The 57671-nt window shown below is 74.3% G+C and carries 46 protein-coding genes and 1 pseudogene (1 of these 47 running past the window's edge); 27 read left to right on the top strand and 20 right to left on the bottom strand.

The window, feature by feature from the left end:
* From AB0947_RS00235 to AB0947_RS00215, 5 genes are all read right to left on the bottom strand, one after another.
* Positions 1-44 carry the 5' portion of a hypothetical protein gene (locus tag AB0947_RS00235; RefSeq protein ID WP_366748023.1) on the bottom strand. 577 nt of this gene lie to the left of the window's left edge, so only the first 44 of its 621 coding nucleotides appear in the window; its start codon is at positions 42-44; its stop codon lies off the left edge, out of view.
* Between the two features lie 143 nt (positions 45-187).
* On the bottom strand, positions 188-790 hold the full coding sequence (locus tag AB0947_RS00230; protein ID WP_366748022.1) for a histidine phosphatase family protein: 603 nt from the start codon (positions 788-790) through the stop codon (positions 188-190).
* 81 nt (positions 791-871) lie between these two features.
* On the bottom strand, positions 872-1432 hold the full coding sequence (locus AB0947_RS00225; protein ID WP_366748021.1) for a DUF4232 domain-containing protein: 561 nt from the start codon (positions 1430-1432) through the stop codon (positions 872-874).
* Positions 1433-1463: 31 nt separating this feature from the next.
* A complete protein-coding gene (locus AB0947_RS00220; RefSeq protein WP_366748020.1) occupies positions 1464-3290 on the bottom strand; it encodes a trypsin-like serine protease in 1827 nt (608 codons plus the stop codon).
* Between the two features lie 169 nt (positions 3291-3459).
* Positions 3460-4668 (bottom strand): pyridoxal phosphate-dependent aminotransferase, encoded by a 1209-nt coding sequence (locus tag AB0947_RS00215; protein WP_366748019.1) that lies wholly within the window; start codon positions 4666-4668, stop codon positions 3460-3462.
* A gap of 81 nt (positions 4669-4749) precedes the next feature.
* Here AB0947_RS00215 and AB0947_RS00210 point away from each other — a divergent pair, with 81 nt between their 5' ends.
* Complete coding sequence (locus AB0947_RS00210; RefSeq protein ID WP_366748018.1) at positions 4750-5376, top strand: winged helix-turn-helix transcriptional regulator; 627 nt, start codon at positions 4750-4752, stop codon at positions 5374-5376.
* A 56-nt stretch (positions 5377-5432) separates the two neighbouring features.
* On the opposite strand, the gene AB0947_RS00205 is transcribed toward AB0947_RS00210, so the two are convergent.
* From AB0947_RS00205 to AB0947_RS00185, 5 genes are all read right to left on the bottom strand, one after another.
* Positions 5433-6233 carry a hypothetical protein gene (locus AB0947_RS00205; RefSeq protein WP_366748017.1) on the bottom strand — a complete coding sequence of 267 codons (801 nt, stop codon included), beginning with the start codon at positions 6231-6233 and terminating at the stop codon, positions 5433-5435.
* On the bottom strand, positions 6233-7495 hold the full coding sequence (locus AB0947_RS00200) for a VWA domain-containing protein (RefSeq protein WP_366748016.1): 1263 nt from the start codon (positions 7493-7495) through the stop codon (positions 6233-6235). Before AB0947_RS00200 ends, AB0947_RS00205 begins: the two co-directional genes overlap by 1 nt.
* 67 nt (positions 7496-7562) lie before the next feature.
* A complete protein-coding gene (locus tag AB0947_RS00195) occupies positions 7563-8306 on the bottom strand; it encodes an NUDIX hydrolase (protein ID WP_366748015.1) in 744 nt (247 codons plus the stop codon).
* Between the two features lie 49 nt (positions 8307-8355).
* On the bottom strand, positions 8356-9897 hold the full coding sequence (locus tag AB0947_RS00190; RefSeq protein WP_366748014.1) for a hypothetical protein: 1542 nt from the start codon (positions 9895-9897) through the stop codon (positions 8356-8358).
* Between the two features lie 106 nt (positions 9898-10003).
* Positions 10004-11527, bottom strand: a complete 1524-nt coding sequence (locus tag AB0947_RS00185) for an IucA/IucC family protein (protein WP_366748426.1) — start codon at positions 11525-11527, stop codon at positions 10004-10006.
* Positions 11528-11658: 131 nt separating this feature from the next.
* Between AB0947_RS00185 and AB0947_RS00180 the strand changes: the two genes are divergently transcribed.
* Together AB0947_RS00180 and AB0947_RS00175 are read left to right on the top strand one after the other, a co-directional pair.
* Complete coding sequence (locus AB0947_RS00180; RefSeq protein WP_366748013.1) at positions 11659-13158, top strand: IucA/IucC family protein; 1500 nt, start codon at positions 11659-11661, stop codon at positions 13156-13158.
* A 20-nt stretch (positions 13159-13178) separates the two neighbouring features.
* Positions 13179-14093 carry a HipA family kinase gene (locus AB0947_RS00175; RefSeq protein WP_366748012.1) on the top strand — a complete coding sequence of 305 codons (915 nt, stop codon included), beginning with the start codon at positions 13179-13181 and terminating at the stop codon, positions 14091-14093.
* 51 nt (positions 14094-14144) lie between these two features.
* Here the strand turns inward: AB0947_RS00175 and aceB are convergent, their stop codons facing one another.
* Both aceB and AB0947_RS00165 read right to left on the bottom strand, forming a co-directional pair.
* Complete coding sequence (gene aceB / locus AB0947_RS00170; protein ID WP_366748011.1) at positions 14145-15770, bottom strand: malate synthase A; 1626 nt, start codon at positions 15768-15770, stop codon at positions 14145-14147.
* Between the two features lie 184 nt (positions 15771-15954).
* Entirely contained in the window at positions 15955-16563 is a 609-nt protein-coding gene (locus tag AB0947_RS00165) for a nucleotidyltransferase family protein (protein ID WP_366748010.1), read from the bottom strand.
* Positions 16564-16707: 144 nt separating this feature from the next.
* Between AB0947_RS00165 and AB0947_RS00160 the strand changes: the two genes are divergently transcribed.
* Entirely contained in the window at positions 16708-17061 is a 354-nt protein-coding gene (locus tag AB0947_RS00160) for a DUF5955 family protein (protein ID WP_366748009.1), read from the top strand.
* Positions 17062-17068: 7 nt separating this feature from the next.
* On the opposite strand, the gene AB0947_RS00155 is transcribed toward AB0947_RS00160, so the two are convergent.
* Both AB0947_RS00155 and AB0947_RS00150 read right to left on the bottom strand, forming a co-directional pair.
* Entirely contained in the window at positions 17069-17491 is a 423-nt protein-coding gene (locus AB0947_RS00155) for a DUF6234 family protein (RefSeq protein WP_366748008.1), read from the bottom strand.
* A 103-nt stretch (positions 17492-17594) separates the two neighbouring features.
* Positions 17595-18392 (bottom strand): IclR family transcriptional regulator, encoded by a 798-nt coding sequence (locus AB0947_RS00150; protein WP_366748007.1) that lies wholly within the window; start codon positions 18390-18392, stop codon positions 17595-17597.
* 275 nt (positions 18393-18667) lie between these two features.
* Here AB0947_RS00150 and allB point away from each other — a divergent pair, with 275 nt between their 5' ends.
* From allB to AB0947_RS00125, 5 genes are all read left to right on the top strand, one after another.
* The gene (gene allB / locus AB0947_RS00145; RefSeq protein ID WP_366748006.1) at positions 18668-20008 is read left to right on the top strand and encodes an allantoinase AllB; all 1341 of its coding nucleotides are present in this window, start codon (positions 18668-18670) and stop codon (positions 20006-20008) included.
* A gap of 53 nt (positions 20009-20061) precedes the next feature.
* A complete protein-coding gene (gene alc, locus AB0947_RS00140; protein WP_366748005.1) occupies positions 20062-21177 on the top strand; it encodes an allantoicase in 1116 nt (371 codons plus the stop codon).
* A 124-nt stretch (positions 21178-21301) separates the two neighbouring features.
* Positions 21302-22108 (top strand): AIM24 family protein, encoded by an 807-nt coding sequence (locus tag AB0947_RS00135; RefSeq protein WP_366748004.1) that lies wholly within the window; start codon positions 21302-21304, stop codon positions 22106-22108.
* Between the two features lie 318 nt (positions 22109-22426).
* Positions 22427-23335 carry a DMT family transporter gene (locus AB0947_RS00130; protein WP_366748003.1) on the top strand — a complete coding sequence of 303 codons (909 nt, stop codon included), beginning with the start codon at positions 22427-22429 and terminating at the stop codon, positions 23333-23335.
* 195 nt (positions 23336-23530) lie between these two features.
* The gene (locus tag AB0947_RS00125) at positions 23531-25888 is read left to right on the top strand and encodes an MFS transporter (protein WP_366748002.1); all 2358 of its coding nucleotides are present in this window, start codon (positions 23531-23533) and stop codon (positions 25886-25888) included.
* 88 nt (positions 25889-25976) lie between these two features.
* Here the strand turns inward: AB0947_RS00125 and AB0947_RS00120 are convergent, their stop codons facing one another.
* A complete protein-coding gene (locus AB0947_RS00120; RefSeq protein WP_366748001.1) occupies positions 25977-26363 on the bottom strand; it encodes a ribonuclease domain-containing protein in 387 nt (128 codons plus the stop codon).
* A gap of 385 nt (positions 26364-26748) precedes the next feature.
* Between AB0947_RS00120 and AB0947_RS00115 the strand changes: the two genes are divergently transcribed.
* The 3 genes from AB0947_RS00115 to AB0947_RS00105 all read left to right on the top strand — a co-directional run bounded on the left by AB0947_RS00115 (position 26749) and on the right by AB0947_RS00105 (position 30100).
* Positions 26749-28020 carry a histidine kinase gene (locus AB0947_RS00115; RefSeq protein WP_366748000.1) on the top strand — a complete coding sequence of 424 codons (1272 nt, stop codon included), beginning with the start codon at positions 26749-26751 and terminating at the stop codon, positions 28018-28020.
* 100 nt (positions 28021-28120) lie between these two features.
* The gene (locus AB0947_RS00110; protein WP_366747999.1) at positions 28121-28804 is read left to right on the top strand and encodes a response regulator transcription factor; all 684 of its coding nucleotides are present in this window, start codon (positions 28121-28123) and stop codon (positions 28802-28804) included.
* Positions 28805-28915: 111 nt separating this feature from the next.
* Positions 28916-30100, top strand: a complete 1185-nt coding sequence (locus AB0947_RS00105; RefSeq protein WP_366747998.1) for a cytochrome P450 — start codon at positions 28916-28918, stop codon at positions 30098-30100.
* Between the two features lie 46 nt (positions 30101-30146).
* Here the strand turns inward: AB0947_RS00105 and AB0947_RS00100 are convergent.
* Both AB0947_RS00100 and AB0947_RS00095 read right to left on the bottom strand, forming a co-directional pair.
* Positions 30147-30257 (bottom strand): annotated as a pseudogene (locus AB0947_RS00100) (dehydrogenase); the annotation flags it as partial.
* Positions 30258-30380: 123 nt separating this feature from the next.
* Positions 30381-31397 carry a Gfo/Idh/MocA family oxidoreductase gene (locus tag AB0947_RS00095; RefSeq protein WP_366747997.1) on the bottom strand — a complete coding sequence of 339 codons (1017 nt, stop codon included), beginning with the start codon at positions 31395-31397 and terminating at the stop codon, positions 30381-30383.
* 130 nt (positions 31398-31527) lie between these two features.
* Here AB0947_RS00095 and AB0947_RS00090 point away from each other — a divergent pair, with 130 nt between their 5' ends.
* The 8 genes from AB0947_RS00090 (at position 31528) to AB0947_RS00055 (ending at position 43011) form a co-directional block, all read left to right on the top strand.
* Positions 31528-32265 (top strand): GntR family transcriptional regulator, encoded by a 738-nt coding sequence (locus AB0947_RS00090; RefSeq protein WP_366748425.1) that lies wholly within the window; start codon positions 31528-31530, stop codon positions 32263-32265.
* A 163-nt stretch (positions 32266-32428) separates the two neighbouring features.
* A complete protein-coding gene (locus AB0947_RS00085; protein ID WP_366747996.1) occupies positions 32429-33433 on the top strand; it encodes a sugar ABC transporter substrate-binding protein in 1005 nt (334 codons plus the stop codon).
* Complete coding sequence (locus AB0947_RS00080; protein WP_366747995.1) at positions 33430-34473, top strand: ABC transporter permease; 1044 nt, start codon at positions 33430-33432, stop codon at positions 34471-34473. The genes AB0947_RS00085 and AB0947_RS00080 overlap by 4 nt, the downstream gene beginning before the upstream one ends.
* Complete coding sequence (locus AB0947_RS00075) at positions 34470-35240, top strand: ATP-binding cassette domain-containing protein (protein WP_366747994.1); 771 nt, start codon at positions 34470-34472, stop codon at positions 35238-35240. Before AB0947_RS00080 ends, AB0947_RS00075 begins: the two co-directional genes overlap by 4 nt.
* A gap of 123 nt (positions 35241-35363) precedes the next feature.
* Entirely contained in the window at positions 35364-36509 is a 1146-nt protein-coding gene (locus tag AB0947_RS00070; protein ID WP_030645554.1) for an ROK family glucokinase, read from the top strand.
* The gene (locus AB0947_RS00065; protein ID WP_366747993.1) at positions 36506-37087 is read left to right on the top strand and encodes a sugar kinase; all 582 of its coding nucleotides are present in this window, start codon (positions 36506-36508) and stop codon (positions 37085-37087) included. The genes AB0947_RS00070 and AB0947_RS00065 overlap by 4 nt, the downstream gene beginning before the upstream one ends.
* Before the next feature lie 96 nt (positions 37088-37183).
* A complete protein-coding gene (locus tag AB0947_RS00060; protein WP_366747992.1) occupies positions 37184-40039 on the top strand; it encodes an SNF2-related protein in 2856 nt (951 codons plus the stop codon).
* Positions 40040-41016: 977 nt separating this feature from the next.
* On the top strand, positions 41017-43011 hold the full coding sequence (locus AB0947_RS00055) for an SWIM zinc finger family protein (protein ID WP_366748424.1): 1995 nt from the start codon (positions 41017-41019) through the stop codon (positions 43009-43011).
* A 452-nt stretch (positions 43012-43463) separates the two neighbouring features.
* Here the strand turns inward: AB0947_RS00055 and AB0947_RS00050 are convergent, their stop codons facing one another.
* Positions 43464-44699, bottom strand: coding sequence for an MFS transporter (locus tag AB0947_RS00050; RefSeq protein WP_366747991.1), 1236 nt, complete (start codon positions 44697-44699; stop codon positions 43464-43466).
* A 145-nt stretch (positions 44700-44844) separates the two neighbouring features.
* On the opposite strand from AB0947_RS00050, the gene AB0947_RS00045 reads away from it, so the two are divergent.
* Positions 44845-48204 carry a BTAD domain-containing putative transcriptional regulator gene (locus tag AB0947_RS00045; protein WP_366747990.1) on the top strand — a complete coding sequence of 1120 codons (3360 nt, stop codon included), beginning with the start codon at positions 44845-44847 and terminating at the stop codon, positions 48202-48204.
* Between the two features lie 64 nt (positions 48205-48268).
* The gene (locus tag AB0947_RS00040; protein WP_366748423.1) at positions 48269-49993 is read left to right on the top strand and encodes a RecQ family ATP-dependent DNA helicase; all 1725 of its coding nucleotides are present in this window, start codon (positions 48269-48271) and stop codon (positions 49991-49993) included.
* Between the two features lie 80 nt (positions 49994-50073).
* Here the strand turns inward: AB0947_RS00040 and AB0947_RS00035 are convergent, their stop codons facing one another.
* Both AB0947_RS00035 and AB0947_RS00030 read right to left on the bottom strand, forming a co-directional pair.
* The gene (locus tag AB0947_RS00035; RefSeq protein WP_366747989.1) at positions 50074-50562 is read right to left on the bottom strand and encodes an SPW repeat protein; all 489 of its coding nucleotides are present in this window, start codon (positions 50560-50562) and stop codon (positions 50074-50076) included.
* Positions 50563-50795: 233 nt separating this feature from the next.
* Positions 50796-52853: a SpoIIE family protein phosphatase gene (locus tag AB0947_RS00030; RefSeq protein ID WP_366747988.1), complete on the bottom strand. Its 2058-nt coding sequence runs from the start codon at positions 52851-52853 to the stop codon at positions 50796-50798.
* A gap of 256 nt (positions 52854-53109) precedes the next feature.
* Here AB0947_RS00030 and AB0947_RS00025 point away from each other — a divergent pair, with 256 nt between their 5' ends.
* The 5 genes from AB0947_RS00025 to AB0947_RS00005 form a co-directional block, all read left to right on the top strand.
* On the top strand, positions 53110-53937 hold the full coding sequence (locus AB0947_RS00025; protein ID WP_366747987.1) for an alpha/beta hydrolase: 828 nt from the start codon (positions 53110-53112) through the stop codon (positions 53935-53937).
* A 196-nt stretch (positions 53938-54133) separates the two neighbouring features.
* Entirely contained in the window at positions 54134-55063 is a 930-nt protein-coding gene (gene sigJ, locus AB0947_RS00020) for an RNA polymerase sigma factor SigJ (RefSeq protein WP_366747986.1), read from the top strand.
* Positions 55064-55146: 83 nt separating this feature from the next.
* Positions 55147-56085, top strand: coding sequence for an NADP-dependent oxidoreductase (locus AB0947_RS00015; RefSeq protein WP_366747985.1), 939 nt, complete (start codon positions 55147-55149; stop codon positions 56083-56085).
* Positions 56082-56564, top strand: a complete 483-nt coding sequence (locus tag AB0947_RS00010) for a cupin domain-containing protein (protein WP_366747984.1) — start codon at positions 56082-56084, stop codon at positions 56562-56564. Before AB0947_RS00015 ends, AB0947_RS00010 begins: the two co-directional genes overlap by 4 nt.
* Positions 56565-57276: 712 nt before the next feature.
* Positions 57277-57671, top strand: a 395-nt coding sequence (locus tag AB0947_RS00005; protein ID WP_366747983.1) for an alpha/beta hydrolase, incomplete at its 3' end; no start/stop codon positions are given.

The following is a 57671-nucleotide window of genomic DNA, read 5'->3' as shown; positions in this document are numbered from 1 at the left end:
TCCTCGATCACCCGCCGCTGCGCGGGTGTGGGCGGTCGGGTCACGGGGGGCTCCTCTCAGGGGCGTTGCCGGGGGACGGCCGGGGAACCGCCGGCGGGCCGCTCCCGAGGGACCGCCGGACGGGTGACTCCCTCGCAGGGTACGGCCCGGGTCCGACAACGCCCTCCCCCCTCGCCCCCTCGGTTCCTCACTCCCCCCGGGGCCGGATGTTCCACCCCGCGATGACCGGCCGGCCGTGCTCCGTGCCGAGCCGGCACAGTGCCCCCGTCGCGAGCTGGAAGAGGGCCCCGTGCCGCGGCGGCAGGCCCAGGCGGCGGGCGGTGAGGACGCGGAGGAAGTGGCCGTGGGCGATCAGGACGACGGCCCCCTCGGGGTCGGCGAGCGCCGCGTCGGCCTTGGCCAGCATCCGGTCGGCGCGCTCCCCGACCTGCTCCGGGGTCTCGCCCGGGTGGTCCGGCGGCCCCGGGGCGACGCCGTCCGTGAACAGGAACCAGCCGGGCCGGCTCCGCTGGATGTCCGCGGTGGTCACACCCTCGTAGCCGCCGTAGTCCCACTCGCGGAGGTCGGCGTCGACCCGTGCGTCCGGGACACCGATGAGCCGGGCGGTCTCCCGGGCGCGTTCGAGGGGGCTGACGAACGCCGCCCCGATCCGGTGCGAGCGGATCAGCGGGACCAGCAGGCGCGCCTCCTCCCGCCCGTGCTCGGTGAGGGGCACGTCGGTCCGGCCGGTGTGCCGCCCGGACCGCGACCACTCGGTCTCACCGTGCCGCACGAGAAAGAGGTCACCCATGACGGCACGGTGGCACAGGGCGCCCGCCGTCCGCAGGACGACTGCGCCAGACGGCGGGTCGGCCGGGGCGGCGGCCCCGCCTCAGGACCCGGCCGGGGTGCGGCGCGGCACCGCCATGGCGAGGGTCTCCCCGCAGGCGTCGATCGTGGCGGCCTTCCCGTGCGCGTCCGTGACGGGGACGACCGCGCCGCGGGTGTCGTGCGGTGCGCGGACCGAGGCCTCGCCCTGCCGCACGCACCAGTTGTCGTCCGCGCCCTTCGTGCCACGGCGCGTGTAGTCGAGGTCCACGGTCACGGAGGCCCCGCCGGGCAGGGTGAGCGAGGCCGGGCGGCCCCGCCCGGTGCCCTCGACGCTCTCCGCCTTGCCGTTGTGGATCTCCAGGAGCGGGTAGCCCGCGAACACGCACGGGCCGGGGCCCTTGTTGACGGCGGTGAGCCGCGCGTCGGGCCGGCCGGTTCCCTGCCGGGTGCCGTCCCCTTGGAGCAGGGACAGCGTCCACGTCAGCGAGGCGGTCCGGCAGTGCGGTGCGGCGGCTTCCGGTCCGGCCGTCGTGCCGGTGGCGGTGCCGGTGCCGCAGGCCGTCAGCGCCAGGCCGGTTGTGAGCAGGGCGAGGCCGCCGGCGAGGCGGGTGGTCACGCGCATGGTTCCCCCTTGGCGGTACGCGGTGGTGTGGTCAGGTGCCGGGGTGGACCAGCGTGTGCTCGGTGCCGACCGCCTTCGTGCCGGTGTCGGCGTACAGCGTCGTCTCCCCGTCGGACCAGCGCACGACGAGGTCGTTCCCGGTGCCGCCGTGGCGCAAGCCGCCGACCGTCAGCGCCTGCGCGTGCCGCCACAGGGCGTTCGGGCCGCGCACCCGCGTCCTGGTGCCGAGCCCCGCCGCCGAGGTGCCGGTGTACGTGTCGAGCGCGCCGTCCGCCCAGCGCACCAGCAGGTCCCCGCCGGCCGTGCCGTCGAAGTCGCCGCCGGCCAGCGCCGCGGTCTTGGTCCAGGTGCCGTTCGCCGCGACGAGCCGCGTACCGGTGCCGAGGCCACCGGCCCCGATCCCCGGGTACAGCGTGAGCGCGCCGTCGGCCCAGCGGACCAGCAGCCCCGTGCCCCCGTCCGGCCCGAACGCCCCGGAGGTGAACTGGACGGCCTTCTTCCACGCGGAGCCGGGGGGCGCCATCCGGATCTCCCGGCCCAGGCCGGCGGGGCCGGGCCCCGGGTAGAGGGTGACCTCGCCGTCGGACCAGCGCACCAGCAGGCCGGACCGGTCGCCGTCGGTGAAGGTGCCGCCGGTCAGGGCGCGGGCGTGGGTCCAGGTGGAGTTGGCCCGCAGCAGCCGCTTCTCGGCGAGGAAACCGCCCTTGCCGTCACCCGGGTGGAGGGTGATCCCGCCGTCGGACCAGACCACGAGCAGATCGCCGCGCCGGTCGCCGGTGTAGTCGCCGGACGCCATGAGCGCGGCCCCGCGCCAGCGTGCGGCGCCGCCCGGCAGCGTGCCCTTGATCCCCCGGTACGGCGGCAGGTCGGCGGGCGGGGTCCGGTCGGCGACGGCGTCGGCGAGGAGGTTGGCGGCGTCCGCGCCGAACGCGGTGGCGTAGCTGATGTAGTCGGCGTTCGCGTCGTTGCCGCCGCCGTTGTAGCCGCCGAGGTCGCCGATGACGTGCCCGGTGCGGCCGTCGTCCTCGTAGCCGGTGATCCACGGGCTGCCGGAGACGCCGCCGTAGTAGCCGCCGCAGGTCATCGACAGCTGGCGGTAGCCGCGCAGTTGTTTGGTCGGGACCGTGCACTTGACGGCGCGTCCGGCGGTGTTGTGCCGGTGCGAGGGGTAGCCGACGACGGTGACGTTCCGGTGGGTGTAGCCGGCCGGCCGGGTGAAGGTCAGGCCGCCGCCCACCGCGTCCTGGAGGGACGTGCCCCGCTGGTTGGCCGAGACCCGGGCGAACGCGGTGTCCAGGTCGGACGCGGTCTTCCTGGTGGTGGCCGAACCGCGGTCGGGCACGTACCGGGGGTCGACGAAGATCCGCTGGATGTGGAAGATGCCGTACGGCTGCCGGTCGGGGGCCGCGCCCTTGACGAACTTCGGGACGAAGACATAGTCGGCGTTCATGTTCAGCGCGCAGTGGGCCGCGGTGAGGACGATGTTCCGCGCCTTGGTGTCGATCACGCTGCCGGTGCAGTGCCAGGTGGTGCCACGCGGTCCGTCGGCGCCGAAGAACGTTCCGACCAGGCGGGTTCCCTGGAACAGGGTGCCCTGCGGCCGGGCCGCCGCCGCGGGCGCCGCGCCCGGCTCCGACGGCGGGTGCCGCGCCGCGTCCAGCGGCCGGGCGTCGGCCATGCGCTGCGCGGTCCAGAACGCCGCGGCCTGCCGTGCCTCCCGCCCCGCGGCGGGCGCGGACGGCCGCAGCTCCTCTCCGGCGCGGGCGCCGGGCGCCGTGAGGCCGAGTACCACCGCGCACAGCACGGCGACGGCCGTACGGCGCCTTCCGCGCGTACGGCGTTGTCCGTACGAGAACACCGCTGCTCCCCCTGGTCTGACATCCCCGGCCGGTCCGCCGGAACCGGACCGGGGGTGCCGCGCCGGTCAGGCGCGCGCACCGGCAGCCGGCGGGCGGTCCGCCCCCGTCGGACCCCCGGTCGTCGACGGGGGCGATCTTCGCACGAAACGCGCGGCACGGGCCAGGCGCCTACTGCCGGTACCCGCCGAGGAACCTGCCGATCCGGCCGATGGCCGCCTCCAGGTCGTCCGCGTGCGGCAGGGTCAGGATGCGGAAGTGGTCGGGGGAGGGCCAGTTGAAGCCGGTGCCCTGGACCACCTGGATCTTCTCGCGCAGCAGCAGGTCCAGGACGAACTTCTCGTCGTCGTGGATCGGGTGGACCTTGGGGTCGATGCGCGGGAACGCGTACAGCGCGCCCTTGGGCTTGACGCAGGACACGCCCGGGATCTCGTTGAGCTTCTCCCAGGCCACGTTCCGCTGCTCGTACAACCGCCCGCCGGGCGCGGTGAGTTCGCCGATGGACTGGCGTCCGCCGAGCGCGGCCTGGATGGCGTACTGGGCGGGCGCGTTGGCGCACAGCCGCATGGAGGCCAGCATGGTCAGGCCCTCCAGGTAGTCCCTGGCGTGCTGCTTCGGCCCGGTGACGACCAGCCAGCCGGAGCGGAAGCCCGCCACCCGGTAGGTCTTGGACAGGCCGCAGAAGGTGAGGACGACGAGGTCGGGGGCGAGCGCCGCGGCCGAGTGGTGGACGGCGTCGTCGTAGAGGATCTGGTCGTAGATCTCGTCGGCGAACACCATCAGGCCGTGCCGGCGGGCCAGGTCGAGGATGCCCTCGACGACCTCCTTGGGGTAGACCGCGCCGGTCGGGTTGTTCGGGTTGATGATGACCACGGCCTTGGTGCGGTCGGTGATCTTCGACGCCATGTCGGCCAGGTCAGGGTTCCAGTCGGCCTGTTCGTCGCACAGGTAGTGCACGGCCTTGCCTCCGGCCAGTGTGGTGACCGCCGTCCAGAGGGGGAAGTCCGGTGCGGGGACGAGGACTTCGTCGCCGTCCTCGATCAGCGCCTGTACGGCCATGGAGACCAGTTCCGAGACGCCGTTGCCCAGGTAGACGTCGTCCACGTCCACGTCGAGGCCCAGGGTCTGGTAGCGCTGGGCGACCGCGCGGCGGGCGGAGAGGACGCCGCGGGAGTCCGTGTAGCCGTGGGCCCGCGGCAGCATCCGGATCATGTCCTGGACGATCTCCTCCGGCGCCTCGAAGCCGAAGGCCGCGGGATTGCCGGTGTTCAGGCGCAGCACGCTGTGCCCCGCCTCCTCCAGCGCGTCGGCGTGCTCGATCACCGGGCCGCGGATCTCGTAGCACACCTCGCTGAGCTTGTTGGACTGCCGGAACTCCATGCGCCCCTCCGGAAACTCGTGGTGCTTGGTTTTACCAAGCGGGAGCTTGGAAAGTCCAACAACGCGTCTAGACTGCGCCGCATGTCTCCTCGCCGAAGCTACGACCAGTACTGCTCCGCCGCCCGCGCCCTCGACCTCGTCGGCGACCGCTGGACCCTGCTGATCGTCCGCGAGCTGCTCGCCGGCCCGCGCCGCTACACGGACCTGCACGCGGACCTGCCCGGCGTCAGCACGGACGTACTCGCCTCGCGGCTGAAGGACATGGAACGGGACGGGCTCACCACCCGACGGCGGCTGCCCCCGCCGGGCGCGGCGTACGTGTACGAACTCACCGGCCGGGGACGCCGGCTGCTGCCCGTGCTCCAGGCGCTGGGCACGTGGGGCGAGGAGGAACTGGGGGAGCGCAGGCCCACCGACGCCGTCCGCGCGCACTGGTTCGCGCTGCCGCTGCTGCGGGCGCTGGACGGCCAGGGCGTCGTGGAAGTCCGCCTGGAGGAGGGGGACTTCCACCTCCACGTCGGCGCGGATCAGGGCCCGGTGTACGGCGACGGGCCCGCCCCCGGCGAGGCGGACGCGCGGCTGGAGATGGACGCGGCGACCTGCGAGGCCATCGCCCGCGGGGAGAGCCGGCTGCCGGACGCGGTGCGCGACGGCCGGGTCACGGTGACCGGGGACGGCACGCTCGCCAAGGCGCTGCGGGAGGCGTGACCGCCCGGAGAAACGCGAAGGCCCGCCGTCCGGCGGGCCTTCGCACCATCAGCTCGTCACACGTTCGGCGGCACCCGGGACGGCCGCCCGGACCCCCGGGTCAGCACGTACCCCCCGATCCCGGCGAGCGCGGCCAGCACCGCGCCGATCCCGGTCCACACCCACCGGTCGGACCACCAGCCGGACGACCAGCCGTCGTCCGACCCGAAGCTGGACAGCACGGCACCCTTGGCACCGGCCGCGTCCTTCCGCGACGTGACGGCGATGCCGGGGACGAGCGGCTTGCCCAGCGAGCCGTCCACGGCCGCCGCGCCGCCGATGTCCTTGGAGTCGACGCGCACCTCGGCGCCCACCGGCTTGCCGAGGTCGGCGGCGGCGAGGTCCACCACCGTCAGCCGGACGTAGTACGTGCCCGGCAGCGGGTCGTTGGCCCACGGCTCCGCCCAGCCCCGCACCGTGCGCAGCACACAGGCCAGTTCGACCGAGCCGGCGCCCTGCGCGGCGGTCCGGCTCTGGGCGCCGTACTGGCAGGACTGGCGGCGCCGCAGCCCGTCGTACACGTCGAGCTGCCAGGTCTCGGAGCCGTGCGCACCGGGGAGTTTCACCGTCGCCCTGACGGTGGGGCGCTGCCCGGTGTCCGCCGGGAAGGACCAGTACAGGTAGTCGCCGGTGGAGCCGGAGGCGGTGGCCTGCTGCCCCTGGTCGATCTCGGTCGCCGTACGGAAGGAGGTGCCCGCCCGGGTGGGCGCGTCGCCGTCGGCGGAGGCGCTCGGGGAGGGCGAGGAGCCGGCGGCAGCCGGTCCGGCGGCCAGCCCCAGCGCCAGCAGGGCGGCGCCCAGCACACGTGTGATCCGCATCAGTTCGTCCTCCAGACGGCGACCCGCCAGCGCGACAGCCAGCCCCACAGCAGACCCGCGAGGAAGCCGATCAGCACCAGCGTGCCGAGCAGCCACCAGCCACGGCCGAGACCGAACGCGGCCACGTCGTGGTGACCGGACGGCCCGTCCACGACGTCGACGGTCAGCTCCAGCGGCAGACCGGGGGTCGTCTTCACGCCCGACGCGGCCGAGAAGGAGCTGGTGACCTGGAGGCACACCGTCTCCGCGGGCGCCGCGTCGTCGTCGCTGTCCGGCCGGGGGTAGCGCAGGCCGGTGGAGACGACGTCCGTGCGGCCGGTGCCGGCGGCCTCGCCGCGGACGATCTCCCGGCCGTGCACGGTCACCGCCCGCAGCAGCACACCGTAGTCCGGCTGGACGGCCCGGTCGTCCGCCACGCTCACCGAGGCGCGCAGTTCCTGGCCGGGCTCCACGTCCACCTTGTACCAGCGCTGCCGCCCGAACCCGGCGCGGTCGGTGTACAGCCCGGACTTCAGCGCCGGCGCCTGCTCGCACCGGTCCGCGCCCTCGGTGGCCACCGGTGTGACCACGGGGTCGGCCGCCCGGTCCACCAACTCGCCGACGCGGTCGCTCAGTTCCTCCTTGTGCCGCACGTCGGTGTAGGTGCCGCCGGTGGCGTCGGCGATGCAGCTGAGCTGGTCGCGGGTCTTGGCGTCCGGCACCAGGCCGAGGGTGTCGATGGTCAGCCCGATGCCCTTGGCGGCTATCTCCCGGGCCACCTCGCACGGGTCGAGCGGCTGGCAGGTGTCCTCGCCGTCGCTGATCAGGACGATACGGCGGGTGCCGTCACCGCCGTTCAGGTCGTCCGCCGCCTTCAGCAGCGCGGGCCCGATCGGCGTCCAGCCGGTCGGCGCCAGGGTGGCCACGGCCGTCTTCGCGTCGGTCCGGTTCAGCGGGCCCACCGGGTAGAGCTGCTCGGTGTCCTTGCAGCCCTCCTTGCGGTCGTTTCCGCGGTAGCTGGCGCCGAGGGTACGGATGCCGAGCCGGACCTCTTCGGGGGTCGCGTCCAGCACCTCGTTGAACGCCTGCTTCGCCGCGGCCATCCGGGTGCCGCCGTCGATGTCACGGGTGCGCATGGAACCGCTGACGTCCAGCACCAGTTCGACCTTCGGGGCGGCCTGGTCCGTCTCGTCGGCGACCGCACCGGCGGGAAAGGCGATCCCGGCCGTCAGGGCGGCGAGCAGAGCACAGACGCCCGCCGCCAGCCGTTGTCTTCTGATCATCGCCGGATCTTATTGATCGGACCGGCCGTCCTCCAAAACGGCCGCCGGCCGCCGGTCCGGAGCCGCCTCAGGTCCCGTCGCCCGGCGCCGGAGCCCCGAACAGGCCCGCCAGGCGGGCCCGGTAGAGCGCGGCGACGGTGAAGCCGTCGGTGATCCGCCCGTCGGCGACCATCTCCTCCGCCTCGGCCGGGGTCACCGTGACGGCCCGGTGGATCGCCTCCCCCCGCTCGACCGAGCCGATGCCGTCCACCCGGGCCGCGTAGAGGGAGACCTTGTGGCCGAGCAGCCCGGTGTCGGGGTGCAGTTCGCCCAGCGGGACCACCTCCGTCGGCGTGGCCGCGATCTCCTCGCGCAGTTCCCGGGTGACGTTCTCGGTGGGCGTCGCGCCCGGGTCCCCGAAGCCGCGCACCACCTCCCAGTGCCGGCTGCGGGTCGCGTGCCGGTGGTGCTCGATCAGCACGACGTCCTTCTCGGGACCGAGCAGCGGCAGGACCACCACGCCGGGAGAGGAGCCCGGGGGCGGCAGGATGCGGTCGTACAGGCCGAGGCGGCCGTCGGGGAAGCGCACCGGGTCGCGCAGGTACCACAGGTAGCGGCCGGCCGACACCACACCCGCGGGCACCGGCCGCAGCACGGCCCGCAGCCGTGCCCACAGGCTCCCGAACACGCCGCCGTCGCCGCTGCGTCCGGCGGTGGTCACCTGGCGGCGGGCCTCGCGGACCTGCGCCGGGTCCGTGAGGATCCGGACCCCTTCGGGATCGTCGCGGAACCACTCCGGGACGTCCCGGCGCAGTGCCTCGTAGCGGTTCATCGGGGCCTCGGCGGGCTGAACACAGGGGTACTCCGGCTCATCGGGTGCGTCAGTAGTCGGGCAGGTCTTCGTTGTCCTGGGTGGTCGTCGAGGCCGTGCCCGTGGGAACCGGGCCCGCCGTGTCCCGGTAGCCGGGCAGGCGCCGCACCAGGTCGTGGAACTGCGCCCATTCTCGTTCACTCGCCAGCCGTACGGAGGCGATCTCGCGGGCGAACCTCTGTTGTTGCCGCCCGGCCATGTGGTTGCGCAGTACCAGCTGCACCGAGCCGGTCAGCGAGCCGCTCACCGTGAGCGGCAGGACCGTGCCGGCCACCTCCCAGATGCCGTTGCCGCTGACGGCGGTGAACACGGCCGCGCCCACCGTGACCACGACCTCGACCACCGGGCGCCAGGTGGCCGGCCGGGCCTGCCGGCGTTCCCGCGCGAGCCGGAGGATCTCCGTGTTGAGCCGGACGTAGGAGTCGAAGACCTGCCCGACGCCGTCGTGGAAGGTCTCCGGCGCCGCGGTCAGCGCGCCGAACGCCTTGATGTAGAGGTCCCAGGCGGGGGTCTGCCGCAGCCGCCAGATGTCGTGCAGGGTCAGGTCGCTCACCGCGTGGGGCGTCAGGTGGTCCTGTACGACGGCGAAGGTCTGCCGGCGCAGGAACGTCAGCAGCCGCTCCGGGTCCTGGACCACACCCACGGTGGAGGACGTGGCCTCGCGGGCCTCCTGGAGCACCACGCGCCGCAGGCTGCCGACCGGTGTGAGGGGGTAACGCCCCAGCGCATCGGCGAGGTTGACGTTGTAGATGAGGTCCAGGAGCTGCTTGATCTCCGCCGCGAAGGGCTTGGCGCGGTCGTACCTGCCCTCCGCCACGTTCGAGCCCGGCACGGTCACGAACTCCTCGTACAGGGTGTTGCGCACGACCGGCTGCCGGCGCACGCTCAGGCCGTTGCTGAACGCCACCACCTCGCCGAGCCGTTCGCCGAACCGGTCGGTGTCCTCGCGGGCCACGCCGACCTGCGCGGCGAGGATGTCGATGTCCTTGGCGGTGAGTCCCTGGACCTTCTCGGTGAACGGCTGGTAGAGCCGTATCCGGGTGCGGTTCAGGTTCTCCTGGTCGCCGGCGGAGTCGTCCCAGGACATGCGCACACAGCGCACCCGGTCGCCCGCCGGCATGCCCTCCAGCGTCTCCTGCCAGGCGGTGAAGCCCCCGGGCCGCAGGTGGAGGTGGGCGGGCGGCTCCTCCGCCGGGTGGCGTTCGCGCAGCAGGAAGGGGACGATCGCGCCCGAGGCGAGCAGCTTGCGGTGCGCCGCGCGGGCCTCGCCCTCCTCGACGAGGTCCCGGCTGATCGCGTCGTTGTTGTAGAAGTAGGCGCGGTTGATCACGACCTGGCTGGCGTTGATGAGGCTGCGGAAGTACTCGGCCCGCACCTCCCGCACGCGTCGGCGCTCGACCTGGTCCAGGGACTCACCGCGCTCGATCATCTCCCGGGTGAGCTGCGCGGGGACCCACTGGTTGTCGAGCGACTGGGCGATCACGGCCCCCGGGTCCAGCTGTTCGGGCTGGATCGGCGACATCAGGCTGTCACTGCGGTCGTCGTCAGTCATCGGCTGCTCTCGAAGCTCTCGTGTCCTGGCTGGCTCACCAGGGGTACACCGCCGGACCGCGCCTCGGAGAACAAAGAACTTTTCGGCCAGGGAACATGACGCAAAATCAGCCCTGTACCGCGCACGGCACCGCGCCGGGACGAGGCAGGGTCGTCCAGATGTCCCCCGCGTGGTCGGGCGACAGGCGCATCAGCGTCAGCGCCTTCGCCGGGAGCGGGTCATCGCGCAGGGGTGCCAGGTCCGGGCCGGGCGGCAGATCGGGCAGGGCCGCCCGCAGCGCGGTGTCCAGTGCGGCGGCCGAGCCCGCCGTGCCCGCCAGCGCCCCCGCCACCAGGGAGCCGAACAGCTTGCGGCGCAGGGCGGTGTCGTCGTCCGTGACCAGACGGCCGGTGAGCGCGGGCGGGGTGATGCCGTGCCGGGCCAGGCGGGCCGGGCTGATCCGGACGTCCGCCAGGTCGCGGTAGACCAGGCGCAGCGGGGTGCCGTCGGCCGACAGGACGACCAGCAGGTTCTGGCCGTGGGCCTCCAGGGCCACGCCGAGGTCCAGCAGCCGCAGGCCCACCGTGAGCGCCAGCCGGGTGAACGCGGCCAGCCAGGCGGGGGAGCCGGGCAGGGACGTGGTGGCGAGGGCGGCCACCGGCAGGACGCGCTCGCCCGGACCGGCGTACACCTCCGGCGACTCCCGCAGCAGCGCGGCCAGGTCGGGGGAGTGGGCCGTGACCGCCCCCAGCGTGCGGGTGATGTGCAGCAGGCCGTCCGTGCGCGCCGCCAGGTCCCCGGCGAACGCGGACAGGGGTGCCGCGGTCCGCACCGAGTACACCGAGATGTCCCGCACCGACGACGTCAGCCGGGCGCTCAGCGCGGTCTTCACCTGCGGTCCGCCGGGCACCGCCAGCGTGCGCAGGGACATCAGCGGGTGGGCGGGGCGCCAGACGTCGTACGACCGCCCCAGCACGTGCGCGGCCTGCCAGGGGTGGACCGGCACCAGGACGCGGTCGCCGTCGCGGAGCCCGGCCGGCCAGTCGCCCGACACCAGGCACTCCTCCGCCGGCACCGGTACCGTCCCCAGCTCCACCACCGGCCCGTGCTCGGGGGCGTACGCCAGCTGGTCCGCCACCGAGAACCCCGGCCGGGAACGGCAGGTGGGGTGGTACGGGTGCCCGTCGACCACGCGCTGCTCCCACTCCCAGTCCCTCTCCCCGCCGTCCACCGGCCACTCCTTCGGGTGACCGGCGCCGGCCCGGGACAGCGCCAGCGAGGCCACGCTGTGCGCCAGCTCCGCGGCGAACGCGGACCCGTGCGGCACCCCGAGCGCGGTCATCAGCCGCGCCGGATCGTCGTACCGCTCCCGGTCCAGCCGTACGGCGGTGACGTACGCGCTCGTGGCGTACGGGTCCGCGTGCGGCCCGTGCAGGGTCCGCCCGTCGGCCAGGCGCAGGGCGAGGCCGTCCGCCCCGGACACCCGGCCGGACAGCCACGGCAGCGGCTCGTGGGCCAGCGCCCGCCACAGCCGGGTGAGCACGGCGGCGCGGGCGCCGGGCAGCTCCGCCGCGTACCCGGGCAGCAGCGCGGGCCGGACGGCGGCCAGCTCCTCGGCGATCTCGGCGTCGGCGGTCGGGGGACGGTGCACGGTCGGCTCCTCGGGTACACGGGCCACGGCACGATTGTCCGGGACGGCAGCCATACTGATCGTCACCGGCTCCCGCACGGCGCACCCGGCCCGCCCCGGGCACGGCCGCCCGCCTCCTGGACGAAGAACGAATGGATCGCGTGGACCTCACACCCCCCAACGGCGCGGTCGGCCGCCGTGCCGACGCGTACGCGGCCGCGCCGCTGCTCAACTGCCTGCTGCGGGAGGTCGCCGCGCCGCTCACGGACGGCGGGGACGGCCGGGTCCACCGGCTGCCGGACGGCCGGCTGCTGCGGGTGCGCCCCGGCCGGCGCCCCGCCGACCCCGAGCTGTACACGGCCGGGGCCTGGCGCCGCATCGGCCACTCGGAGCTGGTCAAACTGGTCGCCGAGGAACTGCGCCGGCACACCGGACTGCCCGGCGGCGACCTGCCCGCCGAGATGATCGACAGCCGGGACGCGATCGCCGCCCTGCTCACCGCCCGCGCCCGGGCCACGGCGCCCGAGGACCCGTACCTGCGCTCCGAGCAGTCCCTGCTCACCGGCCACCCCCACCACCCGGCCCCCAAGGCGCGCGGCGGCGGGCCCGTCGCGTCCTGGCTGCCGTACGCCCCCGAGGCGCATGCCCGGTTCCCGCTGACGCTGCTCGGCGTCCGCGAGGACCAGGTGGCCGAGGAGGGCGACACCCGGGCCCTGGACGCCCTCGGCACCGCCCCGCCCGGCTACCGGCTGCTGCCCGCCCACCCCTGGCAGCTCGAACTCGTCGCCCGCGAGCTCGCGCCCGCCTTCGCCGACGGCCGGCTGCTGCGGCTCGGCACGACCCCGTTCGACACCTGGCCCACGGCCGCCGTCCGCACGGTGTACGAGCCGCGCCGCGACCTGTTCGTGAAGTTCAGCCTGGACGTCCGCATCACCAACGACATCCGCCGGCTGTGGCGCCACGACCTGCGGAAACTGCGCCGCACCGACACCGCGGCCGGGCACGCCTTCGCGGCGATGGGCCCGCCCGCCGCCTGGCTGAGCGACCGCGGCTACCGCACCGCCGCGTTCGCCTTCGAGGAACTGGCCGTCCTGGTCCGCGACGGGCTGCGCGGCCATCTGCTGCCGGGCGCCACCCCCCTGCTCGCGGCGGCTCTCGCCGAGGGCTTCGACGGCAGCCCGCTCGCCGCCGCCGCCGACCCGGCCGCCTGGTGGGAGGCGTACCTGCGGCAGGTCGTGCCGCCCGCCCTGACCGCGTTCGGCGACCACGGGGTGGTCCTGGAGGCCCATCTGCAGAACACGCTGGTCGCCGTGGACGCGGCCGGCACGCCCGTGCAGGCCCTGTTCCGGGACGCGGAGGGCGCGAAGGTGCTGCCGGACGTGACCCGGGCCGCCGGCTGGGAGCGGCTGGTGTACTGCCTGGTCGTGAACCACCTCGTCGAGATCGCCGGCGCCCTCGCCGAGCACCACCCCGGCCTGGACCCGTGGCCCGCCGCCCGCCGGGAACTGGCCCGCCACGACCTCCCCGAGATCCCCGCCCTGCTCAGCGCCCCCACCCTGCCGGGCAAGACCAACCTGCTGCTGCGCTGGACCGGCGCGGACGGCGCGGACGCCCGCTACCTGCCGCTGCCGAACCCGCTGGCCGGCGCCTGACCTGCCGTAGTCTGGCCGGTGTGCTGCGCGACGTGACTGCTGTTCGATACGTGACCCCGCTCCACTCCGGCGGCTCCGTCCCCGGAGTCGTGGAGGCCGACGACGACGGCACCTACGTCGTGAAGTTCACGGGCTCGGCACAGGGACACAAGGCGCTGGTCGCCGAGATCATCGTCGGCGAACTCGCCCGCGCGCTCGGCCTGCGCTTCCCCGAGCTGGTCCTCGTGCGCTTCGACCCGGCCATCGCCGCCGCCGAGCCGCACCAGGAGGTGCGCGAGCTGCTCAGCGCCAGCGCGGGCGTCAACCTCGGCATGGACTATCTGCCGGGCGCCCGGGACCTCACCCCGGAGATCGCCCGGACGTTCCCGGTGGACCCGCTGGAGGCCGGCCGGATCGTCTGGCTGGACGCGCTGACCGTGAACGTCGACCGCACGGTCCACAGCTCCAACCTGATGGTCTGGCCCACGCTCGGCACCGCGCCCGCGCGCCTGTGGCTGATCGACCACGGCGCCGCCCTGGTCTTCCACCACCGCTGGGACACCACGGCCCCGGGCCGGCGCTACGACTTCCGGCACCACGCCCTCGGCCTCTACGGCCCCGACGTGCGCGCCGCCGACGCGGAACTGGCGCCCCGGGTCACCGAGGAGCTGCTGCGCGGGATCGTCGCCGAGGTCCCCGACGCCTGGCTGGCCGAGGACGCCGGGTTCGCCAGGCCCGACGACGTCCGGGACGCCTACGTCGGCTACCTCCTGGACCGGGTCCGGCTCTCCCACGAGTGGCTGCCCACCGACTTCCCGAGCCGTGAGGAGCTGGCGGCCGAGGAGGCCGCCCGCGCGGCGAAGACGCAGGCGGGCCGCCCGGAGTGGCTGAAGCGGGTGCCCGACCTGCACGGGAAGCCGGCGGCGGAACAGGACTGGTCGGTGCACCTCGGGTGACCCGCCGGGCGGTCCCGGGAACGTCCTCGGTCCGCCCGGACGGGCACGGTGTCAGCCGCGCAGCCGCCGGTACGCCGGCAGGGTGAGGAAGTCGGCGTAGTCCTCGTCCAGGGCCACCGTCAGCAGCAGGTCGTGCGCCTCCTGCCAGTGACCGGCGGCGAAGGCCTCCTCGCCGGTCTCCTCGCGGATGGCGTCCAGTTCCCCGGCCGCGACCTTGCGGGCCAGCTCCGGCGTGGCCTTCTCGCCGTTCTCGAACTCGACGCCCGCGTTGATCCACTGCCAGATCTGCGAGCGGGAGATCTCGGCCGTGGCCGCGTCCTCCATCAGGTTGAAGATGGCGACCGCGCCGAGCCCGCGCAGCCAGGCCTCGATGTACCGGATGCCGACCTGGACGGCGTTGACCAGCCCGGCGTACGTCGGCTTCGCGTCGAGCGAGTCGATCGCGATCAGGTCGGCCGCCTCGACGTGGACGTCCTCGCGGAGGCGGTCCTTCTGGTTCGGCTTGTCGCCGAGGACCTTGTCGAAGGACTCCATGGCGATCGGGACCAGGTCGGGGTGGGCGACCCAGGAGCCGTCGAAGCCGTCGTTCGCCTCACGGTCCTTGTCGGCCCGGACCTTCTCGAAGGCGACCTTGTTGACCTCGGCGTCCTTGCGGGACGGGATGAAGGCCGCCATGCCGCCGATGGCGTGCGCGCCGCGCTTGTGGCAGGTGCGGACGAGGAGTTCGGTGTACGCCCGCATGAACGGGGCCGTCATGGTGACCGCGTTGCGGTCCGGGAGGACGAACTTGGCGCCGCCGTCACGGAAGTTCTTGACGATGGAGAACAGGTAGTCCCAGCGGCCGGCGTTCAACCCGGAGGCGTGGTCGCGCAGTTCGTAGAGGATCTCCTCCATCTCGTACGCCGCCGTGATGGTCTCGATCAGCACGGTCGCGCGGACGGTGCCCTGCGGGACGCCCACGTAGTCCTGCGCGAAGACGAACACGTCGTTCCAGAGGCGGGCTTCGAGGTGCGACTCGGTCTTCGGCAGGTAGAAGTAGGGGCCCTTGCCGAGGTCGAGCAGCCGCCGCGCGTTGTGGAAGAAGTACAGCCCGAAGTCGACGAGGGCGCCGGGGACGGCACGGCCGTCGGCGTCGGCCAGGTGCCGCTCGTCCAGGTGCCAGCCGCGCGGGCGCATGACGACGGTCGCCAGCTCCTCGTTCGGCCGCAGGGCGTACGACTTGCCGGTGCGCTCGTCGGTGAAGTCGATGTTCCGGGTGTAGGCGTCGATCAGGTTGAGCTGGCCGAGGACCACGTTCTCCCAGGTGGGGGCGGAGGCGTCCTCGAAGTCGGCGAGCCAGACCCGCGCGCCCGAGTTGAGCGCGTTGATGGTCATCTTGCGGTCGGTGGGGCCGGTGATCTCGACGCGCCGGTCGTTCAGCGCGGCCGGGGCCGGGGCGACCTTCCAGGAGTCGTCCGCGCGGATCGCGGCCGTCTCCGGCAGGAAGTCGAGCGTGGAGGTGCGGGCGATCTCGGCGCGGCGCTCGGCCCGGCGGGCCAGGAGTTCGTCACGGCGCGGGGTGAACCGCCGGTGCAGCTCCGCCACGAAGGCGAGCGCCGCGTCCGTGAGGACCTCCTCCTGCCGGGGCAGGGGCTCGGCGTCGACGATGGCCAGCGGGGACGGCGCTGGTGCGGACATGAGCTGTCACTTCCTTCAGCGGTGGCACCTGGTGCCAAGGGGCACGAACAGGACGGTGAGCGCCGGATGTGCGGACAGGCGCTTCTGGTCAGTGGATACTAGTTTCCTCATCGTGGAAGTTCAATGGTTTGTTGATGTCGAGATTCTTCGGGTCGAGGCAAGGTGGCGCCCGGTGTCACCCCGGTCACCGCAGGTGGCCGAGGTCGGCCTCCGTGTCGATGTCGTACGGCTCGGCGACGTCCGCGCACTCCACCAGCCGGATCTCCCGCTCGTGCGCCTTCAGGTACGCCCGCGCCCCGCGGTCCCCGGTGGCCGTCTCCGCGATGCCCGCCCAGTGCGCCGCACCGAACAGCACCGGGTGCCCGCGTACCCCCGCGTAGGCGGCCGAGACCAGGGACGTCTCGTCCTGGCAGGCGCCGAGCACCCGGGCGGTCGCGGCCGGGCCGATGCCGGGCTGGTCGACCAGGCTCACCAGGGCCGCGCGGACGCCCGTGCCGGCGAGGGAGGCCAGTCCCGCGCGCAGCGAGGAGCCCATGCCCGCCGCCCAGTCCGGGTTGTCCACCAGCACACAGCCGTCGAGCCGGGCGCGGTTTCGTACCTCGTCCGCCGCGGCGCCCAGCACCACGTGGATCGGCCCGCATCCGGCCGCGCGCAGCACCCCGGCCGCGTGCTCGACGAGGGGCCGGCCCCGGTGCGGGAGCAGTGCCTTGGGGCGTCCGCCGAGCCGTCTGCCGCCGCCGGCGGCGAGCAGCAGCCCCGCGACGTCCCCCCGGAGATCCTGGTTGTCCGTCATGGGTCCTGCATACCCGACGGCCGTGGATTCGGCCGGTTTTCCGGTGCCGCTTCCGTTGGGCTGAATTTCGGTCCGCGCTGTGGCGCTCCCGCACGCGGTGGCGTTTACTGGCCCGCGCACGAGGGGGTGTCAGGGGGGAGGGCTGTGTTGCGGAGCTTGGGGCAGAGGCCGGTGACCGGCAGCGACAAGGACCCGAGGGTGACGGAACTGCGGACCGCGGTGTCCCGTCTGCGCCGCGAACTCGCCGCGCTGCCCGCGGACTTCCCCGACCGGGCGATAGCCGAGGACGAACTCGCGGCGCTGGCCGCGATGGCCGCCGGCGGCCCGCCGGAGATCCCTCGCCTGCGCAGCTCGCTGTTGCTCGTCGCCGGCGCGATCGGCTCGATGAGCGCGCTGGCCCGGGGACTGTCCGAGGTGCGCGACGCCGTGGACCTGTTCGGCGAACCGCCCCGCGACCGGGCCGCGCGACGCCGGGACGATCCGGACGGCGGGGGATAGCCGTCCGCTACGGCCGCCCCTCGTCCCGGCAGCCCGAGGCCGACGGCAGGTCGCGGCAGACCTGGTCCTGGTGGGACTGCGCGGCGGCCCCGCCGAAGACGAGGAGGCAGACCAGGGCGGCCATCACGGCCTGGCTGACCACCGTGACGACGGCACCGGCCCGCGCGGCGACCAGACCCGCCACGAGGGCGAGGAGACCGACCCCGCCGGCGGCGGCCAGGTAGTTCCACAGCGGATCGGCCGTGACGGTCTCGGCCGTGTCGAAGGTCCACCCCGACAGCACCCAGAGCCCGAAGATCACCACCAGGGCGACCAGCTCCAGGAACACCAGCCCGCACCCGGCTCCGACGTCGGCACCCCGGTCGGCACGGCGGCGCGGCCCGGGGCCGGTGGTGGCGTCGAAGGCGGGCGGGGCGACGGGGAGGTCCATGCCGTCCACCCTGCCCGGGCGGGCGGGAGGGGTACATGAGTACGGGTACTCAGCCGGCCGGCGCCCCGGACGCCGCGGGAACCGGCTCCCGGCGTCCTCGGGGTCAGCCCTGGTTCTGGCTGGCCAGTGCCGCCGACAGTTCGCCGGCGATCTGCTGGAGCACCGGCACGATCTTCTCCGTGGCCGCTTCCGTGACCCGTCCCGCCGGTCCGGAGATGGAGATGGCGGCCGCCGTGGGGGAGTCCGGCACGGACACCGCGAGGCACCGCACCCCGACCTCCTGCTCGTTGTCGTCCACGGCGTAGCCCAGGTCGCGCACCTCCGCCAGCGCCGCCAGGAACCCCTCCGGCGTGGTGATGGTCCGCTCCGTGGCGGCCGGCATGCCCGTCCGGGCCAGCAGCGCCCGCACCTCGTCGTCCGGCACCCCGGCCAGCAGCGCCTTGCCGACACCGGTCGAGTGCGGCAGCACCCGCCGGCCGACCTCGGTGAACATCCGCATCGAGTGCTTCGACGGCACCTGGGCCACGTACACGATCTCGTCCCCGTCGAGCAGCGCCATGTTCGCCGTCTCGCCGGTCTCCTCCACCAGCCGGGCCAGGTACGGCCGCGCCCAGGTGCCGAGCAGCCGGGAGGCGGACTCGCCGAGGCGGATCAGCCGGGGGCCGAGGGCGTAGCGCCGGTTGGCCTGCTGGCGGACGTAGCCGCAGGCGACCAGCGTGCGCATCAGCCGGTGGATGGTCGGCAGCGGCAGCCCGCTCGCCGCTGACAGCTCGCTCAGCCCCACCTCGCCGCCCGCGTCCGCCATCCGCTCGAGCAGGTCGAAGGCGCGCTCCAGGGACTGCACACCGCCGGCGGCGGAGGGCTTGGCGGAGTCGGTGGTGCTGGCGCTGGACGTCGGCACGGCGCGTTCCTTTCGGGACTGGCGGGGAGAGCAGAAGCCTACCCGGCAGTCGGTTGACTCCCTGCTTGTACGTAGCTACGTTCTGCTTGCTGGAATTCTAATTCCGCTTTGTGGAAACGTCCAGACCTAGCGACGCTTCGATGCTGCCCAGAAGTGTGCCTCTTGACGACGGGGAAGCGGGAGTGAAGACTCCTTCAACAGAACGTTGAAGTCCGTTACGTGGATGTACATCCTGTTTCCTGGGCGTAAAACGGGCGGGAGAGAGAGGGGTTCGGGTGTCCGACGCTGAACTGGTGCTGCGCTCCACGCGCGTGATCACTCCGGAGGGGACACGGGCCGCCACCGTCACCGTGTCCGCCGGGACGATCACGGCCGTCCTGCCGTACGACGCCGGGGTCCCGGCCGGCGCCCGGCTGGAGGACGTCGGCGACCACGTCCTGCTGCCCGGCCTGGTCGACACCCATGTGCACGTCAACGACCCGGGCCGCACCGAGTGGGAGGGCTTCTGGACCGCGACCCGCGCGGCGGCGGCCGGCGGCATCACCACCCTGATCGACATGCCGCTCAACTCCCTGCCCCCGACCACCACGGTCGAGCACCTGCGGATCAAGCAGGACGCCGCCCGGGACAAGGCGCACATCGACGTCGGCTTCTGGGGCGGCGCCCTGCCCGACAACGTCAAGGACCTGCGCCCGCTGCACGAGGCCGGCGTCTTCGGCTTCAAGGCCTTCCTGTCCCCGTCCGGCGTGGACGAGTTCCCGCACCTCGGACAGGAACAGCTTGCCCGGTCCCTGGCCGAGGTCGCCGGATTCGACGGACTGCTCATCGTGCACGCCGAGGACCCGCACCACCTGGCCGCGGCCCCGCAGCAGGGCGGCCCGAAGTACGCCGACTTCCTCGCCTCCCGGCCGCGCGACGCCGAGGACACCGCCATCGCGAACCTCATCGCACAGGCCCGGCGCCTGAACGCGCGCGTGCACGTACTGCACCTGTCCTCCGGCGACGCCCTGCCGCTGATCCGCGCCGCCCGCGCCGAGGGCGTCCGCGTCACCGTGGAGACCTGCCCGCACTACCTCACCCTGACCGCCGAGGAGGTTCCGGACGGCGCCAGCGAGTTCAAGTGCTGCCCGCCCATCCGCGAGGCCGCCAACCAGGACCTGCTCTGGGAGGCGCTCGCCGACGGCACCATCGACTGCGTGGTCACCGACCACTCGCCGTCCACCGCCGACCTGAAGACGGACGACTTCGCCACCGCGTGGGGCGGCATCTCCGGCCTCCAGCTCAGCCTGTCCGCCGTCTGGACCGCGGCCCGCGAACGCGGCCACGGCCTGGAGGACGTCGTGCGCTGGATGTCCACGCGGACCGCCGGCCTCGTCGGCCTCGGCGCCTCCAAGGGCGCCATCGCGCCGGGCCACGACGCCGACTTCGCCGTCCTCGCCCCCGACGAGACCTTCACCGTCGACCCGGCCGGCCTCCAGCACCGCAACCGGGTCACCGCCTACGCCGGCAGGACCCTGTACGGCGTCGTCAAGTCCACCTGGCTGCGCGGCGAACGCATCGTCGCCGACGGCGAGTTCACCGCCCCGAAGGGCACGCTGCTCGCCCGCCCCCAGTGACCCACCACCGCAACCGCACCCGGCCGACTCCCAGAGAGGACCCACTGATCACCGTGACGGCGATTGAGAGCTTCACCGGCGACGCGAACCCCTACGGAGGCGGCGACCCGTACGCGGACTACCGGACCGCCGACTTCCCCTTCACCCGGTACGCCGACCTCGCCGACCGGCGGCTCGGCGCCGGAGTCATCGCCGCCAACGACGAGTTCTTCGCCGAGCGCGAGAACCTGCTGGTGCCCGGGCGGGCCGAGTTCGACCCCGAGCACTTCGGGCACAAGGGCAAGATCATGGACGGCTGGGAGACCCGCCGCCGCCGCGGTGCCTCCGCCGGGCACCCGTGGCCCACCGCCGAGGACCACGACTGGGCGCTGGTCCGCCTCGGCGCCCCCGGGGTGATCCGCGGGATCGTCGTCGACACCGCCCACTTCCGCGGCAACTACCCGCAGGCCGTCTCGGTCGAGGCCACGTCCGTACCCGGCTCGCCGTCCCCGGAGGAACTCCTGGGCGACGAGGTGAAGTGGACGACGATCGTCCCGCGCACCGCCGTCGGCGGCCACGCGGCCAACGGCTTCGAGGTCACCGCCGAGCAGCGCTTCACGCACCTGCGGATCAACCAGCACCCCGACGGCGGCATCGCCCGCCTGCGCGTGTACGGCGAGATCGTCCCGGACCCCGGGTGGCTGACGGCCCTCGGCACCTTCGACGTGGTCGCCCTGGAGAACGGCGGCCGGGTCGAGGACGCCTCCGACCTCTTCTACTCGCCGGCCACCAACACCATCCAGCCGGGCCGCTCCCGCAAGATGGACGACGGCTGGGAGACCCGCCGCCGCCGCGACCAGGGCAACGACTGGATCCGCTACCGGCTCGTCGCCCAGTCCCAGATCCGCGCCGTCGAGATCGACACGGCCTGCCTGAAGGGCAACAGCGCCGGCTGGGCCTCGGTCTCCGTCAAGGACGGTGAGGACGGCGCATGGCGGGAGATCCTGCCCCGCACCCGCCTCCAGCCCGACACCGGCCACCGCTTCGTCCTGCCCGAGCCGGCGGTCGGCACCCACGCGCGGATCGACATCTTCCCCGACGGCGGCATCTCCCGGCTGCGCCTGTTCGGCTCCCTGACCGAGCAGGGCGCGAGCGGCCTCGCCGCCCGCCACCAGGAACTGGGCGGCTGATCCCCGTCCGCGCGCGCGTGGGGCGCCCCGGCCGGACAGCACCGGGGCGCCCCGCCGGTCACCCGCGCGGACCCCTGTTCCGGCCTGCCGGAACTCTTCCCGCCTCCTTTCGCGTTCCTTCCACGTGACCCTTAAGCAAGAGATCGTCGGCAACGCCATGCAGATGGCGGTCGTCAACCTGCACCCCGGCCAGACCGTGTACTGCGAGGCCGGGAAGTTCCTGTTCAAGACCACCAACGTGACCATGGAGACGCGGCTGTCCGGCCCGTCCGGCAGCGGCGGGCAGCAGCAGGGCGGCGGCATGGGCGGTCTGCTCCGGCAGGCCATGGGCACCGCCATGCAGGTCGGCCAGCGCATGCTCGCCGGTGAGTCGCTGGCCTTCCAGTACTTCACCGCCCAGGGCGGCGAGGGCACGGTCGGCTTCGCGGGCGTGCTCCCCGGCGAGATGCGCGCCCTGGAGCTGGACGGCACGCGCGCGTGGTTCGCCGAGAAGGACGCCTTCGTGGCCGCCGAGTCCACCGTCGACTTCGGCATCGCCTTCGCCGGCGGCCGCACCGGCATGAGCGGCGGCGAGGGCTTCGTCCTGGAGAAGTTCACCGGGCACGGCACGGTGATCATCGCGGGCGCGGGCAACTTCATCGACCTCAACCCGGCGGACTTCGGCGGCCGGATCGAGGTCGACACCGGCTGTGTGGTCGCCTTCGAGGAGGGCATCCAGTACGGCGTCCAGCGCGTCGGCGGCCTCAACCGCCAGGGCCTGATGAACGCCGTGTTCGGCGGCGAGGGCCTGTCCCTGGCCACGCTGGAGGGCAACGGCCGGGTGATCCTCCAGTCCCTCACCATCGAGAGCCTCGCCAACGCCCTGAAGAAGGCCCAGGGCGGCGACAAACAGGGCCCGACCGGCGGACTGTTCTCCACGCACGCCGGCTGAGCCGGATCCCCCGGGGGCATCCGGCCGGGCCGATGAGTCGCGGGCGGGCGCGGGATCTGCCCTGTCGACCGCAGACCCCGCACCCGGAAGAAGGCACCCGCCACGGGCAAGCTCGGTCAGGACGGCTGGAGCTCCGGAGACGACGGTGGTGCCGCCCCACCCGGGCGCCGGGGCACGCCCCCCACCCCGCCCGGCCCCCGTCGGTGCAGGCGTCCTCGTCCTGGCCGGGGACCAGGTCGGCCGGTAGCGTGAGCGCGCCCCCGTGCGAGCCGCCGATGTCTCCGCACCCCCTCCCGGAGACCAGGAGAGCCGCACCCCATGTCCTCGCTCGCCGTACCCGCCGCGCTCGCGCCCCGCCGGACCTGGCACACCGACCTGCCCGTGCTGCTCGTCGCGGTCTGCTGGGGCGCCAGCTACCTGGCGGCGAAGGAGATCACCACCGTTCGGACGGTGCTCGCCGTCCTGGTGCTGCGCTTCGCCCTCGCACTGCCCGCCCTGGCCGTCGCCGGCCGCCGCTCCCTGCGCGCGCTCACCGGCGCCCAGTGGCGCGGCGCGGCCCTGCTCGGCCTGATCCTTGCCGGGATCTTCCTGCTGGAGACGTACGGCGTGGTGCACACCTCGGCGACCAACGCCGGTCTGATCATCAGCCTCACGATGATCTTCACCCCGCTCGCCGAGGCCGCCGTCACCCGCACCCGGCCCACGCCGCCCTTCCTCGGCGCGGCGGCCCTGTCGGTCCTGGGCGTCGTCCTGCTCACCCAGGGCGCCGGCTTCACCCGGCCCTCCCTCGGCGACCTGCTGATGCTGCTCGCCGCGTGCGCCCGCACCGTGCACGTCCTGGCCATGTCCCGGATCAAGGCCGTACAGGGCGCCGGCGCGCTGCCGCTGACGACGGTCCAGCTCGGCTCCGCCGTCGCCGTCTTCGCCCTGCTGTCGGCCGCCGGGGGCGGACCGGCGCCGTGGACGGCCGCGACCGGCTTCGGCGCGCGGGAGTGGACGGGACTGCTGTTTCTGTCGGCCCTGTGCACGGTGTTCGCGTTCTTCGTGCAGATGTGGGCCGTCCGCCGCACCTCCGCCTCCCGGGTCAGCCTGCTGCTCGGCACCGAGCCGCTGTGGGCCGCCGGCGCCGGTATCGCGCTGGGCGGCGACCGGCTCGGCGCGCTCGGCCTGGCGGGCGGCGTCCTGGTGCTCGCCGGGACGGCCTGGGGGCGCCGGGCAGCGGGCTGACCCGGGCGCCGACGCTCCCCGGTCCGTGACCTGCCGCACATCCCCCGCAGGCCGATCGAAACGTTTGAGTTTCGCTGCGGGATTGCCTACCTTTGCAGTACGAAACTGTTTCGGACCCATGGCGACGGGGACACGGTCGTCCTGCCGGCGCTGACGCACAACCGAGCAATCCGAGCCCCCTGAGGGAGTTCCATCGTGGAAGCCATCCCGGTCGCCACCGTCCAGGCCGGGCCGTCCGGCCAGACCCACGCCCCGCCGAAGCACCGGTGGTGGGCCCTGGCGGTGATCGGCCTCGCCCAGCTCATGGTCGTGCTCGACGCCACGATCGTGAACATCGCCCTGCCGTCCGCCCAGCAGGACCTGGGCTTCGACAACAACGGGCGGCAGTGGATCGTCACCGCCTACTCCCTGGCCTTCGGCAGTCTGCTGCTGCTCGGCGGCCGGCTCGCCGACCTCGTCGGCCGCAAGACGACCTTCATCATCGGCATCGTCGGCTTCGCCGCCGCCTCCGCGGTCGGCGGCGCGGCGAACGGCTTCACGATGCTGGTCGTCGCGCGTGCCGTGCAGGGGCTGTTCGGCGCCCTGCTCGCCCCCGCGGCGCTCTCCCTGCTGACCACCACGTTCACCGAAGCCAAGGAACGCGCGAAGGCGTTCGGCATATTCGGCGCCATCGCCGGCTCCGGCGCCGCCGTCGGCCTGGTCCTCGGCGGTCTGCTGACCGAGTACCTCAACTGGCGCTGGACGCTGTACGTCAACGACGTCATCGCGATCCCCGCGCTGATCGGCGCGGCCGTCCTCATCGGCCGTTCCGTCCCGGCCGAGCGGCCCAAACTGGACATCCTCGGCGCCGTCCTGGTCTCCGGCGGCCTGTTCGGTGTCGTCTACGGCTTCGCCAACGCCGAGACGCACGACTGGGACAACTGGATGACCTGGGGCTTCCTCGCCGCGGGCGGTCTCCTTCTGGTGGCGTTCTTCCTCTGGCAGACCCGTGCGAAGCACCCCGTCCTGCCCCTGCGCGTCCTGGCGGACCGCGACCGCGCCGCCGCCCTGTCGACCGTGCTGATCTCCTCCGCCGGGATGTTCGGCGTCTTCCTCTTCCTCACCTACTACCTCCAGGCGACGCTGGGCTACTCGCCGGTCAAGAACGGCGTGGCCTTCCTGCCGATGGTGGGCGCGCTGATGGTGATGGCGCAGCTGTCCACCAACTGGCTGGTGCCGAGGATCGGGCCCAAGATCGTCGTGCCCGCCGGCCTGCTCCTGGCCGTCGGCGGCATGGTCTGGCTGACCCGCCTCGACCTGCACAGCAGCTACGCGCCGCATGTGCTGCCGCCGCTGCTGCTGCTGGGCGCGGGGCTCGGGATGTCGATGCCCGCGGCCATGAGCTACGCCACCCTCGGGGTGCGGGCGAGCGACCAGGGCGTGGCCTCGGCGGCCGTCAACACCACCCAGCAGGTGGGCGGTTCGATCAGTACGGCGCTGCTGAACACCCTGGCCGCCAGCGCGGCCACCGACTACGCGAAGCACCACCTGACCGATCCCCTGGTCAAGGCCAACGCGGCGCTGCACAGCTACACCGTCGCCTACTGGTGGTCGGCCGGTTTCTTCGCCTGCGCCGTGCTCGTCACCGCGCTGCTGTTCCGCGCCAGGAAGAAGGCGAACGCGTCCGCCGAGGACGCCGGCGGGCCGGTCCGGGCCGAGGCCGCTCCCGCCGCCGGATCCATGGCGGCCACCGGGACCGCGCCCGAGGCCGCCGGGGCGACCGCCACCGCCCCCCTCGCGTCCGTCGGCGCGGAGGGTCCGGCGGCCATCCGCGGGCAGGTGCGGGACGGTGCGGGCGTACCCGTGCCCCGTACCGCGATCACCGTGCTGGACGCGGCGGGTCACCAGCTGGCCCGCACCACCTCCGGGGACGACGGCTGGTACGCCGTGGACACTCCCGTGCGCGGCAGCCTGGTCCTCATCGGCTCGGCGCCCGGGTACCAGCCGCAGGTCGCCACGCTGAGCCTGGACGGCGCGCCCGTCGCCCACGACCTGGTGCTCCTGCCCAGCCCCGGCGGCGTGGCCGGCACGGTGCGCGGCGGGGACGGGGAGGTGCTCCCCGGCGCCCTGGTGGTGGCGACGGACCGGCACGGTGACGTGACGGCGTCCGCGACCACCGGTACGGGCGGCGGCTACCGGCTCGGCGACCTGCCGCCCGGGGACTACACGCTCAGCGTCAGCGCGCCCGGCCACCGCCCGGCCGCCGTGCCGGCCACCGTCTCCGGCGAGACCACCCGCTGTGACATCCGGCTGTCCGCGGCGGCGACCCTGTGGGGGACGGTGCACACCCAGGACGGACGGGCTCTGGAGGACGCCCGGGTGACCCTGATCGACGCCGCGGGCAACGTCGTCGGGACGCGCACCACGAGCGTCGACGGCAGCTACTCCTTCACCGACCTCGCCAGTGAGCAGTACACCGTGATCGCCGCCGGATACGCGCCGGTGGCCACGCAGGTCACCGTGGACGGCGGCCAGACCGCGGTCGACATCCTGCTCAGCCACAAGGAGGCGTAGTCCGCGCGTCCGCGCGGACCGGGCCGGGCTCCTCGCTTCCGGGTCCTCCGTGGGGGGAGCACACGGGGCGGGGAGCCCGGCCCGGACCTCAGCAGCCGAAGTCGACCAGGTCGAACGTGGCGTAGTGGTCGGAGGTGTAGTAGTCCTCCTGGTCCTCGTCGCCCGTCACGATCCGGCGGGCGCCGCGCGTGGGCGAGCCCGGGGTGATCACCGTGTACTCGTGGTAGTAACCGGCCGGCCGGCCGGGCAGGACGCGTTCCCGGTTCTGGAAGACGACGCCGTCCTGCGCGTACGGGAACGGCCCGCCCCGCTCGATCAGGCCGAGCGTGTCGTGCGCCTGTGCGGGCAGGTCGCCGTAGCAGACGCTGCCGACCGCGGCGGCCGCCGGGGTCGCGGTGACGGTGCCGCCGAGGAGGAGGGCGGACAGGACGGCGGCCGCGGCGCCGGCGCGTGTGATCCGTGGGGGGAATCTCATGGCCTCATGATGACGCGCGTAGAAGGTGGCATGTCAATGACAACCCTGGCGAATGTCCCGTGAAGTCCGGGGAGTTTTCGCGCAGTCGGGTCCGCTGTACGAGGCCCACATGCCAGTCGGTGAACTCGTGCACCAGGCCCAGCGCGCCCTGCACCAGGGCGATGAATCCGAGGAACTCCAGTACCTGTTTCACCCCACGACCCTCGCCGCCCGGCCGCCGCCCGCGCATCGGCCGCGGGGCGGATGCCCGGCGACGGAAGACCCCGCCCGCGCCGGCGGGTGTCATCCGAAGGTCCACGCCGGTGCGACTTAGGTCGACGGTCCCGGTCGCCCGGTCGGTGATCCGGGGACCCAGACGGCCGCGGGGCCCGGACCGTGCGTAGATTTGCGGACCGTGACCGAAGACGAACAGGCGCGGGAGCCGAGGGAGTTCACCGGCCGCCGGTGGCTGTTCCCCTCCGCCCTCGTCCACGAGCTGGACCCGGCCGCCGGGACCCCCGGGCGACGGCCGCGGCGCACGGCACGCGACTGGGTCGTCGACCTCTCCTGCTTCCTCCTGGCCGTCCTCCTCGGCGTGGCCGCCGCCCAGGGCCTCGACAAGGAACCCGGCCTCCCGCACTCCCTCGCCGTCCTCGACCAGATGCTGGGCACCCTGTCCTGCGGCGCCGTCTGGCTGCGCCGCCGGTGGCCCGTCGGGCTCGCCGTCGCGATGATCCCGGTCGGCCTGCTGTCCAACAGCTCGGGCGGCGCCGCGATGGTCGCCCTGTTCACGCTCGCCGTCCACCGGCCCTTCCGGTACGTCGCCTGGACCGCCGGCGTCGAACTCGCGCTCGTCCCGCTGTTCTACTGGATGCGCCCCGACCCCGACCTGCCCTACGCGGGTGTCGTCGCGATCACCACGCTGCTCACCGTGTCCGTCATCGGCTGGGGCATGTTCGTCCGCTCCAAGCGCATGCTGATGCTGAGCCTCAGGGACCGGGCGCACCGGGCGGAGACCGAGGCCCGGCTCCGCGCCGAGCAGGCGCAGCGGCTGGCCCGCGAGGCCATCGCCCGCGAGATGCACGACGTGCTCGCCCACCGGCTCACCCTGCTCAGCGTGCACGCGGGCGCCCTGGAGTTCCGGCCGGACGCACCCCGCGAGGACATCGCGCGGGCCGCCGGGGTGATCCGGGAGAGCGCCCACGAGGCCCTGCAGGACCTACGGGAGATCATCGGCGTCCTGCGGGCCGGGGAGTCCGAGGAGCCGCCCGGCGGGCGTCCCCAGCCGACGCTGGCCGCGCTGGACGCCCTCGTCGCCGAATGCCGCGAGGCCGGCATGCACGTCACCCTCGACCACCGCGTCGCCGACCCGGCCGCCGTCCCCGCCTCCACCGGCCGCACCGCCTACCGCATCGCCCAGGAGGCCCTGACCAACGCCCGCAAGCACGCCCCCGGCACCGAGGTCACGCTCCGCCTCACGGGCACGCCCGGCGACGGCCTGACGATCACGGTCGCCAACCCCGCCCCGCCCGCCGAGGTCCCGGCCGTCCCCGGCTCCGGACAGGGCCTGATCGGCCTGAGGGAACGGGCCACGCTGGCCGGCGGGCACCTGGAGCACGGCACGCGTCCGGACGGGGGATTCGCGGTACGGGGGTGGCTGCCGTGGCCGCGGGGCTGAGGGCCCCGGCGCCGTACACCGGCGTACGCACGCGCACGCGTGCCCCCGGCTCCCGGCCGTTCCCCCCGTCCGGCCCCCGCACCCGTGATTACGTGAGCCCATGACTGCGACGCCGATCAGACTCCTCCTCGTGGACGACGACCCCCTCGTACGCGCCGGTCTGGCGCTGATGATCGGCGGGGCCGGGGACATCGAGATCGTCGGCGAGGCGGCCGACGGCGCGGAGGCCGAGGAAGCGGTGGCGCGGGCCCGGCCGGACGTCGTCCTGATGGACCTCCGGATGCCCGCGGTGGACGGGATCACCGCGACACGACGGCTGCGCGCGCGGCCGGACGCGCCACAGGTCGTCGTGCTCACCACCTTCCACGCCGACGAACAGGTCCTGCACGCCCTGCGCGCCGGGGCCGCCGGTTTCGTGCTGAAGGACACCCCGCCCGCCGAGATCGTCGACGCCGTGCGCCGGGTCGCGGCCGGCGACCCGGTCCTGTCGCCCGCGGTCACCCGGCAGTTGATGCGGCACGCGGCCGGTACCGCCGCCGACGCCCGGCGGACCCGCGCGCGTGAACGGCTCGCCGTGCTCAACGACCGCGAACGCGAGGTCGCCGTCGCCGTCGGCCGCGGCCTCGCCAACGCCCGGATCGCCGCCGAACTTTTCCTCAGCGTGGCCGCCGTCAAGGCCCACGTCTCCCGCGTCCTCACCAAGCTCGGCCTGGACAACCGGGTCCAGATCGCCCTGCTCGTCCATGACGCGGGGCTCCTGGACGACACCGGCGACGGGGCCTGAGCCCCGGGCACCGGGCGGCCGCACGGGCCGGCGGGCACGATCCGGGCGCCACGCGCGTTGTCCCGGTACCGGCCGCGTTCCGGGACCTCGGGGCAGTCCACAGGGGGAGACATGGAACGAGTGATCGACCTGACGGAGTGCGGCGACGCGCTCCGCCGGGACCCGCACCCGGTGTACGCGCGGCTGCGCGAGCGGGGTCCTGTCCACCGGGTCCGGCTCGCCATGCCGGGCGGAGCCTGGGAGACCTGGCTGGTGGTGGGGTACGAGGAGGCGCGGGCCGCCCTCGCCGACCCCCGGCTGGCCAAGGACAGCGCCAAGACGGGCCACGTGCCCCTGGACGAGCAGCTGATCGGCAAGTACCTGCTCGTCGCCGACCCGCCGCAGCACACCCGCCTGCGGGGCCTGGTCGCGCGCGCCTTCACGATGCGCCGGGTCGAGCGGCTGCGCCCGCGGATCCAGCGGATCACCGACGACCTGCTGGACGCCATGCTGCCGTGCGGCCGCGCCGACCTCGTCGACTCCCTCGCCTACCCGCTGCCGATCACCGTCATCTGCGAGCTGCTCGGGTTGCCCGAGACCGACCGTGCGGAGTTCCGGAAGATCTCCACGGAGGTGGTCGCGCCGACCGACGCGGACTCCGAACGCGCGGCGACCGTCCGCTTCGCCGAGTACCTCACCGAGCTGATCGAGGACAAGCGGTGCGCCGGCCCCACGGGCGACCTGCTCGGCGACCTGATCCGCACCACCGCCGAGGACGGCGACCGGCTTTCGATGGACGAGCTGCGGGGCATGGCCTACCTGCTGCTCATCGCCGGTCACGAGACCACGGTCAACCTCATCGGCAACGCCGTCCTCGCCCTGCTCACCCACCCCGCGCAACTGGCGGCCCTGCGCGCCGACCGCACCCTCCTGGAGGGGGCGGTGGAGGAGACGCTGCGCTGGGAAGGGCCGGTGGAGAACGCGACGTACCGGTACGCCGCCGAGCCGCTTCAGATCGCGGGCAGCAGCATCGGGCGGGGCGACGACGTGCTGATCGGCCTCACCGCCGCCCAGCGCGACGGCGGCCGGTTCGCCGACCCCGACCGCTTCGACATCCGCCGCGACACCCGGGGCCACCTCGCCTTCGGCCACGGCATCCACTACTGCCTGGGCGCACCCCTGGCCCGACTGGAGGCAAGCATCGCCCTCGGCACCCTCCTGGACCGCGCTCCCGGCCTCGCCCTGGACGGCGCGCCGGGGGAGTGGCTGCCGGGCATGCTCATGCGGGGCGTGCGAAGCCTGCCGGTCCGCTGGTGACGGGGCGCCCACCCCCGGGACGGGGGGCCGGTCGCGGACGGGGGGTCTACGGCGCTCCGGTTCCGCCCGGGACCTCGGACAGTGCCACCGGGCGCCGCTCGCGGCGGGAGCGTTCGCAGGCCTCGGCGACGCGCAGGGCCTGAAGCGCCTCCCGGCCGCGACGGCGAGCCGGGTGAGTGGCTGCGGGGCATGCTCATGCGGGGCGTGCGAAGCCTGCCGGTCCGCTGGTGACGGGGCGCCGCCCCCGGGACGGGGGGCCGGCCGGTCGCGGACGGGGAGTCTACGGCGCTCCGGTTCCGCCTGGGACCTCGGACAGTGCCACCGGGCGCCGCTCGCGGCGGGAGCGTTCGCAGGCCTCGGCGACGCGCAGGGCCTGGAGCGCCTCCCGGCCGTCGCAGGGGTTGGGCCGTTCGCCGCGGACCACCTCCACGAAGGCGTTCAGTTCGGCCTCGTAGGCGGGGCCGAACCGCTCCAGGAACCCCGTCCACGGCTTGTCCGCGGGCGGGGGACCGGTCGGCTCGGTGGACGCGAGGGGCGTACGGTCGTCCAGGCCGACCACCACCGTGTCGCGCTCCCCGGCCAGCTCCATGCGGACGTCGTAGCCGGCGCCGTTCAGCCGGGTCGCCGTCGCCGTGGCCAGGGTGCCGTCGTCCAGCGTGAGCAGCGCCGCGCCCGTGTCGACGTCCCCGGCCTCCCGGAACATCGCCGGGCCCCGGTCCGAGCCGGCGGCGTACACGTCGGTCACCTCGCGGCCCGTCACCCAGCGCAGCACGTCGAAGTCGTGGATCAGCGTGTCCCGGAACAGCCCGCCGGACAGCGGCAGCCACTCCACAGGTGGCGGCGCCTGGTCGCAGGTCAGGGCCCGTACGGTGTGCAGCCGGCCGAGCCGGCCCGCGCGGACGGCCTCCCGGGCGCCGGCGTAGCCCGCGTCGAACCGCCGCTGGAAGCCCATCTGCAGCACCGTCCCAGCCGTCTCCACCTCGGCGAGCGCGTGCAGTGTGCCCGGCAGGTCCAGCGCGATGGGCTTCTCGCAGAAGACCGGCAGGCCCGAGCGGGCCGCCCGGCCGATCAGCTCGGCGTGGGCCGCCGTCGCCGTGGTGATCACCACCGCGTCCACGCCCCACCGGAAGATCTCGTCGACGCCCGGCGCCGCCGTCTCGCCCAGCCGGTGCGCCAGCGTCTGCGCCCGCGCCGGGTCCGTGTCCGTCAGGATCAGGGACCCGACCTCGCGGTGGCGGCTGAGCGTCCTCGCGTGAAGGGTGCCGATGCGGCCCGTACCGATGACCCCGATGCGCATGGGAACAAAGTGAGGGCCGACCCCGTACCCTGTCAATGCGTATGTCCGGACAACCGGACTAAACGACTTCCCGTCAACCGGGCACAGGGCTACGCTCGGGCCCGTGCCGAAACCAGATGTGGACCCGACCGTGTCGCTCGACCTCCGCGTGGACCGTAGCTCCCCGGTGCCGCTGTACTTCCAGCTCTCCCAGCAGCTGGAGGCCGCCATCGAGCACGGCAGCCTCACCCCGGGCAGCCTGCTGGGCAACGAGATCGAGCTGGCCGCACGGCTCGGGCTGTCCCGGCCGACCGTCCGCCAGGCCATCCAGTCCCTCGTCGACAAGGGCCTCCTCGTGCGGCGCCGGGGTGTGGGCACCCAGGTCGTGCACAGCCAGGTCAAGCGCCCGCTGGAACTGAGCAGCCTGTACGACGACCTGGAGGCGGCCGGTCAGCGCCCCGCGACGAAGGTCCTGGTCAACACGGTCGTCCCCGCCTCCGCCGCGGTCGCCGCGGCGCTCGGTGTCGCGGAGGGCGGTGACGTGCACCGCATCGAGCGGCTGCGCCTCGCGCACGGCGAGCCGATGGCGTACCTGATCAACCACCTGCCGCCCGGCCTGCTCGACCTGGACACGGACCAGCTGGAGGCCACCGGTCTGTACCGGCTGATGCGCGCCGCCGGGATCACCCTGCACAGTGCCCGCCAGTCCATCGGGGCCCGGGGTGCGACGGCCGCCGAGGCCGAGCGGCTCGGCGAGGCCGAGGGGGCCCCGCTGCTCACCATGCAGCGCACCACCTTCGACGACACCGGCCGCGCGGTGGAGTTCGGCGACCACACCTACCGCCCGAGCCGCTACTCCTTCGAGTTCCAGCTCCTCGTACGCCCCTGAGCGACCGGCCGCCTTCGTCGCAATGTCCGGACAATGCGACCCGTGGGGGCTCCCCGGTCATGTCACGGGTGTTCCCCGTGTTCGATACTGGAGTGTTTGGGGCCGCTGACGCGATCGACGGCCCCTTGCGTCTGTACGAACACGGCAAGAAGGGCACGGCCTCGTGGCACGGTTTCGGACCTGGGTAGGCATAGCGCTGGCGGGGGCACTCTCCGTGTCCCTGGCGGCATGCAGCAGCACCGGCGGCAAGCGGGCGGAGGACGCCCGCAAGGCCGCCGCCGCCCAGGGCAGGGCAGCGGTGGACACCCCGCGCTGGACCTTCGCGATGATCACCCACTCGGGTGATGGCGACACCTTCTGGGACATCGTGCAGAGCGGCGCCAAGCAGGCCGCCGTCAAGGACAACATCAACTTCCTGTACTCGCACGACGACGAGGCCCAGCAGCAGGCCCAGCTGGTGGACGCGGCCGTCGACAAGAAGGTCGACGGCATCATCGTCACCCTCGCCAAGCCGGACGCCATGAAGGCGGCCGTGGCCCGTGCCGAGAAGGCCGGCATCCCGGTGATCACCGTGAACTCCGGCTCCCAGGAGTCCAAGGCCTTCGGCGCCCTCACCCACATCGGGCAGGACGAGACCGTCGCCGGTGAGGCCGTCGGCGAGGAGCTGAACAAGCGCGGGAAGAAGAAGGCCCTGTGCGTGCTGCACGAGCAGGGCAACGTCGGCCACGAGCAGCGCTGCGACGGCGTCGCCAAGACCTTCCGCGGCACGCTGCGCAAGCTGTACGTCAACGGCACCAACATGCCCGACGTGCAGTCCGCCGTCGAGGCCAAGCTCCAGGCCGACAAGTCCATCGACGCCGTCGTCACCCTCGGCGCGCCCTACGCCGACACCGCCGTGAAGGCGCGCACGGACGCGGGCAGCAAGGCCGAGATCGACACCTTCGACCTCAACGCCAAGGTGGCGGCCTCGCTGAAGGACGGCACCCTCGGCTTCGCCGTGGACCAGCAGCCGTACCTCCAGGGCTACCAGGCCGTCGACCTGCTGTGGCTGTACAAGTACAACGGCGACGTCCTCGGCGGCGGCCGGCCGGTGCTGACCGGCCCCCAGATCATCACCAAGGACCAGGCGTCCGCCCTCGCGGAGTACACCGAGCGGGGCACCCGATGAGCGCGGTCACGGACGAGAAGCCGCTCGACGGCGGACTCCTGGGCAGCTCCCCGCTGCGGACGCTGCTGACCCGCCCGGAGCTGGGCTCGGTCGTCGGCGCCCTCGCCGTCTTCGTCTTCTTCGCGTTCGCCGCCGACGGCTTCCTGCGCGCCACCAGCCTCAGCACGGTCCTGTACGCCTCCTCGACCATCGGGATCATGGCCGTACCCGTGGCCCTGCTGATGATCGGCGGCGAGTTCGACCTCTCGGCGGGCGTCCTGGTGACGTCGTCGGCGCTGGTCTCCTCGATGTTCAGCTACCAGATGACGGCGAACACCTGGGTCGGCGTGGGCGTGTCCCTGCTGGTCACGCTGGCCATCGGTGCCTTCAACGGCTTCATGCTCACCCGCACCAGGCTGCCCAGCTTCATCATCACGCTAGGCACCTTCCTGATGCTGACCGGCATGAACCTCGGCTTCACCAAGCTGATCGACGGCACGGTCTCCACCAAGACCATCGCCGACATGGAGGGCTTCTCCAGCGCCCACGCCGTCTTCGCCTCGACCATCGGCATCGGCGGGGTCGGCATCAAGGTCACCATCCTGTGGTGGGTCGGGCTGGTCGCCCTCGCCTCCTGGATCCTGCTGCGCACCCGCACCGGCAACTGGATCTTCGCCGTCGGCGGCAACGAGGACGCGGCCCGCGCGGTCGGCGTCCCGGTCGCCCGGACCAAGATCGGCCTCTACATGGGCGTCGCCTTCGGCGCCTGGATCTCCGGCCAGCACCTGCTCTTCTCCTTCGACGCCGTCCAGTCCGGCGAAGGCGTCGGCAACGAGCTGATCTACATCATCGCCGCCGTCATCGGCGGCTGCCTGATCACCGGCGGCCACGGCAGCGCGGTCGGCTCGGCCGTCGGCGCGCTGCTGTTCGGCATGACCAGCAAGGGCATCGTCTTCGCCGAGTGGAACCCCGACTGGTTCAAGTTCTTCCTCGGAGCGATGCTGCTCCTCGCGACCCTGCTCAACGCCTGGGTCCGCAAACGCGCGGAGGCCACCAAGTGACACTCGTCGAGCTGACCGGCGTCAGCAAGCACTACGGCACCGTGCGCGCCCTGGAAGGGGTCTCGCTGGAGGTCCACGCGGGGGAGATCACCTGCGTCCTCGGCGACAACGGCGCCGGCAAGTCCACCCTGATCAAGATCGTCGCGGGCCTGCACCGGCACGACGGCGGCACCCTGCGCGTCGAGGGCGAGGAGACCACCCTCTCCTCCCCGCGCGAGGCCCTGGACCGGGGCATCGCCACGGTCTACCAGGACCTGGCCGTCGTCCCCCTCATGCCGGTCTGGCGCAACTTCTTCCTCGGCTCCGAGCCCCGCAAGGGCACCGGCCCCTTCAAGCGCCTGGACACCGACTTCATGCGCCGCACCACCCGCGAGGCGCTGCTCCGCATGGGCATCGACCTCCGGGACGTCGACCAGCCCATCGGCACGCTGTCGGGTGGCGAGCGCCAATGCGTCGCCATCGCCAGGGCGGTCCACTTCGGTGCCAAGGTCCTGGTGCTGGACGAGCCCACGGCGGCACTGGGAGTCAAGCAGTCCGGTGTGGTCCTCAAATATGTGGCGGCGGCACGGGACGAGGGCCTGGGCGTTGTCTTGATCACCCACAACCCGCACCACGCCTACCTGGTGGGGGACAGGTTCGTGCTGCTGCGGAGGGGCACGATGGTGGGCCATTACACACGGGACGACATCACGCTGGACGAGCTGACCCAGCAGATGGCGGGAGGATCCGACCTGGACGCTCTGCGCCACGAACTGCAGCGGGGGTGAGGGCGCGGGGCCGTGCCGCGGTGCGGCCCCGCGCGTCGGCGCTCCGGACCGTGACGCTCGGCACGCACCCCCGCCCCCGCCCCGCGCAGCACCCGGCGTGAGCGTGCGGCACAATCGAGCCCGATGAGCACCTACCGCGACCTCACCGCCCCCATCGGTTCCCGCCGAGCCCCGGTCCTGCGCACCGTGGGCACACGAGAGCGCCGGTCACATCTGACCGCACCCCGTGTCCCCACCGTCGGCATCGACATCGGCGGCACCAAGGTCATGGCGGGCGTCGTGGACGCCGACGGCAACATCCTGGAGAAGCTCCGCACGGAGACCCCGGACAAGTCCAAGAGCCCCAAGGTCGTCGAGGACACCATCGTCGAACTGGTGCTGGACCTGTCCGACCGGCACGACGTGCACGCGGTCGGCATCGGCGCCGCCGGCTGGGTCGACGCAGACCGCAACCGCGTCCTGTTCGCCCCCCACCTGTCCTGGCGCAACGAACCGCTGCGCGACCGCCTCGCCAGCCGCCTGTCCGTCCCGGTCCTCGTGGACAACGACGCCAACACCGCGGCCTGGGCGGAGTGGCGCTTCGGCGCCGGCCGCGGCGAGGACCACCTGGTGATGATCACGCTCGGCACCGGCATCGGCGGCGCCATCCTGGAGGACGGCCAGGTCAAGCGCGGCAAGTTCGGGGTCGCCGGCGAGTTCGGCCACATGCAGGTCGTTCCCGGCGGACACCGCTGCCCGTGCGGCAACCGCGGCTGCTGGGAGCAGTACAGCTCCGGCAACGCGCTCGTCCGGGAGGCGCGCGAGCTGGCCGCCGCCGACTCACCGGTCGCCTACGGCATCATCGAGCACGTCAAGGGCAACATCGGCGACATCACCGGCCCGATGATCACCGAGCTGGCCCGTGAGGGCGACGCGATGTGCGTGGAACTGCTCCAGGACATCGGCCAGTGGCTCGGCGTGGGCATCGCCAACCTCGCCGCCGCCCTTGACCCCTCCTGCTTCGTGATCGGCGGTGGCGTCTCGGCCGCCGACGACCTGCTCATCGGCCCCGCCCGGGACGCCTTCAAGCGGCACCTCACCGGGCGCGGCTACCGCCCCGAGGCCCGCATCACCCGCGCCCAGCTCGGCCCCGAGGCGGGCATGGTGGGCGCCGCCGACCTGGCCCGGCTGGTCGCCCGCCGGTTCCGCAGGGCCAAGCGGCGCCGGGTGGAGCGGTACGAGCGCTACGAGCGGTACGCCCAGGCCCGCCGCGACCAGGACACGGCATGACGCCGTCGCTTCCCCACCAGGGCGGCCCGCCGGACGAGCCGCAGCCGCCCGCCGAGGACCCGCGCCACAAGGCCAGACGGCGGGCGCTCACCCTGCTGATCATCGGGCTGCTGATCGGCGTCCCGGCCGGCTACCTGGTGATCTCCGCGAACCAGAGCCGCGACAGCGGCAAGGACAAGGAGGCGAAGTACTCGGCGACCGGGCTCACCCCCGGGTGGCCGTCGAAGGTGCAGCGCCGGCTCTACCAGGTGAGCGTCCCGCACCCCGCCGACGACATCGCCTACTACGAGACCAACAACTGGAAGACCAGCCGCCTCTACGTGCAGTTCCGCACCAACCCCGCCGGTCTGGACAGCTTCCTCCAGGCCATGGGCGTGCGCCGGGACCAGCTCGAGAAGGGCGACATCGCCGTCGGCGCACGCGACCGGAAGGTCAGCGGCTGGACCTTCGGCGGCACCGGCCCCTGGTGGGGCCTGACCCACGCGCAGAAGAACCCGGCGCCGACCCAGGACGTGGTCGTCAACCTGTCCGACCCGCAGTATCCGATGGTGTTCGTGGTCTCCCGCACGGTCCCGTGACGACGGCCGGCACCCGCCTGCGGAGCCGATTGTCAGACCCCGCCCGTAGAGTCGGAGACGTCTGATCCGACACACGGGCGGGAGGTGGCAGGACGTATGACCGGCACGGTTGCGGTGGCCGAGCGCACGGCAGGTCCCCGGGAGACGGGGACCGGGCACCCGGTCCCGGTGCGCCTCGCGTCCGTCTACCTGCCCGCGCCCCTGCCGCGCCAGGGCCGCCTGGCCTTCTGGGACCCCGCCGGCGACCCGCTGCCCACCGCGAGCGGCGGCGGCCTGGAGGAGCTGACGGTCGTACGGCGGCACGGCGCCGGTGTGCGCCGCCGGCAGGTGCCCGCGCTGGTCCTGCCCCTCACCGAGGCCCTGCCGCTGCTGGCCGGCGCCCGGCGCGACCCGGCCGCCCACCCGGCCACCGCCTGCTGGAGCGCCGCCGCCCTGCACGCGCTGCGGCTCGTCGCCCGCGGCCGGCTGCTGCCGGGCCTGACCCCGGCCGGCCACGACGCCTGGCGGGCGGGCCCGCTGGAGCCCGGCGACATCGCCCACCTGCGCGCCATCGCCGCGGCCCTGCCTCCCGAGGGTCACGCCGTCCCCCTCCCCGGCCCGGGCGCGCTCCGGCTGCCCGAACCCGAGGCCCTGATCCGTTCCTTCCTGGACGCGGTCGCCGACACCCTGCCGCGCACGCCGGCGGCCCCCTACACCGCCGGCCGGCCCTTCGCCGCCCTTGAGCCCCAGGCCCTGCCCGGGGCCCACGAGTGGGCGGCCGAGGTCGCCGCCGGGATGGACGCGGGCGTCCGGATCTCGCTCCGCCTGGACCTGTCCGCGTACGACGTCTTCGACGCCGCCGCCGACGCGGGCGCCCGCGCCGCCGGAGCGGCCGTCGTCCAGGTGCACAGCCTCGCCGACCCCACCCTGGTGGCCGACGCCGCGGCCCTGTGGGCGGGCGAGGCCGGCGAGGCGTTCGGGCCCCGCGCGCGCGTCGACGCGGCCCTCGCCGTGCGGCGCGCCGCACGTGTGTGGCCGCCCCTGGACCGCCTCGCCGAGCAGGACGTCCCCGACGTGCTCGCGCTGTCCGAGGAGGAGGTGGGCGACCTGCTCGGGGTGGCCGCCTCCCGCCTCGCCGCCGCCGGGGTCGCCGTGCACTGGCCCCGGGACCTGGCCCGCGACCTGACCGCCACCGCCGTCGTCCGCCCGGCGCCCGGCTCGGCCACCGACGGCACCGGCTTCTTCGAGAGCGAGGACCTGCTCCGGTTCCGCTGGCAGCTGGCCCTCGGCGGCGACCCGCTCGACGAGGCCGAGATGGACGCCCTGGCCGAGGCCCACCGCCCGGTCGTACGGCTCCGGGACCGCTGGGTGCTGGTCGACCCCGCGCTGGTCCGCAAGGCCCGCACACGCGAACTGGGCCTGCTGGACCCGGTCGACGCGCTCGCCGTCGCCCTCACCGGCACCGCCGAGGTCGACGGCGAGACCGTCGAGGCCGTCCCCGCCGGCGCGCTGGCCACCCTCCGCGACCGCCTCACCGCCGGCCTGCGCCCCGCCGACCCGCCCCCCGGCCTGCGCGCCACCCTCCGCGACTACCAGCTGCGCGGCCTCGCCTGGCTCGACCTGATGACCTCCCTCGGCCTCGGCGGCTGCCTCGCCGACGACATGGGCCTCGGGAAGACCGTCACCCTCATCGCGCTGCACCTGAAGCGGGCCCGCACCGAGCCGACCCTCGTCGTCTGCCCGGCCAGCCTCCTCGGCAACTGGCAGCGGGAGATCACCCGCTTCGCGCCCGGCGTCCCGGTCCGCCGCTTCCACGGCCCCGAACGCACCCTGGACGGCGTGGACGGCGGCTTCGTCCTCACCACCTACGGCACCATGCGGTCCACCGCGGCCCGCCTCGCCGAACAGCCCTGGGGCATGGTCGTCGCCGACGAGGCACAGCACGTGAAGAACCCCTACTCGGCCACCGCCAAGGCACTGCGCACGATCCCGTCCCCCGCGCGCGTGGCGCTGACCGGCACCCCCGTGGAGAACAACCTCTCCGAACTGTGGGCCCTGCTCGACTGGACCACCCCCGGGCTCCTCGGCCCGCTGAAGTCCTTCCGCGCCCGGCACGCGCGGGCGGTGGAGAACGGCGAGGACGAGGAAGCGGTGCGGCGCCTGGCCCGGCTGGTCCGCCCCTTCCTGCTGCGCCGCAAGAAGTCCGACCCCGGCATCGTGCCCGAGCTGCCGCCGAAGACGGAGACGGACCACCCGGTGCCGCTCACCCGGGAACAGGCCGCGCTGTACGAGGCGGTGGTGCGCGAGTCGATGCTGGCCATCGAGACGGCGCAGGGCATGGCCCGCCGGGGCCTGGTGCTGAAGCTCCTCGGCGCCCTGAAGCAGATCTGCGACCACCCGGCGCTCTACCTGAAGGAGGACCCGCGCCCGGACCGCCTGGCCGCCCGCTCCGGCAAGCTGGCCCTCCTGGACGAACTGCTGGACACCCTGCTCGCCGAGGACGGCTCGGCGCTCGTCTTCACCCAGTACGTCGGCATGGCCCGCCTCCTCACCGCCCACCTGTCCGCCCGCGCGATCCCCGTCGACCTGCTGCACGGCGGCACTCCCGTGCCGGAACGCGAACGCATGGTCGACCGCTTCCAGGACGGCGGCACACCGGTGCTGGTGCTGTCCCTGAAGGCGGCCGGCACCGGCCTGAACCTCACCCGCGCGGGCCATGTCGTCCACTTCGACCGCTGGTGGAACCCGGCCGTGGAGGAACAGGCCACCGACCGCGCGTACCGCATCGGCCAGACCCAGCCGGTGCAGGTCCACCGCCTGGTCACCGAGGGCACGGTGGAGGACCGCATCGCCGAGATGCTCGCGTCCAAGCGCGCCCTGGCCGACGCGATCCTGGGCTCCGGCGAGGCGGCCCTCACGGAGCTGACGGACCGCGAGCTGTCCGACCTCGTCTCCCTGCGGAGGACCTCGTGACGCCCCCGCCCCGCCCTGGCGACGCCGCCCGCCGGGCCCTCCGCGCGGCCCGCGAACGCGCGGAGACCGAGCCGGAGCGGACGGCGGGACCGACGCGGGACACCCCGGAGGAAACGGCCGCCGAACCGGCCGGGGCGCCACGGGCCTGCGCCGAGGAGACGACGACTCCCGCGGAGAGCGGGGACGGAACCGAGCCCTGGCCGGTGGACGAGGGGCGAGCGGGGCTCTCCGGGGGTGGCGCGAGGCCCGGCGGCGGGCTGCCGGCCGACGGCGACGGCGAGCCGGGGGGCGTCCCGCACGCGTCGCTCGGCGCAGACGGCGAGGCCGCGCAGGGTGCGGGGGCCGGGCAGGGCGCGGGTGAGCCGGCACCGTCCGGCGGTGAGGGCGAACCGGGCGACGACGGGCCGGCCGGGCCTGCCGGCACCCCAGGGGCCAGGCCCGGCGATGCGGCACGCGCGGCTCTGCGGGCCGCCGTTGCCACGCGGCGGGGCCGGGGCGCACCGCGAACGGCCGCCGGCCTGGTGGCGGAGGGGGAGGAGGAGGCCGCGAAACCCGGAGCGGAGGACGGGCGGGGGACGGATGCGGCTGGTGCTGGTGCGGGCTCCGGTGCTGCCGGTGTTGAGTCCGGTGCCGTTGGTGCGAGTGGTGTTGCCGGTGCGCGGGGCGGCGGTGACGCGGGGCCGGCCGGTACCACGGGCGGGCGTCCCGGCGATGTCGCCCGGGAGGCGCTGCGGGCGGCCCGGCGGGAGGCGTCGCGGGCGCGGGCGGCCGAACCCCGGAGCGATGGGCGGACACCGGCGCGTGCCGCTGCCGCGACGCCGCGCACCTCGCCCGCACCGGGGCAGCGGCCCTCGGCCGCCAGGGCCAAGGCAGCCCAGGACATGCGGGACTACCTGGCGACCGCCTTCCGCATGCCGACGTGGTCGGACACCCCCGAGGCGGCTGAGGAGCACGCCCCGGAGGAGCACGCCCCGCCCATGCCGGCCGGACCGACCCCGTCGGCCTCGGCGTCAGCACCGCGGCCCCCGGCGTCCGATCCGTCCGACCCGGTCCCCGCCGTGCGGACCCCTGCCCTCCCGACGGAGCCCTCGGCCTCCGTCCCGTCCGGGCCCGTCCCTTCCGCGGAGGCGCCCCGGACCACCCCCTCGACCCGGTCGGCGCCGACGTCCGCGCCCTCGCCTTCGGACCACACGCCCGCACCTTGGGCGTCGGCGTCCGCGTCCTCGGAGCAGACGCCCTCGCCGTCGGGGCACACGCCCGGACCTTCGGCGTCCTCGCCTCCGCCTCTGGCGTCCGCGCCCGCGTCTTCAGGGCAGACGCCCCCGCTGTCGGGGCACACGCCCGGACCTTGGGCGTCCTCGCCTTTGCCTCCGGCGTCCGCGCCCGCGTCTTCGGAGCACACGCCCGGACCTTCGGTGCCCACGCCCACGTCCGCGCAGCCGCCCCCGGCGTCGGCGTCCGCGTCTTCCGCGTCCGCGCCGGCATCCACGGGTCACACGCCCGGACCCCCGGCGTCCACCCCCGGACCTTCGGAGCACGCGGCCGCCCGGCCCGGCCCGGCCGGGCCGTTCGCCCGTTGGACGCCGGCCGCTCGGGTCACCCCGGCCGGGGGTGCCTCGCCGGCCGGACCGTCCGACGCTTCCGCGCACCCCGGCCCCGGCACCCCGCCCAGCCCGGCCGCCCCGCAGCTGCCGACGACCATGGCGGCTCCCCACCGTGACACCGAACTCCGCCGTACGTTCCCGGCGTTCGCCCCGCGTGGAACCGCCGGTGGGGACGGGCCGTTCGCCGGGACCTGGTGGGGCAACGCCTGGGTCGGGGCGCTGGAGCGGGGCGCGCTGGACGCGAAGCGGCTGGCGCGGGGGCGGGGCTACGCGGACCAGGGGCATGTGGACGCGATCACCGTCACCCCGGGACTCGTGCTGGCGTACGTGCGCGGAAGCCGGCCCCGGCCGTACCGCGTGCAGGTACGGGTGCGGACACTGGAGGACGAGGACTGGGAGACGTTCCTGGACGCCGCGGCCGACCGGCCGGGGCACATCGCGGCGCTGCTCGACAAGGAGTTGCCCCAGTCGCTCGCCGACTGCGGGGTGCCCCTGCTGCCCGGCCCCGGTGACCTCGCCCCCCGGTGCAGTTGCCCCGACTCCGGTCACCCCTGCAAGCACGCAGCGGCCCTCTGCTACCAGACGGCCCGTCTGCTCGACGCCGATCCGTTCGTGCTGCTCCTGCTGCGCGGCCGGGGCGAGAGGGAACTGCTCGACGCGCTGTCCCGGCGCAGTGCCGCCCGGGCCGCCCGCGCCGCCCGGGAACGGCAGCCGCAGACGCTGCCGGGCGTCCGTGCCGCCGACGCCCTCGCTCCGCGCGAACTGCCGCCGCCGCCCCCGCCGTTGCCGGTGCCCCCGCACCCGGAGCAGCCCCCGGTGTACCCGTCGGCGCCCGGCGGCCCCGACCCCTTCGCGCTGGACCAGCTGGCGACGGACGCAGCCGCCCGCGCGCACGCCCTGCTCGCCACCGGACGCGACCCGGTCGGGGAGCTGACCCTGTGGCAGGACGCGGTACGGCTCGCCGCGGCCCGCCCCGGCTCCGGGCTGACCGCGGCCACCCGCACGCTGTACGCCACGCTCGCCGACGCCGCCCACCGCACCCCGGCCGATCTCGCGCGTGCCGTCGCGGCCTGGCGGCAGGGCGGCGCGGCGGGGCTGGCCGCGCTGGAGGAGCCGTGGGACCCGCCGGCCGGACGCTTCGACCGGGCCCGCCCGCTGCTGCTCGCCGCCGACCTGCCGGCGTTCCGGCCGTGGCGCAACCGCCTCACCCACCCACGCGGCCACGTCCAGCTGCGCCTCGGGCACGACGGCCTCTGGTACGCCTACGAGTCGGACCCCGGCCAGGACGACTGGTGGCCCCGCGGCACCCCGGACCTCGACCCGGTCGGCGCCCTGACCGGCCTGGGCATACCCGACGACGCGGCCTGAGCGACCGCCGCGCGTCCCAAGCGCGTTGCACGCGCCGTTCAGGATCGCGTCCGGCAGGCCGGGGTAGCGGTGGTCGAGGCCGGCGCGGCACAGCGACAGCGGGACCTCCCGGCCCGAAGGGCACTGCCGGATGACACCGGCGTCGCGCGGCACGCGCCAGTGGTGCGTCATCGACGACTTCGAGACCCCGTCCAGGACGCTGCCGCCGGTGCGGTGTGCTCGCTGCCGTCGCCGAGAACGTGGACAACGGTCAGCCGCGTGGGGTGTCGAGGGCGCCGCGCGACCGGCCGCCTGGTGTCCGGCCCTCTCTCGCGGACGCGCACGGACGGCCGACGCGCTCGGTGCCCCGGCGGCCACGGCCACCGGGGCTCTCCCGCTCCGCGACGACGGCATCGGCGAGCGGCCGGGAAGACCCGCGCGTCAGGCCGCGGACCGTCACCGGCGTACGCGTGTCACCCGGCGCGCCGCCGGGAGGGGAAGCCGTGGGCGCGCGCGGCGAGGACCACGGCGAGCACGGGCAGCAGGAGCAGCAGCACGGTCCAGGGGAAGGCGCCGCTGCCGGCCGCGTCCAGCAGGACGCCGCCCAGCACGCCGCCGCCGGCCATGGCCACGTTCCAGAGCGTGACCAGCATCGCCTGCGCCGCGTCGGCGCGGTCGCCGCCCGCGTCCCCGACGGCGGTCTGCAACAGGGTGGGCATCCCGCCCCAGCCCAGCCCCCACAGCGCGGCGGCGACGTACACCGGCGCGCCGCCGTCGCCCAGCACTCCGAGCCAGGCCGCGGCCACCGCCACCAGCACGGTGCCCGCGATGGTCAACGAGCGCAGCCGGTACTGGATCCGGGCCCCCACGACCCAGACGCCCAGCAGCGAGGCGACGCCGAACGCGAGCAGTACCAGGTCGGTGTCGTCGCCCATCCCGAGACCGTTCAGGAACGTGGCGATGTAGGCGTACAGCACCGTGTGGGCCAGCACGAAGACGAGCGTGACGAAGAGCACCGGGCGCACGCCCGGGACCCCCAGCGCCCGCAGCATCCGCGGGCGTTCGCCGCGCGGCAGGCCCGGATGGTCGGGTACCACGGCGGTGATCCACGCCAGCAGCACCACCGTGAGCGCCGACATCGCCAGGAACGCCACGCGCCAGCCGAGGGCCTGGCCGAGGAAGGTCCCGGCGGGCACACCGAGGGAGAGCGCCAGCGGGATCCCCGTCATGGCCACGGCGATCGCCCGGCCCTGGAGGGGGACGTCCACCATGCGCCGCGCGTAGCCCGCGAGCAGGGACCACGCCAGGCCCGCGGCGACCCCGGCGAGGAAGCGGGCCGCCATCGTCAGGCCGTAGACGGACGACGCCGCCGTGACCGTGTTGGCCACGGCGAAGCCCGCCACGGCGGTGAGCAGCAGGCGCTTGCGCTGCCAGGCGGCGGTGGCCGCCGTCAGCGGCAGCGCGGTGAGCGCCGTGCCGAGCGCGTAGACCGTGACCGTCTGCCCGGTCGCGGACTCGCTCACCCCCAGGTCGTGACTCATCCCGGGGAGCAGGCCCGCCGGGAGCGTCTCGGTGAGGCTGGTGAGGAACACAGCGGTGGCGAGGGCGAGCAGCGCCGGCAGCGGCAGTCGCCCGTCGCCGTGCCGCACCGGCGGTGCGGCACCGGAATCCCTGCCGGACGGGGCGGCCGTGTCGGGGGAGGCGGTCATGGTGGGGCACTCCGTATCTCGTGGATCCGTGTCTCGGGGAACTGTGCGGGCGGGCCCTTCGGGAGTGCTTCGGAAATCCTTCGGGACCGTCGCGGAGCCGGACGGGACAGCCGGGCAGCGCACTTGGGCGGGTACGGTGGTGCGCATGCGGTTTGGGGTGCTCGGACCACTCGCGGTGTGGGACGACGAGGGGGAACCGCTCCAGGTCCCCGAGACCAAGGTGCGGGCGCTGCTGGCGGATCTGCTCGCGCACGACGGCGGCCCCGTCTCCACCGACCGGCTCGTCCACGACCTGTGGGGCGACCACCCTCCCGGCAATCCGGCGGGCGCGCTCCAGGCGAAGGTCTCCCAACTGCGCCGGGTGGTGGGCCGCGAGCGGCTGATACGGCAGCCGCCCGGCTACCGGCTGATCCTCGGCCCGGCCGACGACGTGGACACCGAGCGGTTCGGCCGGCTCGTCACCGAGGCGCGCCGTGCCGTGGACCCGCGGGCGCGGGCGGCACTGCTCACCGAGGCGGTGGAGCTGTGGCGGGGGCCGGCGTACGCCGACTTCGCCGACGAGGAGTTCGCCCGCGCGGCCCGGGAGTGCCTGGCGGAGCAGCGGCTGGCCGTGCTGGAGGAGCGGGCCGAGGCCCGGCTGGCGGCGGGGGACCACCTGCTCCTCGCCGGTGAACTGGCCGCGCTCGTGGCCGGGCATCCGCTGCGGGAGCGCCTGCGCGCGGTGCAGATGCGGGCGCTGTACCGCGCGGGTCACCAGGGCGAGGCGCTCGCGTCGTACGAGGATCTCCGCACCCGCCTCGCCGACGAACTGGGCGCCTGCCCCGGCCCCGCCCTGAGCGCCCTGCACCGGGCGATGCTCCGCCAGGACCCGTCGCTGACCGCCGACCCCGCGGCGCCGGCCGGGGACGCCGTGGCGGGTTCCCCGGTCGCCGTGCCGGGTTCTCCGGTCGCCGTTCCGGGTCCCCAGGGCTCCATCACCCCTGCCACCCCCACCACCCCCACCAACCTCCTCCACCCCCTCACCCCCCTCGTGGGCCGCGACCGAGCACTGGCCGACCTCGTCCCCCTCCTCGCGCGGCAGCGGCTGGTCACCCTCACCGGGCCCGGCGGCGTGGGGAAGACGCGTCTCGCGGTGGCCGTCGCGCAGGAGTTCGCGTCCGGGGACGTACCCGACGGAGTTTGGTTCGTGGAGTTCGCGGGTGTCCGCGGCGCCACCCCCGACGACCTCGCCGGGATCGTCGCCGCGACCCTCGGCATCCGCGACGGCGCCCCCTCCGCGCCGCCCGCCACCGGCACCACGACCGCGTCCCCCGTGCACCGGCTGGCCGCCGCCCTGCGCGACCGCCGTACCCTGCTCGTGCTGGACAACTGCGAGCACGTCGTCGCCTCCGCCGCCGAACTGGTCGCGCCGCTCCTGCACCGCGCGCCGGGGCTGCGCGTCCTCACCACCAGCCAGGAACCGCTCGCCCTGGCCGGTGAGACGGTGTTCCTGGTCGAGCCGCTGCCCACCCCGGACGCCGTACGCCTGTTCACCGAGCGGGCCGCCGCCTGCGCGCCCGGGTTCCGGCTCGGCACCGGCGAGGACGACGGCACCGGCCGCGACCAGGGGGCCGACCCCGCCGTCGTGGCCGAGATCTGCCGGCGGCTTGACGGCATCCCGCTCGCCCTGGAACTCGCCGCGTCCCGCGTACGCGCGCTCGGCGTACGGGAACTGGCCGCGCGCCTCGACGACCGGTTCCGGGTGCTGACCTCCGGGCAGCGGGGCGCGCCCGCCCGGCAGCAGACCCTGCGCGCGATGATCGACTGGAGCTGGGAACTGCTCAGCGTGCCGGAACGCCTCGTGCTGAGCCGTCTCGCCGTGCACGGCGACGGCTGCACCCTCGACGCCGCGGAGGCGGTGTGCGCGGGGGAGGGCGTGCCCGGCGGCGCGGTGCTCGACCTCGTCACCCGGCTCGTGGAGAAGTCCCTCGTCGTCGTCACGGCCGGCCCGGCCGGCCCTCGCTACCGCCTGCTGGAGTCGGTCGCCGCCTACGCCCTCGAGCGGCTGCGCGAGACGGGCGACGAGAGCGCCGTACGCGAGCGGCACCTGCGCCACTACCTCACGCTCGCCGAACGCGCGGAACGGCGGCTGCGCGGACCACGGCAACGGGACCGGCTCGCCCGCCTGGACGCCGAGGCGGGCAATCTGCGCGCCGCCCTGGACGAGGCGGTGCGCCGGGCCGCCGCCGGACGGCGTGCGGAGGCCGTACGGCTGGTCACCTCCCTGGCCTGGTGGTGGCTGCTGCGCGGCCGGCTCACCGAGGCCCGCCGTGGCCTGGCCGCCGTCCTCGCCGCCACCGCCGGTGATCCCGATCCCGAACTCGCCCTGCTGCACAGCGCGTTCGTGCTGCTCACCGGGGAGCGCACGGCGACCCCCGCCGCCGACGCCGTACCCGACCCCGCGCGCCGCGCCAGGGCGCTATGGCTGAACGCCTACGGCAGGTTCAGCGTGGGCGATCTGGACGGCAGCCGTGCCCTGAACGCCCGTGCCCTGGCCGGTTTCGAGGCGGCGGACGAGCAGTGGGGCGTCGCCGCCGCGCTCGGCCTGCGGGCGGCGCTGGCCCTGGTCCGCGGTGACCTGGACGCGGTCGCCCGCGACGGACGGCGCAGCCGTGCCCTCTACCGCGAACTGGGCGACCGCTGGGGCGAGTTGCAGACCGTCACGCCGCTCGCCGTGCTCGCCGAGATCAAGGGGGAGTACGCGCGGGCGGCCCACCGCCAGCACGAAGGGCTCCAGATCGCCAGGGAGTTGCGTCTGGAGGCCGAGGTGTCGGCGCGGCTGTCCGGGCTCGGCCGCCTGCCGCTGCTCGCCCACGACGTCGACCGCGCCCGCCGACTGCACGAGCAGGCCCGCCGGATCGCCGTCGAACAGGGCTACAAGTACGGTGAGATCCACGCCGACATGGGCCTGGCCCTCGGCGCGCGGCGCTCCGGCGACCTGGACGCGGCCGAGGCGCACCTGCTGCGCATCCGCGCCGCCCACGCCGACGTCTCCTCCCCGGCCGGTGACCACCTCCTGCACGCCGAACTCGGCTTCCTCGCCGAACTCCGCGGCGACGCCGCCCGGTCCGCCGCCCACCACCTGCGCGGCCTGCGCATCGCCCGCTCCCTGGACGAGCCCCGCGCCCTCGCCCTCTCCCTGGAAGGGCTCGCCGGGACGGCCGCCCGGTGCGGACACCGGTCCGGCGCCACCTGCGCGGCCATGCTCCTCGGCGCCGCCGACGCCGCGCGCCGCGGCGTGGGCGCACCCCTGCCGCCCGCCGAGCGCGGCGACGTCGACCGCGTCACCGCCGCGGCGCGGGCGGTCCTCGGCCCGCGTGCCTTCGCCGAGGCGTTCGCGCGCGGTGAGCGGCTGACCCCCGCCGAGGCGGTGCGGCACGCACGCGCCACCCTGGACCGGCCGGCGGACCCGGCCGCCCGGTGCGCCGTCACCGCCCCCCGCGCGCACGGCCCCGCTCACCCCTGACGAGGTGGTTCACCCAGGTCCGTCGGGTACCCGTTGGGCCGAGGGAGTCCAGGGAGCGATGCGCATGGTCGGGAACGCGGGGCCGGAAACCGAAGGCGGGGCCCGGGCCGAGCGTCTGCGCCGTACGGCGGCGGACGTCTTCGGCTGGGAGCACCTCCTGCCGGAGCAGCTCACGGCCATGGAGTGGGTCCTTCAGGGCCGCGACACCCTGGTCGTGATGCCGACGGGCTCCGGCAAGTCGGCCGTCTACCAGGTGCCGGCGCTGCTGCTGCCCGGCCCGGTCGTCGTGGTGTCACCGCTGCTCGCGCTCCAGCGGGACCAGATCGCGGGTCTTCCCGAGGGCGACGACGCCCCGGGCGCCGTCGCGGTCAACTCGGACCTGGGCGCGGCGGAGACCGAGGCGGCCTGGGAGGACGTACGGTCCGGCCGGGCCCGGCTCGTCTACCTGGCCCCGGAACAGCTCGCCCGGGACGACGTCGTGGACACGCTGGCCGGGGTGGGCCCGGCGCTGTTCGTGGTGGACGAGGCCCAGTGCGTCTCCTCGTGGGGCCACGACTTCCGCCCCGACTACCTGCGCCTGGAACAGGCCGCGCACCGTGTGGGCAGACCGCCCGTGCTGGCGCTGACCGCGACCGCCGCCCCGCCCGTGCGCCGGGAGATCACCGAGCGTCTGGGCATGCGGGAGCCCCGGCTGATGGTCACCGGATTCGACCGGCCGAACATCCGGCTGGAGGTCCGCCGCTTCCTCGACGAGGACGAGCGCCGGCAGGCCGTGGTCGAGCGGGCCGCCGCCGAGCCCAAGCCCGGCATCGTCTACGCGGCGACCAGGAAGGACACCGAGCGCTACGCGGCCGAACTCGCCGCACTCGGACTGTCCGCCGATCCTTACCACGCCGGGCTGCGCGCCGCCGAACGCGCCCGCGTCCACCGGGCCTTCCTGGCCGGTGGGACCGACGTCGTCGTGGCGACCTCGGCGTTCGGCATGGGGATCGACAAGGAGGACGTGCGGTTCGTCCTGCACGCCTCGCTGCCCGGCTCCCTGGACGCCTATTACCAGGAGATCGGCCGCTGCGGCCGGGACGGGCACCCGGCGCTCGCGGTGCTGCACTACCGGGCGCGGGACACCGGGATGCAGTCGTATTTCGCGGGCCGGGCCCCGGGCCGCACGACCCTGTCCCGGGTGGCCGAAGCCGTGCACCGGCGCGGCGGGGACCCCTTCGGCCTGGAGGAACTGCGCAAGGAGACGGGGCTGTCCCGCAACCGGGTCACCGCGGCGGTCAACCTCCTGGAGGAGGCCGGAGCCGTCGCCACCGCGGAAGGGGGCGCGGTGTGCCCGGCCGAGGGCGTGTCACCGGCCCGGGCGGTGGAGCGAGCCGAACGGGCGGCCGAGGCCCACCGCCGTACCGACCGGTCGCGGGTGGACATGGCCCGGTCCTTCGCCGAGACGACCGGCTGCCGGCGGCACTTCCTCCTGGGCTACTTCGGCGAGGCGTACGAGGCCCCGTGCGGGAACTGCGACATCTGCGAGGAAGAGGCCGCCGCCCGGACCGACCACGGCGCGGGCGGCGACCAGCGGCCCGCGCACCCCGCCGCCGCGTCCTTCCCGACCGGGACCGAGGTGCGGCACGACAAGTGGGGCGAGGGCACGGTGCTCAGCGAGGAGGGGGACCGCATCACCGTGCTGTTCGACCGGGCCGGCTACCACACGCTCTCCCTGGAAGCCGTGGCGGACCACGACGGCCTGCTCACGGTCCTGCGCCGCGCCGGCGAGGAACAGCGGGACACCTGAGAGACCCCCGGCACGGGCTCGCGGGACCACCGGGTCCTGCCCGGTGGTCCCGCGAGCCGTACGTCCACGCGGAAGCGGCGTCAGCCGCGACCGGGCGCGTACGACGTCGGCATGCCGCGCCGCGCCTCGGACGACTCGGCCGCCCGGGCGGCCGCGCTGGCGGCCAGGGCCAGCAGCAGGGCCAGCGCGCCGACGATGACGTTGTTCACGATCGTCTTCGTCGTGCTGACGTTGCCGGCCACCACCCACGGCGCGATGATCGCCCACACGCCGAGGGCACAGGATGCCCACGCCATGCTGTGGGTGCGTTCGAAGGCCCGGCCGAATCCGCCGCTCATCAGGACCGCGTAGGCGATACCGGTGAGCAGGTTCGTCACCGCCAGGGTGGACAGGCCGTTGAAGCCCGTGATCCAGGGTGACGCCGCGAGGTACAGACCGGTGAGCAGCGCCATGGTCTCGATGGCCTGGCCTTGGGGCGTGCTCGTGGCGCGCTCGGCCATCTCGTGCCGAAGGCGCATGTCGACGATGTCGGGGTGCGTCTCCATGGACGGCCTGGGGGAAGTGGTCATGGTCTCCACCTTCGGAGGGTGTAGTACGTCCGGACGTCCCGCGAGTACCCCGATCAGCGCACGCAATCTATAACAAAAGGGACGATATGCCCCCGGTCGGGAGGCCGCTCCGGTCAGGGCGAGGAACTCTCCGCGGGAACGGGCGTCGGAACGCAGCACGCCGAGGGGGCGACCCCGGCCACCAGGGCGAGACGGCACAGGACCCCGGAGGAGTCGCGGGCGGGCGGTGTTCCTCAGGCTCCCGCCGGCCCTCGCCGGCCGGCGGCGGGGTGAGTGCGGGCCAGCAGGAGGGTGATGTCGTCGTCCACCGGTCCCTCGGGGACCAGGGTGTCGATGACCGAGGAGCACAGTTCGTCAAGACTGGAAACGGGCCCTGCGAGAGCGGTGCGCAGCCGCTCCAGCCCGCGGTCGATGTCGCGGTCCGTCTCGATCAGGCCGTCGCTGTACAGCCCGACCACGCTCCGTTCCGGCAGCTCCACCTCGACCGCCTCGTAGGAGCCCAGCCCCACCCCGATGGGCGCGCCCGGGGGTACCTCGGCGAAGTCGACCGATCCGTCGGGGGAGATGATCGCGGGCGGGGGATGGCCGGCACTGGACATGGTGCACCGCCGGGTCGCCGGGTCGTACACACCGTAGAAGCAGGTGGCTCCGAAAGTCGACGGCATCGAGGTGCCGTCGTCGCAGTGGTCCCGGGCGGCGTCGAGGGCGAGTTCGTCCATGAGCCGGAGCAACTCCTCCGGCGGCAGGGCCAGCTTGCTCAGCGCACGGGTCGTGGCGCGCAGGCGTCCCATGGTCACGGCCGCGTGGATGCCGTGGCCGACGACGTCCCCCACGACCAGGGCAACGCGGGCGTCGGACAGTCGTATGACGTCGAACCAGTCGCCGCCGACGCCGCCGTGCGTGTCCGCGGGCAGGTAGCGGGTGGCCACCTCGACCGTGCTGCCCCCCGACAAGTGGTGCGGCATCAGGTCGCGTTGTATGGCGAGCGCCGCCGTTCGCCCCCGCGTGAAGCGCAGGGCGTTGTCGATGACCAGTGCGGCGCGGGCCGCGAGTTCCTCCGCGAGGGCGAGGTCCGCCGCGCTGAACGGGATCGGGTTCTCGCTGCGCACGAAGACGGCGATGCCGAGCACCGCGCCGCGGGCCTGCAAGGGGACGATCATGAGGGAGTGCATCCCGGTCCGGCGGATGACCCGGGCCCGGTCCGGGTCGTCGTCGAGCCATGTGCCGGGGGAGGTGTCGAGCACGGGCTCGAAGTAGGACCTGCGACGGTCGAGCACGGTGGTGAACGGGGACGCCGGCGGGACGTAGACCGGTGTTCCGCGTGCCCAGAGGGACTCGCGGAGATCGTCGTGGATGGAAGCGGCGGCCGCGCGGTAGAAGCCGGGGATGCCCGACCCGGTGGGCTTGAGGCGCCTCAGGGGCTCCTTGTCCAGCGGCACGGGCTGGACGAGGTCGATGGTGACGTAGTCGGCGAGGTCGGGCACCACCGTCTCCGCCAGGCTCTGACTGGTGACCAGCGGGTCAAGGTCGGTGCCGATGCGGCTCTTCGCGGCATTGAGCAGACACAGCGGCCCGCTCTCCTGCCCGGGGCCGGCCTGGACCGCCACGGAACAGACGCCCAGCGGCCGTCCGTCGGACCCGTCGAGACGCACCAGGTCGACACGGTAGCGACGGACGGGCGAGCGGGGCCCGGCCGCCCACAGTTCGTGCCCGAGCAGCGGTTCGCCGGTCCGCAGGACGCGCGCCATGGCCCGTTCCAGAAACTCCGGGTGACGGGCGCGGACCACGTCGGTGACGTGACCGCCCAGCTCCGGTCCGGAGCCGTAGAGATCTTGGTGGTGCACGCTGTCGTTGAACCACACGCAACGCGCATCCCGGTCCCAGAGGGCCAGACTGACCGGCGAGTGGTGGACGAGCGCGTCCAGCGCGGCCGGATCCAGCCCCGGCCGGTCGTACGCGCTCGGCCCCCACACGAGCCAGCCCGCACGGCCGTCGGCGTCGAGAGGAGTGATCCGCAGGTACGCGGTCGCCTCACGGCCGTCGCGGCGGCGGATGCGCACCCGCCCCGACCAGAGGCCGCCGGCGAGGACACGGGCACTTCCCGGGTCGCTCGGCGCCAGCAGCCTCTCGGCGGGGCCGTGCAGCACCTGGCCGGCCGCATAGCCCCAGAGGCGTTCGGCGGCCCCGGTCCACACGGACACCGTCATGCCGGCACCGAGCACTGCCAGGACGTCACCCGGCTCCCCGGCCCGCTCCCCGGCCGGGAAACTCGCGGCCCTATCCGAGGACATACTGCAACTATGCCGCGCCCGCACCGCTTCCTGCCACGGCAGCGGGGAACGGCGGCGTCCCGCGCACGGGGCCGTCGCGGACCGTCCGGCGCGCTGAAGCGGAGGCTCCCGAGTAGCGTGGGAGCCACGACGTGCTCATCGGCCGCCTTCTGTGCGGACCCGTCCCTCGTCCCCCCTGCGGCGTGACACGGCCCCTGCGGCTCGGGCACCGGATCCTCGGGAAACGCGAACCCCGGACAAGGCTGGAGGGGCGATCATGGCCTTCGCCACCGCCAAGGACGGCACACAGATCTATTTCAAGGACTGGGGGTCGGGCCCACCGGTGGTCTTCTCCCACGGCTGGCCACTGATCGCGGACGCGTGGGACCCGCAGCTGAAGCTGACGGCGGACAACGGCTTCCGGGCCGTGGCCCACGACCGGCGCGGGGGCGGACGCTCGGACCAGCCCTGGCACGGGAACGACCTCGACACGTACGCCGACGACCTGGCCGCGGTCATCGAGGCCCTGGACCTCCGCGGCATCGTCCTGGTCGGTCACTCGACCGGCGGGGGCGAGGTCACGCGCTACATCGGCCGGCACGGAACGGACCGTGTCGCCAAGGCGCTCCTGCTCGGGGCGATCCCCCCGCTGATGCTCAGGACGGAAGCGAACCCCGAGGGGCTGCCGGTCGAGGTCTTCGACGAGATCCGCAAGGGCGTGCTCACGGACCGCTCCCAGTACTACGAGGACCTCAGCGCCGCCTTCTACGGCGCCAACCGCGAGGGATCGACCGTCTCGCAGGGGACCCGCGACGAGTTCTGGCTCTGGAGCATGTCCGTGGGCATCAAGGGCGCCCACGACTGCGTCAAGGCGTTCTCCGAGACCGACCTCACCGAGGACCTGAAGAAGTTCGACGTGCCCACGCTGATCATCCACGGCGACGACGACCAGATCGTCCCCATCGTGGCGTCCGCCGAGAAGTCGTCGCGGATCGTCGAGGACGCGACCCTCAAGGTGTACTCGGGTGCTCCGCACGGCCTGTCGATGGTCCCCGAGTTCGCGGAGCGGTTCGACGCCGACCTGCTGGAATTCGTCCGGGGCTGACCGGGCCACCGGTCCGGATACGGGTGGCTCACGGCCGGACGGAGGCGGCGCCGGGCGCGCGGTGGCAGGCAGTGTGGAAGGCGGACGCGGCGTCCGTGCGCGGCGCACCGACATCGGAAGGTTCACAGGCCATGAGCGAGACCATCGCGGGGGCGCGATCCCCACAGCGGCGGCGGTCGCCGGAACCACCCGCCCCATGACGCCCTTGTCCGCCGGGGAGCGGCGCTTCGGGCAGGAGGACCGGCTCGCGGCCGAGTGGGAGCGGCACCGGCCCGCCGTCTTCGGTGCGGCCTACCGGCTGCTCGGGAGTGTGGCCGACGCCGAGGACGTGACCCAGGACGTGTGGCTGCGGGCGGCCGGGGCGGATCTGCGGGACATCGGTGACCTGCGGGCCTGGCTGGTGACGGTCGCCGCGCGACGCTCGTACGACATCCTCAGGAGCGCCCGCTTCCGCCGGGAGACCTATGTCGGGCCCTGGCTGCCGGAGCCGCTGCTGACCGGGGCGGACGCGTCACAGCCGGTCCTCGTCGACGAGTCCGTCAGCGCGGCGATGCTCCTGATCATGGAGGAGCTGCGCCCTCCGGAGCGGGTGGCCTTCGTCCTGCACGACGTCTTCGGCCTGGAGTTCGGCCGGATCGCCGATGTGCTGGACGTCTCCGTGCCGGGTGCCCGGCAGCTCGCCTCGCGGGCACGACGGCGGGTGGCCAGGGCGAGGCAGTCCACGCCGCGGGCGTCGAAGACCGAACGCGAACGCGTCCTCACGGCCTTCCGCGCCGCCTACGAGGCCGGGGACCTGGCCGGCCTGGTCAGGCTCCTCCATCCGGACGCCGTCTACGTCACCGACGGCGGCGGCAAGGTCTCCGCGGCACGCAAGCCCATACACGGCGGTGAGCGCGTCGCCCAGGTCATGGTGCGTACCGGGCGCCGGTGGCACCCGGACCGCATCGACCTCGCCGAGGTCGGTGGGGAAGCCGCCCTCGTGTTCCACCGGGAGGGCCGGGTCTACTCCGTCGACACGGCCGAGGTCGCGGACGGTCTGATCACCGCGTACCGCAGGGTCATCAACCCGGACAAACTCGAGCGCCTCCGGGCTGTCACACCCGGAAGGGCCGCCTCGTCTCCCTGATGAGAAACGCAAGACGGGCGACGGAGGAACGCGCGGCCGAACGGGCCGCGCGGGGGCCGTCGCCCCTGCCCGTAAGGACCTGTATGCAAGCCATCACAGTTCGGGACCGTGACGCCGGTACCGGCGGGATGTCCCTGACGGAGCTGCCCTACCCGCACGCCGCCGAGAACGACGTCATCGTGCGGGTGCACGCCGCCGGCTTCACCCCCGGAGAGCTGGCCTGGCCCGCCACGTGGACCGATCGCGCCGGCCGCGACCGGACGCCGAGCGTGCCCGGACACGAGCTCTCGGGCGTCGTCGCGGAGCTGGGGTACGGCACCACCGGCCTCACCGTCGGACAGCGGGTGTTCGGCCTGGCCGACTGGGCGCGCGACGGCACCCTCGCCGAGTACACCGCCGTGGAGGCCCGCAACCTCGCCCCGCTGCCCGCCGGCATCGACCACACCCTGGCCGCCGCACTGCCGATCTCCGGGCTCACCGCCTGGCAGGGCCTGTTCGACCACGGCCGGCTCACCACGGGCCAGACCGTCCTGATCCACGGCGCCGCGGGCGGCGTCGGCTCGATCGCGGTACAGCTCGCCCGCGAGGCCGGCGCCCGCGTCATCGGCACCGGCCGGTCCTCCGCCCGGGAGAGGGCGCTCGCACTGGGCGTCGACACCTTCATCGACCTGGAGGCCGGGAAGCTGGAGGAGGCCGGCGAGGCCGACGTCGTGTTCGACGTGATCGGCGGCGACATCCTCGACCGCTCGGCCGCCCTGGTCCGCCCCGGCGGCACGCTCGTCACCATCGCCGCGCCGCCCACGACCCGGCCCAAGGACGGGCGGGCCGTCTTCTTCGTCGTCGAACCCGACCGCGCCCGGCTCACCGACCTCGCCGCGCGGCTCAGGGACGGCCGGCTCAAGCCGCTCGTCGGCGCCGTGCGGCCGCTCGCCGAGGCCCCCGCCGCGTTCGCCCCCGGCACCCACGCCCCGGGCAGGACGATCATCCGCGTCACGGACGACCGAACAGGAGACCTGTCATGATCGGCACCCGGATCGCCGGCGGTCTGCTGGCCGCCGCCACGCTGGCCACGGCCACGGCCTGCTCGACCACCGGCCCGCCCGCCCACGCCGTCCGGCCGACCCCGGCCGCGGCATCCCCTCAGGCCATGGCGTCGACACGCCCCACCGAAACCCTCACACCGCTGCTCCAGCAGGCACTTCCGAACGTGAAGGGCAAGACGTTCACCTCGGCGATCGTCGACTTCCCGCCCGACGCCCGCGCGATGCCGCACCGGCACGGCCAGGCGTTCGTCTACGCCTACGTCCTCGAAGGCACCGTGCGCAGCAGGCTCGGAGGCAAGCCCGTGCACACCTACCACCAGGGCGAGAACTGGGTCGAGGAGCCGGGCGCCCACCACGTCCTCACCGAGAACACCAGCCAGACCCGGCGGGCCCGGCTCCTGGTCGTCTTCGTCGCCGACACCGGAGCCAAGCTCAAGGTCGACGACCCGACGCCATAGCCGCGCCCCACCGCGCCATCCCCCGCCCGACCGGCAGGTCTGCCGACCTCCGCCCGGCCGGGCGGACGCGTGACGAGCGTGCCGGGCCGGATGCAGGAGCGTGATGCCGGTCCTGGGCGCTGCGGGCAGTCGTCGGCCGAGGGATCGTCGAGTGCCGGCACCCCGGACGCGGCCATGCGGGTCGGCGCGGTGCCGGTGACGACCTGGGTGAGCGAGCCGGTCTCGACGAAGCGGCCGACGGGGTGGCCGTCGCTGAGGGCCGGTGCGGCCGTGCCGCTCGGCACGCACGTCGGGACAGGCCGCACCGCGCGCTTCACGGGACGCCCCGCGGCGGAGGCGGCGAGGTGCACCCGTGCCGGGCCACGGCGTCCGCTTCCGCGGGCGGGAACCGCCACGGCACCGCCGCCGGAGGGGGCACGGGTCCTCCGTCCAGTGCGGCGGCAGGGCCGCGGGGTGTCGGCCCACCCGCGTTCCTGCCAGCGGTGCGGGTGCGGTGTCCTCTTCCGGCCGGCACGGCCCGATCGGCCCCCGGTGGGAGACGGCTCCCTGTCCGGGCTGCCTTCCGCGGTGCGGCGCGCAGAGGCCACCCCCGGGGCGCGCAGAGAAAAGTCCCGGCTCCGCCCGGTCCTAGGTTCTCCTCAGGCCCACGGCCACCGCCCCCGCGCAGGGGCGCGTACCGCCTTCACCGGACCAAAGAGAATCGAGTTCCGCCATGTCCCGTGCCCAGAAGCCGACCGTCGTCCTCGTCCACGGCGCGTTCGCCGACGCCTCCAGCTACGCCGCCGTCATCCCCGGTCTGCTCCAGCGCGGCCTGAACGTCGTCGCCCCCGCCGTACCCAACCGCAGCCTCATCGGCGACGCCGCCTACGTCTCCTCCGTCATCCGCCAGATCGACGGCCCCGTCGTCCTGGTCGGCCACTCCTACGGCGGCGCCGTCATCACCGTCGCCGGCGTCGAGGACAACGTCCAGGCCCTCGTCTACCTCTCCGGCTACGCCCTGGAGGCCGGAGAGAGCCTCGGCGAACTCCAGGGCCGCTTCCCCGACTCCGACCTCGCCGCCGCCCTCGTCTACACGCCCTTCCCGATCGAGGGCTCCGACACCCCCGG

The organism is Streptomyces sp. NPDC047841 (genome assembly GCF_040704085.1).
GTDB lineage: Bacteria > Actinomycetota > Actinomycetes > Streptomycetales > Streptomycetaceae > Streptomyces > Streptomyces argyrophylli.
Note: the sequence above shows the minus strand (reverse complement) of the source record. Positions and strands in the feature narration are given on the sequence as shown.

Bases quoted from the DNA above. Each gene is read 5' to 3' on its own strand.
- AB0947_RS00230 (WP_366748022.1), bottom strand. From the start codon at position 790: ATGGGTGACCTCTTTCTCGTGCGGCACGGTGAGACCGAGTGGTCGCGG.
- AB0947_RS00225 (WP_366748021.1), bottom strand. From the start codon at position 1,432: ATGCGCGTGACCACCCGCCTCGCCGGCGGCCTCGCCCTGCTCACAACC.
- AB0947_RS00215 (WP_366748019.1), bottom strand. From the start codon at position 4,668: ATGGAGTTCCGGCAGTCCAACAAGCTCAGCGAGGTGTGCTACGAGATC.
- AB0947_RS00210 (WP_366748018.1), top strand. From the start codon at position 4,750: ATGTCTCCTCGCCGAAGCTACGACCAGTACTGCTCCGCCGCCCGCGCC.
- AB0947_RS00205 (WP_366748017.1), bottom strand. From the start codon at position 6,233: ATGCGGATCACACGTGTGCTGGGCGCCGCCCTGCTGGCGCTGGGGCTG.
- AB0947_RS00200 (WP_366748016.1), bottom strand. From the start codon at position 7,495: ATGATCAGAAGACAACGGCTGGCGGCGGGCGTCTGTGCTCTGCTCGCC.
- AB0947_RS00195 (WP_366748015.1), bottom strand. From the start codon at position 8,306: ATGAACCGCTACGAGGCACTGCGCCGGGACGTCCCGGAGTGGTTCCGC.
- AB0947_RS00190 (WP_366748014.1), bottom strand. From the start codon at position 9,897: ATGACTGACGACGACCGCAGTGACAGCCTGATGTCGCCGATCCAGCCC.
- AB0947_RS00180 (WP_366748013.1), top strand. From the start codon at position 11,659: ATGGATCGCGTGGACCTCACACCCCCCAACGGCGCGGTCGGCCGCCGT.
- aceB (WP_366748011.1), bottom strand. From the start codon at position 15,770: ATGTCCGCACCAGCGCCGTCCCCGCTGGCCATCGTCGACGCCGAGCCC.
- AB0947_RS00165 (WP_366748010.1), bottom strand. From the start codon at position 16,563: ATGACGGACAACCAGGATCTCCGGGGGGACGTCGCGGGGCTGCTGCTC.
- AB0947_RS00155 (WP_366748008.1), bottom strand. From the start codon at position 17,491: ATGGACCTCCCCGTCGCCCCGCCCGCCTTCGACGCCACCACCGGCCCC.
- AB0947_RS00130 (WP_366748003.1), top strand. From the start codon at position 22,427: ATGTCCTCGCTCGCCGTACCCGCCGCGCTCGCGCCCCGCCGGACCTGG.
- AB0947_RS00120 (WP_366748001.1), bottom strand. From the start codon at position 26,363: ATGAGATTCCCCCCACGGATCACACGCGCCGGCGCCGCGGCCGCCGTC.
- AB0947_RS00110 (WP_366747999.1), top strand. From the start codon at position 28,121: ATGACTGCGACGCCGATCAGACTCCTCCTCGTGGACGACGACCCCCTC.
- AB0947_RS00105 (WP_366747998.1), top strand. From the start codon at position 28,916: ATGGAACGAGTGATCGACCTGACGGAGTGCGGCGACGCGCTCCGCCGG.
- AB0947_RS00095 (WP_366747997.1), bottom strand. From the start codon at position 31,397: ATGCGCATCGGGGTCATCGGTACGGGCCGCATCGGCACCCTTCACGCG.
- AB0947_RS00080 (WP_366747995.1), top strand. From the start codon at position 33,430: ATGAGCGCGGTCACGGACGAGAAGCCGCTCGACGGCGGACTCCTGGGC.
- AB0947_RS00070 (WP_030645554.1), top strand. From the start codon at position 35,364: ATGAGCACCTACCGCGACCTCACCGCCCCCATCGGTTCCCGCCGAGCC.
- AB0947_RS00065 (WP_366747993.1), top strand. From the start codon at position 36,506: ATGACGCCGTCGCTTCCCCACCAGGGCGGCCCGCCGGACGAGCCGCAG.
- AB0947_RS00060 (WP_366747992.1), top strand. From the start codon at position 37,184: ATGACCGGCACGGTTGCGGTGGCCGAGCGCACGGCAGGTCCCCGGGAG.
- AB0947_RS00055 (WP_366748424.1), top strand. From the start codon at position 41,017: ATGCCGGCCGGACCGACCCCGTCGGCCTCGGCGTCAGCACCGCGGCCC.
- AB0947_RS00050 (WP_366747991.1), bottom strand. From the start codon at position 44,699: ATGACCGCCTCCCCCGACACGGCCGCCCCGTCCGGCAGGGATTCCGGT.
- AB0947_RS00045 (WP_366747990.1), top strand. From the start codon at position 44,845: ATGCGGTTTGGGGTGCTCGGACCACTCGCGGTGTGGGACGACGAGGGG.
- AB0947_RS00040 (WP_366748423.1), top strand. From the start codon at position 48,269: ATGGTCGGGAACGCGGGGCCGGAAACCGAAGGCGGGGCCCGGGCCGAG.
- AB0947_RS00035 (WP_366747989.1), bottom strand. From the start codon at position 50,562: ATGACCACTTCCCCCAGGCCGTCCATGGAGACGCACCCCGACATCGTC.
- AB0947_RS00030 (WP_366747988.1), bottom strand. From the start codon at position 52,853: ATGTCCTCGGATAGGGCCGCGAGTTTCCCGGCCGGGGAGCGGGCCGGG.
- AB0947_RS00025 (WP_366747987.1), top strand. From the start codon at position 53,110: ATGGCCTTCGCCACCGCCAAGGACGGCACACAGATCTATTTCAAGGAC.
- sigJ (WP_366747986.1), top strand. From the start codon at position 54,134: ATGACGCCCTTGTCCGCCGGGGAGCGGCGCTTCGGGCAGGAGGACCGG.
- AB0947_RS00015 (WP_366747985.1), top strand. From the start codon at position 55,147: ATGCAAGCCATCACAGTTCGGGACCGTGACGCCGGTACCGGCGGGATG.
- AB0947_RS00010 (WP_366747984.1), top strand. From the start codon at position 56,082: ATGATCGGCACCCGGATCGCCGGCGGTCTGCTGGCCGCCGCCACGCTG.